Below are 57,523 nucleotides of genomic sequence, written 5' to 3'. Positions count from 1 at the left end.
AGCGCATCAGGTTCTGCGGCGCGCCCGCCTTGTCGTTGGTGCCGGAGGCCCGGCCACCGCCGAAGGGCTGCTGGCCGACGACGGCGCCGGTCGACTTGTCGTTGATGTAGAAGTTGCCGGCGGCGTAGCGCAGCTTCTCCATCGCGTGGGCCGCGGCGGCGCGGTCGCCCGCGATGACCGAGCCGGTCAGGGCGTACGCCGAGACGGACTCCATCTGGTCGAGCACGGCCTCGTAGTCGGCGTCGTCGTAGACGTGCACCGCGAGGATCGGGCCGAAGTACTCGGTCGTGAAGACCTCGTTCCCGGGGTCGGTGCAGACGATGACGGTGGGCCGGACGAAGTACCCGACGGAGTCGTCGTACGTGCCGCCCGCGACGATCGTGCAGCTCGGGTCGGCGGCGGCGCGGTCGATGGCGGCCTTGTTCTTGGCGAAGGCGCGCTCGTCGATGACGGCGCCGATGAAGTTGGTCAGGTCGGTGACGTCGCCCATGGCGATCCCGTCGACCTCGGCCGCGAACTCCTCCTGGAAGCCGTCGTGCCAGATCGACGCGGGGACGTACGCGCGCGACGACGCGGAGCACTTCTGGCCCTGGTACTCGAAGGAACCGCGGGTCAGCGCCGTCTTGAGGACGGCGCGGTCGGCGCTCGGGTGGGCGACGACGAAGTCCTTGCCGCCGGTCTCCCCGACGATCCGCGGGTAGGAGCGGTACGTCTCGATGTTGGCGCCGACGGTCTTCCACAGGTGCTGGAAGGTCCTGGTCGAGCCGGTGAAGTGGATGCCGGCCAGCTCGGGGTGGGTCAGCGCCACGTCGGAGACGGCGATGCCGTCGCCCGTCACGAGGTTGATGACGCCCTTGGGCAGCCCCGCCTCCTCCAGGAGCTCCATGAGCAGCACCGCGGCGAGGGTCTGCGTCGGGGACGGCTTCCAGACGACCACGTTGCCCATGAGGGCGGGCGCGGTGGGCAGGTTGCCGGCGATCGCCGAGAAGTTGAAGGGCGTGATCGCGTAGACGAACCCTTCGAGGGGCCGGTGGTCGAGCCGGTTCCAGACGCCCGGGGAGTTGGCGGGCGGCTGCTCGGCGAGCAGGTCACGGGCGTACTTGACGTTGAAGCGCCAGAAGTCGACCAGTTCGCAGGGGCAGTCGATCTCGGCCTGCTGGGCGGTCTTGGACTGGCCGAGCATCGTCGCGGCGGCGAGCTTCTCGCGCCACGGTCCGGCGAGCAGTTCGGCGGCGCGCAGGATGATCGCGGCGCGGTCGTCGAACGACATGGCGCGCCAGGCCGGGGCGGCGGCCAGGGCGGCGTCGACCGCGTCCTGGGCGTCCTGCCGGGTCGCGCCGGCGAACGTCCCCAGGACGGCCCCGTGGTTGTGCGGCTGGACGACGTCGACACGCTCGCCGCCGCCCATCCGCTTCTCGCCGCCGATGGTCATCGGCAGGTCGACGGGGTTCTCGGCCAGCTCCTTGAGCCTGACCTCCAGCCGGGCCAGCTCGGGCGAGCCGGGGGCGTAGCCGTGCACCGGCTCGTTGACCGGCGCGGGAACCTGGGTCACAGCGTCCATGGGGACCGCATCTCCTTCATCTGCAAATCTACTCGGTCTTCGGTGGGGTGGGCCGGTTCAGCCGCGGCTGGCCAGTGAGCGCAGGAAGAACGCGAGGTTGGCGGGGCGCTCGGCGAGGCGGCGCATGAAATAGCCGTACCAGTCCGTTCCGTACGCGATGTAGACCCGCATCCGGTGTCCCTCCGCGGCCAGCCGGAACTGCTCGGCCTCCCGGATGCCGTACAGCATCTGGAACTCGTACTCGTCCGGCTTGCGCCCGGCGCGGCGGGCGAGGTCCTGGGCGATGGTGACGATGCGCGGGTCGTGGGTGCCGACCATCGGATACCCGGAACCGTCCATCAGAATCCGCAGGCAGCGGATGTACGCGCGGTCGACCTCGGCCTTGTCCTGGTAGGCGACGGAGGCGGGCTCCTTGTAGGCGCCCTTGACGAGGCGCACGCGCGAGCCCGCCGCGGACAGGGCCCGGCAGTCCTCCTCCGTACGGAAGAGGTACGACTGGACGACCGCGCCGGTCTCCGGGAAGCGTTCGCGCAGCTCGGCGTGGATGGCGAGCGTCGAGTCGATGGTGGTGTGGTCCTCGGCGTCCAGGGTGACCGTGGTGCCGATGGCGGCGGCGGCCTCGACGACGGCGGTGACGTTCTTCAGGGCGAGGTCGAACCCGCCGGGCAGCGCCTGGCCGAAGGAGGAGAGCTTCACCGACATCTCGGCGCGGGCGCCGAGCTCCAGCGGGGTGAGGGCCTCGATCAGCCGCAGGTACGCGTCCCGGGCTGCCAGCGCCGCGGCGGGGTCGGTGATGTCCTCGCCGAGGACGTCGAGCGTGATCTCCAGGCCCTGCTCGGCGAGGGACCGGACGACGGGGGTGGTCTCCTCGACGGACTCGCCGGCGATGAAACGGTTCACCACGGGCTTGGTGACGGGGGCGGCCGAAAGGGTGCGGCGCAGGACGTCGCTGCGGGACGCGGCAAGGATCACGGGACCCAGCACAGGGACCTCCACGGTGGATCGAACGGTGCGGCAAGGTGCAACGACGGGGCGGCGGTGAGGCCGCGGCAGCAGGACTGCGGCGGTTGGGCCGCAGTGCGGAAATGGCCAGTTCCGGTACGGCGGAGGAACCACTGTGAAACCTAGGGATCGACCCGATCCTCTGCCATCGACACCTGTCACGCATCCGTGGCCCGGATCTCAGACAGATGTCTGAAAGCGGTGGGAGAATGTCCGGGTGAAGGACGATTACCAGGAACTGGTCGACGAGATCTCGGCCCTGCTCGGCGTCCCGGCGACCCTGGAGAACCGGGACTTCGGACTGATCGCCTTCGGGGTGCACGACAGCGAGGACGACACGGCGATGGACCCGGTCAGGACGCGTTCGATCCTGACGCGGCGGTCGACGCCCGCGGTCCGCGCCTGGTTCGAGAACTTCGGCATCACCCACGCGTCCGGCCCCGTCCGGATCCCCGCGGCGCCGGACGCCGGGGTGTTCCGGGGCCGCATCTGTCTGCCGGTACGCCACCGGGGACGGGTCCTCGGCTACGTATGGCTGCTCGACGACGCGGGCCCGGGGCCGAGCGGGGCCACGCTCGCGGCGGCCATGGAGGTGACGTCCCGGATCGGCGAACTCCTCGCCGACGAGGCGAAGGCGGGCACGGACCTGGCCAGGGAGCTGCGGGCCGTCCTCACGGCGGAGTCCGGCTGGCAGCGGGAGATGGCGTCGGCCGCGCTGCGCACGGCGCTCGGCCCCAGTGCCGACGGGACACACGTCCTGCTCTGCGTGGCGCCGTGGGGCGCCGAGGAGCCGCCGGTACGGGCGGTACCGGGGACAGCGGCGCTCTGCACCCTCCCCCTCCCCCCGGTCCGCGCGGCGGAGGCGCCCCGTACGGGGCGGGACGGCGACGGGGCACTGGCCCTCCTCGTACGGCTGCGCTCGCCGGACGCGGAGGCGGCCGTCCTGACGGCGGCGGCGCGGCTGCGCGCCACGGCGGGGCCGGCCGCGGGCGCCGGGATCTGCGCCCCGCGCCGGGGGCTGACGGAGCTGCCGGCGGCGTGGCGCGAGGCGGTGGCGGCGGCCCGCGCCTCGGTGGCCCAGCCCCGGCTCGGCCCGGTGGCGCGGTGGGCGGCGCTGGGCGCGTACCGGCTGCTGACCGCGCTGCCCACGGCGCCCGACCCGGCGGTGGTGGAGCTGCTGCACCCCGTCCACGCCGAACTGGCGCACACCGCCGAGGTCTTCCTCGACCACGCGGGACAGGCGGGGCGTACGGCCTCGGCGCTCGGCATCCACCGGCAGACGCTCTACTACCGGCTCTCCCGGATCGAACAGCTCACGGGCCTGGACCTGGCCGAGGGCGAGGACCGCCTGCTGCTGCACATGGCCCTGAAGGCGGTCCGCCTGTGACCGCTGCCGCGCCGCCGAGGGCCCGCGCCGGGCGCTGATCCGTAAAGAGTTGGTCCGTAAAGACTGGTCCGTAAGGACTGCTCCGTAGAGACCGGCCGGACGGGTCAGGGGCTGATGTCCGGATCCTGCCGGGGCAGTTCGGCACGCCGTACCGCGTCACAGGCCAGGACGATGGCCACCCCCAGGCAGGCGAAGGTCCCGCAGCCGAGGAACACCGGGGCGGCGCCCCAGGCTCCGACGGCGGCGCCGACCAGCGGATAGCTGAGCGGCGCGAGGCCGACCATGGTGAGCATGACGACGGAGGTGACCCGGCCGAGGAAGGCGGGGTCCGCGGCGGTCTGTACGAGGGTGGTGCTCAGGCCGCCGAAGACGCCCGCGCTCAGTCCGGTGACCGCGGCCAGCGCCGCGGCGGTCCAGAGCGCCGGCACCAGCGCGAGGGTGGCCGCGCCCACGCCGGCCGCGAAGAGCGTCCCGGCCAGCACCAGCCCCGCCCGGGGCAGCCGGCCGGCGACGGCGAGCAGCGTGGCGCCGGCCGCCGCCCCCGCGCCGAAGCTGCCGATGATCCAGCCGTAGCCCGAAGCCCCCCAGCCGCGCTCGGCGTTGAGGAGCACCATGCCGACGTTGAGGGTGCCGGTGAGGCCCAGCTCGCAGACGGCGCCGGCGGCGACGAGCGGGCCGATGAGGCGGTGGCGGGCGAGGTAGCGCAGGCCGTCGAGGAGGTCCTGCCCCACCGTGCCGGGTTCCGGCCGTTCGTGGCCGCGCGCGCCGAGGGGCCGTATCCGTACCGTCAGCAGGAGCGGCAGGGAGAGCGCGAAGAGCAGGCCGGCGACGGCGAAGGTGGCCGCCGTGCCTCCGAACCCCATGGCCAGGCCGCCGATCGGCGGGCCCGCGATCTGGCTGAGGCGCATCGACAGGGAGCGCATGCCGGTGACCCGGGCCAGCTGGCCCGGGCTGGTGATCCGCGGCGGGAGGGCCCCGATCGCGGGTACGAACAGCGCGTCCAGGGCGCCGAAGACGAGCGCCACCGCGACCAGGATCCACAGGGCCGGCGCGGTCAGCGCGATGCCGGCGGCCACCGAGAGAATGAGGAGGCAGCGCAGCGCGTCGCTGCCGAGAACGACCCGGCGGGGGTCGAACCGGTCGGCCAGCACGCCCCCGCCGAGCATGAGCAGCGCCCGCGGCACTGCCCCCGCGGCCATGACGAGACCGACCTCGGCGGGGCCCGCGGCCTGCTGGGCGGACCAGCCGAGGGCGACGAAGTACACGCTGTCGCCGACGAGGGAAACGGTGTGCGCGGCGAGCCAGCGCAGCACATTGCCGTCGCGATGGGCCGGCGTGGTGGCGGGTTCGGACGGGGCGGTCTCTGCGGTGGCCATGGCTGGCTCCAGGGAGTCGGGAACGGCCGGGGTCAGGGCCGGAACGGAAAGCCGTAGACGTGCACGGAGACGTGCTCGCGGCCCTCGGTGTCGCCGGCCGCCCCGGCGGCCCTGCCGCGCTCCCGCCAGCGCCGGGAAAGGGCCTGGAGTTCCTCGCCCATCTCGGCGAGTTCGGCCGGGGTCAGGTCGAGCAGCCACTCGGAGCTGAACGCGGCGTCGGTCCACGTCGGGCCCCAGGCGGCCGTCTGGTCCAGATACGCGCGGTACTGAGCGGTGCGGATGTCGAGCAGGCCGCGGGTCAGCGCGCCGACGGCGGCGGCCCCTTCGGGCGTGTCCGCGAAGTCCGAGTCGCGGAAGCCCCAGCCCTCCTCCGACGCCACCTGCCACCACCGCTCCCGGCCGTCGGCGCTCCGGCCGCTCGCCTCGGTCACGAAGCCGTGCTCGGCCAGCTTGCGCAGGTGGTAACTGACCAGCGACGGCGCCTGGTCGACCTGCTCGGCGAGGTGAGAGGCGGTCGCGGTGCCCGCGGCGTACAGCGCCCGGTAGAGCTGGAGGCGCAGCGGGTTGGTGAACGCCTTGAGCCGGGACAGGTCGGTGATCCGCTCGTGCGTCCGCTCGTACGTCTGCCCGTGCCCGTGCCCGTGCCTGTCTTCGTGTTCGTGTTCGTGCTGGGGTCGCATGCCCCCACGGTAGATACGAAAGAAAAGTTGCACAACAGAAGTTGCGCAATAAAACTTTCTCATCTGCCCGCGAGGAGGCACCCGGGAAACGCCCGAAGGGCCCGGTGGGATCCGTCGATCCCACCGGGCCCTTCGGCCATGAAACGTCCAGGTCAGTCCGTCAGGTTCACCGAGCGCGCCGAGACCGCGCCGATCTCCGAGGCGATCTCCGTGAGCACGGTCGGCGGGACCGTGTCGTCGACGGTGAGGACGACCAGCGCCTCGCCGCCCTCCTCCCGCCGCGAGACCTGCATGCCCGCGATGTTCAGCCCGGCCTCGCCGAGGATCTGGCCGACCGTGCCGACCACGCCGGGGCGGTCCTCGTAGCGCAGCACGATCATGTGCTCGGCCAGCGCCAGGTCCACGTCGTAGTCGCCGATCGCGACGATCTTCAGCAGGTGCTTCGGCCCGGCCAGCGTGCCGGAGACCGAGACCTCCTCGCCGCCGGCGAGCGTGCCGCGCACCGTCACCACGTTGCGGTGGTTCGGGGACTCGCTGGAGGTCGTGAGGCGGACCTCGACGCCGCGCTCCTGAGCGAACAGCGGCGCGTTCACGTACGACACCGTCTCCGCGACGACGTCCTCGAACACGCCCTTGAGCGCGGAGAGTTCGAGCACCTTCACATCGTGCTGGGTGATCTCGCCGTACACCTCGACGTCGAGCCGGGCCGCGACCTCGCCCGCGAGGGCGGTGAAGATCCGGCCCAGCTTCTCGGCGAGCGGCAGGCCCGGGCGTACGTCCTCGGCGATGACCCCGCCCTGGACGTTGACCGCGTCGGGGACCAGCTCACCGGCGAGCGCGAGCCGTACGGAACGGGCGACCGCGACGCCCGCCTTCTCCTGCGCCTCGTCGGTGGAGGCGCCGAGGTGCGGCGTGCAGACGACCTGGTCGAACTCGAAGAGCGGGGAGTCCGTGCAGGGCTCCTTCGCGTACACGTCCAGACCGGCGCCGGCGACCCGGCCCTCCTTGAGGGCGGCGGCGAGCGCCGCCTCGTCGACGATCCCGCCGCGCGCGGCGTTGACGATCCGGACCGACGGCTTGACCTTGTGCAGCGCCTCGTCGCCGATGAGGCCGATCGTCTCGGGGGTCTTGGGCAGGTGCACGGTGATGAAGTCCGACACCTCCAGCAGCTCGTCGAGCGTCAGCAGCTTGACGCCCATCTGCGCGGCGCGGGCCGGCTGCACGTAGGGGTCGTACGCGACGATCTTCATGCCGAAGGCGGACATGCGCTGGGCGACGAGCACGCCGATCCGGCCGAGGCCGACGACGCCCAGGGTCTTCTCGCTCAGCTCGACACCCGTGTACTTGGAGCGCTTCCACTCACCGTTCTTGAGCGCGGTGTTGGCCTGCGGGATGTGGCGTGCGGTGGCCACCAGCAGACCGCAGGCCAGCTCGGCGGCGGTGACGATGTTCGACGTCGGCGCGTTGACGACCATCACGCCGGCCTTGGTGGCGGCGGAGACGTCGACGTTGTCGAGGCCCACCCCGGCGCGGGCGACGACCTTCAGCTTGCCCGCCGCGGCGACGGCCTCGGCGTCGATCTTGGTCGCGGAGCGGACGAGAATCGCGTCCACGTCGGCGATGGCGGGGATCAGCTCGGCGCGGTCGGCGCCGTTGCAGTGCCGGATCTCGAAATCCGGACCGAGCGCGTCGACGGTTGCGGGCGACAGCTCTTCAGCGATGAGTACGACAGGTTTCGAGCTCACGTGAGTCCTCACAAGTCCCATTGCGGACGGCCGTCCCGACGGCCGCATGCGGTGGAGGGGTCCTAGGGCGGAGCGCGCCCTAACCGCGTGAAAGACGCACGACGCTGTGGGCCTGACGCGTATGTGTTGAGCAGTGTAATGCTGCCGACGGCTGCTGTTCCGCCCCCGCGACAGGATCACTCGTACGTGCGGCCCGGCGGCAGCGTCCGTGCGTCGCCGGTGCGCGGGCGGCCCCGGTCCGGCCCCTTGTCCCCCGGTCGTGCCGGAGATCAGGAGCCGCCCCGGGGCCGCCCGCGCACGGTGTTACGCGTCCTCGTCGTCGACCCAGCTCATGAGCTTGCGGAGCTCGGCGCCGGTCGTGGCCAGCAGGCTGTCGCTGTCGGCCTTCTTGTACTCGTTGTACTTCTTCAGACCGCCGTGGTACTCGTCCATCCAGTTCTTGGCGAACGTACCGTCCTGGATCTCGGCCAGGATCTTCTTCATCTCGACCTTGGTCTGGTCGGTGATGACGCGCGGGCCGCTGACGTAGTCGCCCCACTCGGCGGTCTCGGAGACCGACCAGCGCATCTTCTCCAGGCCGCCCTCGTACATGAGGTCCACGATCAGCTTCAGCTCGTGGAGGCACTCGAAGTACGCGATCTCCGGCTGGTAGCCGGCCTCGGTCAGCGTCTCGAAGCCCGCCTTGACCAGCGCGGCGGTGCCGCCGCAGAGCACGGCCTGCTCACCGAACAGGTCGGTCTCGGTCTCCTCGGTGAAGGTCGTCTTGATGACGCCGGCGCGGGTGCCGCCGATGCCCTTCGCGTACGACAGGGCCAGCGCGAACGCCGCGCCGGAGAAGTCCTGCTCGACGGCGGCGATGCAGGGAACGCCGCGGCCCTCCTCGTACTGGCGGCGGACCAGGTGGCCCGGGCCCTTGGGGGCGACCATCGCGACATCGACATTGGCCGGCGGCTTGATGAAGCCGTAGCGGATGTTGAGGCCGTGGCCGAAGAACAGCGCGTCGCCGTCCTTCAGGTGGTCCTTGATGGACTCCTCGTACACCTGGCCCTGGATCGGGTCCGGCACCAGGATCATGATGACGTCGGCCTCGGCGGCGGCCTCGGCGGGCGTCACCACACGCAGGCCCTGCTCCTCGGCCTTGGCCTTGGACTTGGAGCCCTCGTGCAGGCCGACCCGGACATCGACACCCGAGTCACGGAGCGACAGCGCGTGGGCGTGGCCCTGGCTGCCGTAACCGATGACCGCGACCTTGCGGTTCTGGATGATGGACAGGTCGGCATCGTCGTCGTAGAACAGCTCGGCCACTGGGTCTTCTCCTTGGTGTGCACTTCTGTGAAATGTCGAAGCTTGCGTCCCACCGTACGGCGGCGGGGCGAAGCCGGTCTCCCGGTCTCGGCATGCGAACCGGACCGGTCGGGGTCCTGTCCGGGACCTCCCGTGCCGAAGGGCGGACCCTCGGGGCGTGGAAGGCCCGGACGAAAAGCCCTGGCGCTGCGGTCCAGGGCCCGCAGGCTCAGGCGCTGCGGTCCAGGGCCCGCAGGCTGCGGTCCGTGATGGACCGCGCGCCACGCCCTATGGCGATCGTCCCGGACTGCACCAGCTCCTTGACGCCGAACTGCTCCAGCATCTTGAGCATGGCGTCGAGCTTGTCACTCGATCCGGTGGCCTCGATCGTGACGGCGTCGGGTGACACGTCGACGGTCTTGGCGCGGAAGAGCTGGACGATCTCGACGATCTGGGAGCGGGTCTCGTTGTCGGCGCGGACCTTCACCAGGACGAGCTCGCGCTGGATCGCAGCGCCGGGCTCGAGTTCGACGATCTTCAGGACGTTCACCAGCTTGTTGAGCTGCTTCGTCACCTGCTCCAGGGGCAGTTCCTCGACATTGACCACGATGGTGATGCGGGAGATGTCGGGGTGTTCCGTGACACCGACGGCGAGCGAGTCGATGTTGAAACCGCGGCGGGAGAACAGCGCGGCGATCCGGGCGAGGATACCGGGGGTGTTCTCCACCAGAACGGAGAGCGTGTGCCTGGTCATGTGTCGGTCTCTTCTCTCGTTCTCGCGGCTCAGTCGTCGGCGCTGTCGCCGAAGTCGGGGCGGATGCCCCGGGCGGCCAGGACCTCGTCGTTCGACGTGCCGGCGGGGACCATCGGCCACACCTGGGCGTCCTCGTGGACGATGAAGTCGACCACGACGGGGCGGTCGTTGATGGCGTTGGCCTTGGCGATGACCGCGTCGAGATCGTCCGGGGACTCGCAGCGCAGGGCGACACAGCCCATGGCCTCGGACAGCTTGACGAAGTCCGGGACGCGGGTACCGCCGCCGGGGCCGTCCGTGCCGCCCTCACCGGCGTGCAGGACGGTGTTGGAGTAGCGCTGGTTGTAGAAGAGGGCCTGCCACTGGCGGACCATCCCGAGCGCCCCGTTGTTGATGATCGCGACCTTGATCGGGATGTTGTTGAGCGCGCAGGTGGTGAGTTCCTGGTTGGTCATCTGGAAGCAGCCGTCGCCGTCGATCGCCCAGACGGTACGGTCCGGCTGCCCGGCCTTGGCGCCCATGGCCGCCGGGACGGCGTACCCCATGGTCCCGGCGCCGCCGGAGTTCAGCCAGGTGGCGGGCTTCTCGTACTCGATGAATTGCGCGGCCCACATCTGGTGCTGGCCGACGCCCGCGACGAAGATCGTGTCCTCGGGGGCCAGCTGCCCGACGCGCTGGATGACCTGCTGCGGCGAGAGGGCGCCGCCTCCGGGCTGCTCGTAGCCGAGGGGGTAGGTCTCGCGCCACCGGTTGAGATCGCGCCACCATGCCGCGTATCCCGTCCCGGCGGCCTCACCGACATGGCCTTCGGTGTGCTCCGCCTGGACGGCCTGGACGAGGTCGGCGAGGACCTCGCGGGCGTCCCCGACGATCGGCACGTCCGCGATCCGGTTCTTGCCGATCTCGGCGGGGTCGATGTCCGCGTGGACGATCTTGGCGTACGGCGCGAAGCTGTCCAGTTTGCCGGTGACGCGGTCGTCGAAGCGGGCGCCGAGGGCGACGATCAGGTCGGCCTTCTGGAGCGCGGTGACGGCGGTGACCGAACCGTGCATGCCCGGCATCCCGACGTGCAGCGGGTGGCTGTCGGGGAAGGAGCCCAGCGCCATCAGGGTGGTGGTGACGGGGGCGCCGGTCAGCTCGGCGAGGACCTTCAGCTCGGCGGTGGCGCCGGCCTTGATGACGCCGCCGCCGACATACAGGACGGGACGCTCGGCCTGGGTGATCAGCCGGGCGGCCTCGCGGATCTGCTTCGCGTGCGGCTTGGTCACGGGGCGGTAGCCGGGCAGGTCCTGGGTGGGCGGCCAGGAGAAGGACGTACGGGCCTGGAGGGCGTCCTTGGCGATGTCGACGAGGACCGGTCCCGGCCGGCCCGTGGAGGCGATGTGGAACGCCTCCGCGATGGTCCGCGGGATGTCCTCGGCCTTGGTGACGAGGAAGTTGTGCTTGGTGATCGGCATCGTGATGCCGCAGATGTCCGCCTCCTGGAAGGCGTCCGTCCCGATGGCCTTGCTCGCGACCTGGCCGGTGATCGCGACGAGCGGCACGGAGTCCATGTGCGCGTCGGCGATCGGGGTGACCAGGTTGGTGGCGCCGGGGCCGGAGGTGGCCATGCAGACGCCGACCTTGCCGGTGGCCTGCGCGTAGCCGGTCGCGGCGTGGCCCGCGCCCTGCTCGTGGCGGACGAGGACGTGCCGGACGCGGGTGGAGTCCATCATCGGGTCGTACGCCGGGAGGATGGCGCCGCCGGGGATACCGAATACGACCTCGGCGCCCACCTCTTCAAGAGAGCGGATGAGCGACTGCGCGCCCGTGACGTGCTCGACTGAGGCGGAGGACGGTCCGCCGTTACGGGCCCGCGGCTGCGGATGGTGGGCCCCGGTGGCCTGCTCGGTCATCGGCATTCTCTTCTCGAAGCTGAGGGTTTTTGCGAGTTTTGTGGTGCGCCGGTGCAACAAAAAACCCCTCGTGCCGTGAGGCAAGCGAGGGGAGCGCGTCGGGTGCGGTCTGCAGAGCGGGAAGGGGGCTCTGCGTCAGCCGACGCGCTGTCCAAGTACGAGAATTCGGGTGCGCATGGAAATGACCCTCCCTCCGGCGCGCCCCGGCTGTCAAGTGGGTGGGACGGGCGTCTCATTATTTGAGCGGATCGACGGCGGGGGAATCCGGTCGGAGACCGATCGACGGCTGAGGAATCCGGTCGGAGACCGGCTGACGGGAGTGGCGTACGGAGCCCGGGCCGCCGGTGCCGGCAAGGACGGGCAGCGCGTTGGTGCCCGGCATGGGGTACGAACCGGCCACCAGGGCCCGGCGCAGCCGGTACTCGTCGAGCGGTCCGGAGAAGGCCATGCCCTGGCCGTGGGTACACCCCATGGCGCGCAGGACGGTCACCTGCTCGGGGAGGTCGACCCCCTCGGCGACGGACTGCAGGCCCAGATCGCAGGCGATCCTCAGCAGCCCCGCGGTGATCTTGTGCAGCCGGCCGGACTCCACGACGCCCTCGACCAGGCCGCGGTCGAGTTTCAGCACGTCGACGGGGAGGCGGCGCAGGGCGTTTATCGCCGCGTAGCCGCTGCCGAAGCCGTCGAGCGCGATCCGCACTCCGAGGCGGCGCAGCGCGACGAGGCGGTGCTCCAGATCGTCCAGGGAGGCCCGCGGGTCGTGGTCGGACAGCTCGATCATCAGGGCCCCTGAGGGCAGCCCGTGGCGCATCAGGAGGGCTTCCACGGTGCCGAGCGGCAGGGACTTGTCGAGGAGCCTGCGGGCCGGGATCCGTACGGAGACGGGCGCGGAGTACCCCATGTCGGAACGCTCGGCGGCCTGCTTGACGGCCTCTTCGAGGAGCCAGCGGCCCAGCTCCGAGGTGCGGTCGCCGTCGTCGGCGCCGCGCAGGAACTCGGCCGGGGTGAAGAGGATGCCCTGGGCGGAGCGCCAGCGGGCCTGGGCGGCGACGGCGGAGACCCGGCCCGAGGTGAGATGCACCACGGGCTGGTGGACCAGGGCGAACTCGCCGTCGTGCAGCGCGGTGCGGAGTCTGGCCGCCAGCTCGGTCCTGCGGACCACGTCGGCCTGCATCTGGGGCGCGTACATCTCGACGCGGTTCTTGCCGCCCGCCTTGGCGCGGTACATGGCGAGGTCCGCGTTGCGCATGAGGTCGGTGGGGGTTATGCCGGGCTCGGCGAAGGCGACGCCGATGGAGGCGGCGACCCGGACGTCGTTGCCGTCGATCTTGTACGGCTGGGAGAGCCGGAGGCGCAGCCGGTCGGCGATCTCGTGGACCTGGTACTCCCGGGCCGCCTGGTCGCCGGAGCCGTCGCCGAGGACGATGGCGGCGAACTCGTCACCGCCGAGCCGGGCCGCGGTGTCGCCCGCCCGGACGGAGTCCTGGAGCCGGTGGGCGGCGAGGATCAGGAGTTCGTCCCCCACCTGATGCCCCAGGCGGTCGTTGACGCCCTTGAAACCGTCGAGGTCGATGAAGAGCACCGCCGTGCCGGGATCGGTCGTACGGCGGCCGGAGAGGGCCTGCCTGACCCGCTGCGTGAAGAGCGCCCGGTTGGGCAGATCGGTGAGCGGGTCGTGTTCGGCGTTGTGCTGGAGTTGCGCCTGGAGGCGGACCCGTTCGGTGACGTCCCGGCTGTTGAAGATCAGCCCGCCCTGGTGGCGGTTGACCGTGGACTCCACGTTGAGCCAGTCGCCGGCCCCGGAGCGGAAGCGGCACTCGATGCGGGTCGTGGGCTCGTCGGCGGGCGGGGCGGCCAGGAAGCGGCGCACTTCGTGGACGACCCGGCCGAGGTCGTCGGGGTGGATGATCGAGGCGAGTTCGGCGCCGACGAGATCCTCGGCCTCGCGCCCGTAGACGCCGGTGGCGGCGGGGCTGACGTAGCGGAGTATCCCGGACGGTGCGGCGATCATGATGACGTCGCTGGACCCCTGGACCAGGGAGCGGAAGTGGCTCTCCTTGTGCGCCAGCTCATGGGTGAGGGCGATGTTGTCGACGAGCATGATGCCCTGCCGCACGACCAGGGCGAGCACGACCGTGCAACCGGTGAGGACCACCACCCGGTCGACCTTGCGGCCCTCGGTGACGTTGTACAGGATCCCCAGCGTGCAGACGGCCGCGGCGAGATACGGCGTGAGCGCGGCAAGGGAGCCCGCGATCGGCGCGGCCGTCCGGGCCTGGCGGTCCTCCCGGGACGGGGCCGGGGCCTCCGGGACGCGCCGGACGCCCCAGGGCGCGTACGCGAGAAGCAGCGACCCGGCGAACCAGCCCGCGTCCAGGAGCTGGCCCGAGCGGTAGGTCTCGCGCAGCAGCGGCGAGGTGAACAGGGCGTCGCACAGCACCGTCAGGGCGAGCGCGGCGATCGCGGTGTTGACCGCGGAGCGGCTGCCCGCGGCCTTACGGAAGTGCAGGGCCAGCACCATGCTGACGAGGACGATGTCCAGCAGCGGGTAGGCGAGGGAGAGCGCCGCCTGGGTGACGCTCTCGCCCTGGAACTGCGCGGTCCGGGCGAGGGCGAGGCTCCAGGAGAGCGTGAGCAGCGAGCCGCCGATCAGCCAGGCGTCCAGCGCGAGGCAGACCCAGCCGGCCCTGCTGACCGGCCGTTTGGCGAGGACGAGCAGGCCGACGATGGCGGGTGGCGCGAAGCAGAGGAAGAAGAGATCGGCGAGGCTGCGGCTGGGGACGGGCTCTTCGAGGATGACCTCGTACCACCCCCAGACCGCGTTGCCCGCCGAGGCCATCGCGGAGGAGAAGGAGAAGAGCAGCCACGCGGGCCGGAAGCGGCTGGTGTGGCCGCGTGCGTAGAAGAAGCAGGAGACCGCCGCGATCAGGGCGGCGAGGCTCAGTCCGAAGTCGCCCATGAACAGGGCGAGTTTCTCCGATCCCCAGCCCACCGCCGCACCGGTCGCGTATCCGCCGCAGATCAGCGCGAGGAAGAGCTGGGCGACCAGCCCCGTCCCCCCGCCGGAGATCTGGCGCCCGCGCACGAACACGCCCTCGGCGCTCACCGGACCGCTCCTGAAGACGTCTCCGTCACCGGCACCGCCGACGGGCGCGGGTCGCGCGCCGGGGTGTCCGGAGGTCGCCGCCGACGCCCCTGCCGCGTCGGATCGTTCGTCCATTGGCCGTACATCGCCCGTCGCCCCCCTCGGATTTCGATCACTCCGCTGCGCCGCCCCACGCGCGGCGCAACCCCCAGATCGGGACGATACACCAGACTCGTCACTCAGGGCCATAGTTCTTCTACTCTCCGTGACGACCAGCGGAGTTGTCGGTATCGAGGGTGTCCGGGCGGGTGCGGAGCGTGGCTGCGAGCCGCTCGCGCGACGGCGCGCCCCGGACGGCGGGGCGGGCGATGAGGCGGGCGGCGAGGCCGACGGCGGGTGGTCAGGCGGCGGATGATCCGGTCGGTCCTTCCGTCGATCCGGTCGGCCCTTCGGTCGTGAGGACGACGTTCCGCAGTTCGTCCCCGGCGGCGAACCGGGTGAGCTGGCCGACCAGCAGGCGCTTGGCGCGCGGCAGGAAGGCCGAGGTGGGTCCGCCGACGTGGGGGCTGATGAGGACACCCGGAGCATGCCAGAGCGGATGTCCCGCGGGCAGCGGTTCCGGATCTGTCACATCGAGGGCGGCTTCGATCCGGCCACTCTCCAGCTCCGCGAGGAGCGCCTTGGTGTCGACGACGGCACCGCGCGCGACGTTCACCAGCAGGGCGCCGTCCTTCATCCGGGCCAGGAACTCCGCTCCCACCAGGCCCTTCGTCCCCTCGGTGAGCGGTGTGGAGAGAATCACCACATCGGCCTCGGGCAGCAGCGCGGGCAGTTCGGTGAACGCGTGCACCCGCCCGCGCTCCGTGGTGCGTGCGGAGCGCGCGACGCGCGCCACCCGCGCGCACTCGAACGGAGTGAGCCGGTCCTCGATGGCGGCGCCGATCGAGCCGTAACCGACGATCAGGACGGACCGGTCGGCGAGCGCCGGGCGGAAGCCGGCGCGCCACTCCTCGCGGTCCTGGCCCCGTACGTAGCCCGGAACGCCGCGCAGGGAGGCGAGCGTGAGGGTGAGGGCGAGTTCGGCCGTACTGGCCTCGTGGACACCCTTGGCGTTGCAGAGTCTGACTCCGGCGGGCAGCACGCCGAGCGCGGGCGCCACGTTGTCGGTGCCGGCGGAGAGCGTCTGGACGACGCGTACGGACGTCATGGCGGCGAGCGGCCGTATGACGGTCTCCGGGGGCCGCATGTACGGCACGACGTAGAAGGCGCAGTCGGCGGGGTCGGCGGGGAACTCGTCCTCCCCGTCCCACTGGACGTACCGCGGTCCCTCGGGCAGTCCTTCGATCTCAGCGGCCGGAATCGGTAGCCATACGTCAGGAGTCATGGTCAGGAGGCTATGCGACGCCCGGCACGCGGGCCCGGCGCCCGGTACGGCGGCGCGTCCGTCACCGGGTCCCGCGGTGACTCCGCCGAAGGTCCGAGGGAAGATCATCCGGCGGGTCGCCGGCAGGTCCCGAAGGCGGGATCCGCAGGTGGATGAGGTTAGTTTGAGGGCGGCACGAGGGAGGGGTACGGCGTTGGAGCGCAGGACAATCGGTGCGGCGGCGCTCGAAGTGGGCGCGGTCGGGCTCGGCTGCATGCCGATGCACTGGGCCTACACCACCTCCCAGCAGTACGGATACCGCTCGCTGCGCACGGTGCACGCGGCGCTGGACGCCGGTACGACCCTGCTCGACACCGCCGACATGTACGGCCCGTTCACCAATGAGCTGCTGCTGGGACGGGTGCTGGGGCGGCGGCGCGCGGAGGCCTTCGTCTCCACCAAGTGCGGGCTGCTCGTGGGCGATCAGCACATCGTCGCCAACGGTCACCCGAAGTATGTGCGGCGGGCCTGCGACGCCTCGCTGCGGCGGCTCCAGACCGATGTGATCGATCTCTACCAGCTGCACCGCGCCGATCCCGAGATACCCGTCGAGGAGACGTGGGGGGCGATGGCCGAGCTGGTGGGCGCGGGGAAGGTACGGGCGCTGGGGCTGTGCGCGGTGGGCGCGCGGGCGGCCGGGGCGGGGGCGCGGACGGCGCGCCGCGGGCCCGGCGAGGATCTGCACGCGGCGACGATCCGGCAGTTGGAGCGCGTGCAGCAGGTGTTCCCGGTGAGCGCGGTGGAGGCGGAGCTGTCGGTGTGGTCGCCGGAGGCGCTGGAGCGGCTGCTGCCGTGGTGCGAGGCGCGCGGCATCGGCTTCCTGGCGGCGATGCCGCTCGGCAACGGTTTCCTGACGGGCACGCTCACCCCGGGGCAGGGGTTCGAGCCGGACGACGTACGGGCCCGGCATCCGCGGTTCACGGCGGAGATGATGGCCGCGAACCAGCCATTGGTGGTGGGGCTGCGGCGGGTGGCCCGGCGGTACGGGGCGACACCCGCGCAGGTGGCGCTGGCGTGGGTGCTGGGGCGGGGGCGGCATGTGGTGCCGGTGCCGGGGACGAAGCGGGAGCCGTGGGCGGTGGAGAACGCGCGGGCGGCGGAACTGGCGCTGACGGAGCGGGACGTGGCCGAGATAGCGGCGCTGCCGCCGGTGCGGGCGTCCTGGGAGTGACGGGCCGCCCCCACGCCGGCCGGCCGGAGCTGACCACGGCACGGAGCCGGGACGGAGCTGCGGCCGAGCGGGGGGACGGGACCTCGCGCGGGCCCCTTGGGGGGATCCGGATAGGCGACATTGGTCCACGGGTTGGGGAACCTTCGCGGGTACTCGCGGTGTAAGAACAGGTAGAGCCGCAGCCGTCGAAGGGACCGGGACCGTGAAGCGTTCAGCAGGGACGGCCGTGGGAGCCGCCGCCGCCCTTCTCCTGGTGACGGGGTGCTCCTCCGACGAGGGGGTGGGCCCGGCGTTCGAGCGGACCCCCTCCTCGGGGACGGCGGCTTCGGCGTCGGCGTCGCGGGAGGCGGCGGCCACGCCGTCCGCCGCCCCCGCGAAGGGCTCGGTGAAGGTGGTGTCGACGGTCGCCGAGGGGCTCGCGTCGCCCTGGGGGCTCGCGGCGCTGCCGGACGGCGACCTGCTGGTCTCCTCGCGAGACGAGGGGACCATCACCCGGGTCGACGCCGAGACGGGCGGGAAGACCGTGATGGGTTCGGTGCCGGGGGTAGCCCCGGCCGGGGAGGGCGGTCTGCTGGGGATCGCTGTCTCCCCCACGTACGCGTCGGACCAATTGATCTACGTCTACTTCACCACCGCGGGGGACAATCGCATCGCGCGGATGTTCCACGACACGAAAAAGCCCGCGGGGCAGCAGTTGGGCGCCCCCGACACCGTGCTGCGGGGCATTCCCAAGGGCACCATCCACAACGGCGGCCGGATCGCCTTCGGACCGGACAAGATGCTCTACGCGGGCACCGGCGAGACCGGGGACACCGGGCTCGCCCAGGACCGGGAATCGCTGGCCGGAAAGATTCTGCGGATGACTCCGGACGGCCAACCGGTGCACGGTAATCCGGAGCCGGATTCGCTGGTCTATTCACTCGGGCACCGCAATGTGCAGGGCCTGGCCTGGGATTCCGAGAAGCGGCTGTGGGCCGCGGAATTCGGGCAGAACACCTGGGACGAGCTGAATCTGATCGAGCCGGGAAAGAACTACGGCTGGCCGACCGCCGAGGGTAAGGCAGGGAAGGCGGGTTACGTCGACCCGGTGGAGCAGTGGGCGACGAGTGAGGCGTCACCCAGCGGTATCGCCTACGCGGAGGGCTCGATCTGGATGGCGGGGCTGCGCGGCGAGCGGCTCTGGCGGATTCCTCTGGCGGGCCGGGAATCCTCGGCCGACCCCCAGTCGTTCCTGGAAGAGGAGTACGGCCGTCTGCGTACGGTGGTGGCCGCCGGCGGGAACCGGGTGTGGCTGGTGACCAGCGAGACCGACAACCGGGGCACACCGCGCTCCGGGGACGACCGGATCCTTCTGCTGGAGGTTTCGTAACGCCGCGAGGTGCGACCAGTGCGTTTCAGGAGGGTGGGCTTTCTGTGTTCAACATGATCGAGGAGTTCTTCGCCCCGGGCCGCAAACACACGCATGAGGAGCAGAAGCGGCTGGAACTGAGCCGGGTGGACGTCAACGACAACGACCCGGGCAGAGGACCGATAGACCTGGCCTCCGGAAAGGTCACGATAAGAGTGGCGGACGCGCCACCGGACGCGGAATAGCGCCCTTCAGGGGGCGGAGGCTCTTTTCGAACCGCTGTCTCTCGGACCGGTGTCTCTCGGACCGGCGTCCCGGGGAGTCTCTCGGACCGGCGTCCCGGGGGTTCCTCAGACCGGTGTCTCGGGGAAGAGGCGCAGCCGGTGGGCGATCGCGGCGGCTTCCGTACGGCCCGAAACCCCCAGTTTGGCCAGGATGTTGGAGACGTGGACGCTGGCCGTCTTCGGGGAGATGTACAGCTCCTCGGCGATCCTGCGGTTGCTGTGGCCCGCCGAGACCAGCCGCAGCACATCCTGTTCCCGCCGGGTGAGCCCGAGTTCGCGGACCGGGTCGACCGCCGTGTCCAGGCCCCCGCCCCCGCTCCCGTCGCCGCCGCGCCGTGTCCGGAGCCGCTCCGACGCGCCGCCCGGGCGGCGCCCCGCCCCGGTCGCGGGACCGGCTCCGAGAGTGATCCTGGCCCGGGTGGCGAGGAGCGTCATCTCCTCGGCCAGCGGGCGCGCTCCGAGGCGCCCGGCCGCGGCGTGCGCCAGGTCGAGCACCGCCGCCGCCTCCGCACGGTCGCAACCCGAGTCGAGCAGGGCCGCCGCCCAGCGCAGCCGGGCGAGCGCCAGCTCGTAGGGGCGGTCGAGGTCGTGGAGGGCCGCCACCGCGCGCGCCCACCGCTGGGGCCCTTCTCCGCCTTCCGCGCGCGCCAGTTCGGCCTCCAGCATGAGCTCGTACGCCGCCCAGACGGGCACCAGCGTCGGGAGCCGCTTGGCGTGGGTGCGGACCGTCGTCAGCACCTGCGCGCGGCCCGCCTCGGCCCCGGGCAGCCCCCGGGCGTCGGCCTCGATCGCCGCCGCCGTACAGAGCAGCGGCAGTGCGTACCGGTGGGTGCCGAGCGGGAAGCCGCCCGTGGCCATCCGCTCGAACTCGGCGCGCGCCTCGGCCAGCGCGCCGCGGCGGGCCAGGGCGACCATTTTCAGCCGGGCCGGGGTGATGATGTGCTGGGGCTGGAGGTCATGGGTGCCCAGGAAGCCGCGGTTCAGCTCCACCTGGCGCTCCGCCTCGTCGAAGTCTCCCCTCACCAGGGCCAGTTCCGCTCGGCGTTCGGCGAGCAGGGCGCGCGCCTTGTTGGAGCGCGCCAGCTCCATGGTCTCGTCGAGGACCGTGTCCGCCTCCGGCCAGCGGCCCAGTGAGAAGAGGGACTGGGCCAGGTTCGTGCGGACCCATGCCTCCGTGTCGGTGAGTCCGCGCTGGTGGCTGAAGGCGACGCCCTCCTGGGCGGTCTTCACCGCCTCCTCCGAGCGTCCCATGCTCTCCAGGGTGGAGGGGAGGTTGTTGGCCGCGCGGCCCTGGATGGCGACGGAGCCCAGCTCGGCGGCCCGGTCGCGGGCCGCGTACATCTCGGCGATGCCCTCCTCGATGCCGCCGGCGTCGGCGGTGAGCCAGCCCCGGGTGAGCCGGGCGTGCAGTTCGGTGCGTTCCGCACCGACCAGCCGGGCGTACTCGACGGCCCGGTCGGCGGCGGCCAGGCTCTCGGGTCCCGGCCGGTGCAGGGCTCCCCAGGAGGCGACATTGGCGAGGACCTCCGCGTGCACGGCGGAGGGCTGGAGTCCGCGCACCAGCTCCTGGGCGTTGGCCAGTTCGCGCCAGCCGTCGCCGCGGGTGAGGTCCTGGACGAGCCGGGAGCGCTGGATCCAGAACCAGGCGGCGCGCAGCGGGTCCTTCCCCTCCGACTCGCCCTCCAGGAGGCGCATGGCCTTCTTGGCTATGGCCAGGGCGCGTTCGCGTTCGCCGCTGGAGCGCGCGGCGACCGTCGCCTCGGCCATCAGGTCGAGATAGCGCAGGGGCGACGACTCGGAGGCTCCTCCGCAGGGCGGGTAGACCTCTATGTCGTCCGGCGGGCGCAGCGTGGCCCGTACCGCCCGGGGGGCGTCGTCCCACAGCTCCATGGCCCGTTCCAGCAGGCGCAGTTGCTCGGAGTGCGCGAACCGCTCGCGGGCCTCCACCGAGGCGAGGAGGACGGCGGGCAGCGCCTTCGCCGGGTCGTGTGCGTGGTACCAGTGGCTCGCGAGGCGCGTGGTGCGCTCGTCGGCGCGGACGAGCGAGGGGTCGGCCTCCAGCACCCCGGCGTATCTCCGGTTGAGCCGGGAGCGCTCGCCGGGCAGCAGGTCGTCGCTGACGGCCTCGCGGACGAGGGAGTGACGGAAGCGGTATCCGTCCCCGTCCGGCGTCGGCAGCAGGATGCTGGCCCCGACGGCGGCCCGCAGCGCCTCGATCAGCTCGTCCTCGGCGAGCCCGGCGACGGCCAGCAGCAGCCGGTACTCGACGGTGGTGCCGCCCTCGGCGACGATCCTGGCGACCCGCTGGGCGTCCTCGGGCAGTGTCTCGACCCGGACGAGCAGCAGATCGCGCAGGGAGTCGCTGAGGCCGGTGCCGCAGCCCGTCCCGATGGAGCAGGCCAGCTCCTCCACGAAGAACGCGTTCCCGTCGGAGCGTTCGAAGATCTGCTCCAGCAGGTCCGGGCCCGGCTCGGCGGCGAGGATGCCGGTGAGCTGGCTGCGCACCTCGGCGCGGTTGAAGCGGGGCAGTTCGATACGGCGGACCGAGCGCAGCCGGTCCAGCTCGGCGAGGAGCGGGCGGAGCGGATGGCGGCGGTGCAGGTCGTCGGACCGGTAGGTGCCGATGACGACGAGCCGGCCGCGGCGCAGGGAGCGGAAGAGATAGGCGAGGAGATGGCGGGTGGAGGCGTCCGCCCAGTGCAGATCCTCCAGGATGAGCACGATCGTACGGTCGGCGGCCAGCCGCTCCAGCAGCCGCGCGGTGAGCTCGAAGAGCCGGGCGGTGCCGTCCTCGCCCTGCGCGTCCCGGCTGGAGTGGCCGAGCTCGGGCAGGATCCTGGCCAGCTCGTCCTGCTGGCCCTCGGCCGCGGCCAGCAGCTCGTCGGGGAGTCGGCGGCGCAGGGAGCGCAGGGCGGTGGAGAAGGGCGCGAACGGCAGTCCGTCCGCGCCGATCTCGACGCATCCGCCGATCGCGACGACGGCCTTGTCGTCGCAGGCCGCCCGGTGCAGCTCTTCGACGAGGCGGGTCTTGCCGACGCCCGCCTCACCGCCGACGAGCACGGCTTGGGGCTCGCCCGCGGTGGCGCGGGCGAGCGCTGACGTGAGCGCGGTGAACTCGGCCGACCTGCCGACGAACACCGGGCTGAGCGACCTGGTCTCCACATCGCCGAGCATCGCACAGCCCTCTGACAACGCGGCACTTGTTATTCGGCGGACGGCGGGGCCGGGGCACTGCCCGTGAGGCGTGCCGGGCCCGGGGGCTCGCCCGCGAGGCGTGCCGGGGCCGGGCTCAGGCGGCCCGGGCGAACCGGCCACGGCGCTGTTTCACCGGCCCCTCAGGGGCGTTCCTGGCGGTTCGCCGGGCCCAGCGGCGGGCCGTGCCCGCCTCCCGGACGAGCCGCTGGTGCTCGGCCCTGCGGATCAGCTCGGCGGCGTGGATCTTCTGGAGTTCGTACTCGAACATTCCGGGGCTCCCTGGAACGAAGGCGGTCGGGCATCTGGTGATGCCTCTACCTTCGTCTCCCAGGGGGCGGGGCCGCATCGGGAGAGTGCCGCATCTTGACGGGCCCCGGGGCCTTAGAAACCAGGGCGGGACATACCTACGGCCTAAGGCCCTGGCGGCGGGGCCGCGGAGACCTTAGACCGTGAAGGGGCGGACAGTCGTGGGGAGAGGAGGGAACGGCGGCTCAGGCGCCGGTGGTCGGCAGGGCCGCGAACAGGTCGAAGTACATGGCGATGGACATGAGCAGCCCCAGGAAGCCGAGCACGGCTCCGGCGAGCGCGAAGGGCCGTACCCAGCCGTCGCGCTGGCGCAGCGTCAGCACGATCACGCCGAGGAGCAGGGCCACCAGGGCCACTCCCCCGTTGACGGCGGCCGTGACGTGCCAGGCGTCGCCGTAGATCGCGGAGATCTGCTGCTCGGCGGTGGCGGACTGGCCGGTCTTGAGCTGACCTACGAGGCCCTGGCGCTCCGCGAGGACCCTGCTGGTCCAGGTGCCGGTGAGGGCGACGATGCCCAGGCAGACGGCGACGACGGCCGCGGCGGCGGCGCCGAGACCGGACGTGGCGGCGGGGGCCTCGTCGAGGAGGTCCAGGTCGTCGTCGTTCTCGTCGGCCTCGTCGGCGTCAGCGGCGGCGGCCGGGGCGTCGGCCGTGGTGGCGCCGTCCGTGGTGGTGTCGCTCTTCTTCAGGTCCGTCTTGGGCTGCTCCGCCGGGTCGGCGGCGTCCGCGGCACCGGTGGTGGCGGCCGGCTTCAGGTCGGCCTGTGCCTCGGCCGCCTTGGTCGTGGGGGCCTCGGCCGTCTCCGGCTCGGGGTTCTGGGTCTCGGGGGTGGACTTCATACGTCGCACGCTAGGGGCCGGGTATGAGAACTTCCTGAGAACGCGCAAATTCACTCCTGAGCGCACCCGATCGTGATCATCTCTCGATCGGACACGCTGCTCGGGCAGACCGGTAGGGCACGGTGGCAGGCCACTCACCCCGGCCGGTCGCCGGGCGGGCTCAGCGCGGCGTACGGGGCCGTGCGCGCCACTCGGGGGCGAGGACCGACCAGACCTCCGTGTCGTGCCGTACGCCCCGGTACGGGTAGTTCCGCCGCAGCACCCCGTCCCGGGTCATCCCCAGCCGCCGGGCGACCCGGATACTGGCCTCGTTCTCCGACGAGACGAGCCACTCGACGCGTTCCATCCCGCGCTCCCCGACCGCCCAGTCGATCAGGACCCGGGCCGCGCGCGTGACCAGACCGCGCCCCGTCGCCGCGGGCTCCAGCCAGCAGCCGACCTCGCAGTTCCCCGTGCCCGCGTCGAAGACCCGGAAGAGCACGCCGCCGACGAGCGTGCGGCCGAGCCAGATCCCGTAGAGGCGTCCGGTGTCGGCCGCCTGCTTCTGCGCGTACGAGGTGAGCAGCGCCCGCGCGGACTCCAGGTCGGTGACGGCCCGGGCGAGCTGGATGTGCTCGTCGACCAGGTCTCTGGCGCGGTCCATGTGGGCCAGGAATTCCTCGGCCTGCCAGCTCTCCAGGGGGCGCAGTTCGGCCCCGTCCCCCAGTGGTACGGCGAACATGATGATCCCCCTGTGCGGTCGGTGCGCGCGCCCCTGTGCGGCTCCTGTGGTGTGGTTCACCGGACGAGCGGCGTGTTCTCGCTCTCTCGCGGCACGGGGATCTTCGCATGTTCGCGGCGTTCCGGCGCCTCGATACTGATGCGGGGGAGCCAGCGGTCCAGTGTGCGCGGCAGCCACCAGTTGGCGCCGCCGAGCAGATGCATCAGGGCGGGGACCAGGAGGGTCCGGAGCACGAAGGCGTCCAGCGCGACCGCCGTGGCCAGGGCGATGCCGAACATGGCGATGACGCGGTCGCCGCTCAGCACGAAGGCGAGGAAGACCGAGATCATGATCACCGCCGCCGAGTTGATCACGCGGCCGGTCTCGGAGAGCCCCACGCGCACGGCGCGCGCGTTGTCGCCGGTCTCCAGCCACTCCTCGTACATCCGGCTGACCAGGAAGACCTGGTAGTCCATGGAGAGTCCGAAGAGCACCGAGACCATGATCACCGGCAGGAAGGGCTCGATGGGGCCCGCGCTGCCGAGCCCCAGCAGTTCGCTCCCCCATCCCCACTGGAAGATCGCGACGACGACTCCGAAGGACGAGGCGACGGCGGCGACGTTCATCAGCGCGGCCTTGAGGGGGATGCCCACGGAGCGGAACGCCAGCAGGAGGAGCAGACAGCCCAGTGCGATGACCACACCGACGAAAAGGGGGAGTTTGCCGATGATGATGTCGGCGAAGTCGTCGTAGCTCGCGGTGACGCCGCCGACGTACACCGCCAGGGACGTGCCCGTCGCCGCGGCGGGCAGGACGTCCGTACGGAGCCGGTCGACCAGCTCACTGGTGCGGTGCGACTGCGGGGACGACTCGGGGACGACGGTGAGCAGCGCGGCGTCGCCGCCGCTGTTGAAGACGACCGGCCCCACCGAGGCGACTCCCGCGGTGGAACGGAGCGCGTCGGGGAGCTGGTCCATGGCGAGCCGGTCCGCGGCGCTGTCCACACGCGCGACCAGTGTCAGCGGCCCGTTGACGCCGGGACCGAACCCCTCGGCGAGCCGGTCGTACGCCTTGCGGGTGGTGGCCGTGGCGGGGTTGTTGCCCTGGTCGGAGGTGCCGAGGTGGAGCGCGAAGGTGGGCAGCGCGAGGACCAGCATCACCACGGTCGCGACGGCGCCCAGCAGCTTGGGGTGGCGTTCGACGAAGTGGGACCAGCGGACCGCGAACCCGGTGGGGAGTTCCGGCAGCGGGCCGTGGGCGGCGAGCCGGGCGCGCTGGCGCCGGCTCAGCGCGCGCGTGCCGGTGTACGAGAGCAGGGCGGGCAGCAGGGTCACGGAGGCGGCGACGGTGAGGACGACCGTCAGCGAGGCGGCGATCGCGACCCCGTTGAGGAAGCCCAGGCGCAGGATCAGCATGCCGAGCAGGGCGATGCAGACGGTGGCTCCGGCGAAGACGACGGCCCGGCCGGTGGTGGCGACGGCGTTCGCCGCGGCCTCGGGGACGGTCAGTCCGCGCTGGAGGCCCTTGCGGTGCCGTACGACGATGAACAGCGCGTAGTCGATGCCGACGCCGAGCCCGATGAGCAGGCCGAGCATGGGCGCGAAGTCGGCGACCGTCATCGCGTGGCCGAGCAGCACGATGCCCGCGTACGCGGTGCCCACGGAGACGAGCGCGGTCGCGATGGGGAGCAGTCCCGCCGCGAGCGAGCCGAAGGCGAGGAAGAGCACGACGGCCGCCACGGCGACGCCGACGATCTCGGCGGTGTGCGTCGTGGTGGTCTCGGTGAGGGCCACGGCGCTGCCGCCCAGTTCGACCGTGAGGCCCCGCTGTGCCGCCTGCGGTGTCTCCGCCACGGAGGTCGCGGTGGCGACCAGGGCGCGCGCCTGCGCCGGCGGGATGTCGTCGGCCTGCCGGTCGAAGGTGATCCGCGCGTAGGCGGTGCGGCCGTCCGCGCTGATCTGCTCCGCGCCCTCGGCCGTGTACGGGCTCACGACGGAGGATATGCCGGGCAGGCCGGCGACCTCTCCGAGCATCTCCGCCGTCCGCTGTTCGACGCCGGGGTCGCGGACGGAGCCGCGTTCCGTGTGCCAGACGATGGTGTCGCTGTCGCCGCCGAGCCCCGGGAAGGCGGTGCCCAGGAGCTGGGTGGCCCGCCCGGACTCGGTGCCGGGGACCTCGTAGTCGTTGGAGTACGAGGCCCCCGTCACCCCCGCGGCGGCCGCGGTACCGCCGAGCGCGAGCAGCCAGAAAAGGACGGCGAGAAGCCGGTGGGTGACGCACCATCGCGCGAGGGCTGCCAACGGACTGCTCCCTGAGTGGTTCGTGCCTCTTTACCGGGAACGGCCCGTGGGGGGAGCCCGCAGAGAACGCGTGACCTACGGAGAGCCACTATCGCAGCCGGAATTGATCCTTAGTGATCCTTTGTCCACTTGGTGGGGTTACTCACAGTAGGTGGCTCACCCGGCTACCCGGCGACGCTCGCCCGCCCGTTCTCGATGTGCCCCATGAGCCGGCGGCGGAACGGCGCGCCCGCGCCGTCGGCGGTGGCCTCGGTGGTGACCTCGATGTCGTACCAGCCGTGCGCGTCGGCCGCCGAGTGCACGACGCGCCTGCTGCGCCCCGGCTTCACCGTGATCCGGCGCGTCCAGCCGTCCAGATCGGCCTCGTCGACGTATCCGAGGGGCCGCACGGTGAAGGTGACCGGACGCGTCCCCCGGTTGGTCAGGGTGAGGTGCACATCGCGGTCGTGGTGGTCGACGGACGAGGCGACCTCGGCCCCGTCACCGGCGACCGGACCGGAGAACTCCCGGCGGAAGCCGTTCGGACCCGTGATCGTGAACCGGTAGGTGTCGCGGTCCGTACCGCTCCGGCCGGTAAGGGGCACCGTCCATTGCGCCGTGCCCCTTACATCGCGGTGCTGCGGGACGGCGAACTCACCGGCGTACGGGTAGAGCGCGAAGTGGGCGCCGGCCGGGCCCGTGTTGCTCAGCGCGACCGTGAACGTCCGCCCGTCCGCGGCCACCCGCCCGTGCGCGTCCGGCTGGTACGGCAGCGGCCTGGCCGGGCGCGCGCCCTTCTCCTGTACGGGCATCCGCTGTTCGGCCGGGGGTACCGGGTGCCAGCGGCCGGTGAACGGCGGGATCGCGCCCGGCTGTTCCACCTCGGGCAGCACGCGGCCCCGCCGGAAGTCGAACGCGGAGGTCAGATCGCCGGCGACGGCGCGCCGCCAGGGGGTGATGTTGGGCTCCTCGACGCCCGTCCACCGCTCCAGGAAGCGGATGACGGAGGTGTGGTCGAAGACCTGCGAACAGACGTAGCCGCCCACGGTCCAGGGCGAGACGACCAGCAGCGGAACCCGTATGCCGAGCCCGGTGGGGCGGCCCTGCCAGCGCTCGTCGGGGTCGTCGACGGGCGGCACGGGCGGCGGCACATGGTCGAAGAAGCCGTCGTTCTCGTCGTAGTTGATCAGTACGACGGTCTGCCGCCACACGTCCGGATGCGCGCCGAGTGCGTCGAGCACCTGGTAGACGAGGGAGGCGCTGGCGACCGGCGACGAGGAGCCGGGGTGTTCGGAGTCGACCGCGGAGGGCACCAGGTACGACACCTCGGGGAGTGTCCCGGCCGCCACGTCGGCGCGGAACGCCGCGGCGAGCGTCCCGGTCTCGACCCGGCGCAGCCCGCGCTCGAAGAGCGACCGCTCGCGGGCGGTGAGCGTGGCGACGCCCTCCTCCAGGGCCGCGAGCAGCCGCGCGCGCCCGGCAGTGTCACCGGCGGCGTCGGCGTCGCGTACGGCGGCGTAGAACGCCTCCATGTAGGTGAAGCCGGCGGCGCCGGGCTGTCCGGGCAGGGCACGGGCCCGGGTGAGCGCCTTGCGGGCTATGTCCTTGAACGTGGTGAAGAACTCGATGTTGTTGTCGGTGAAGTTCTCCCACTCCGTGTACGTGCGCCAGCTCCGGCCCGCCTTCTCCAGCCGCTCGGCGTAGGTCGGCCACGGGTAGCCGGGGTGGCTCGCCTCGTCGTACGCGTCGTTGCCGACGGCGCGCCGCCCGTCGGCCTCGTAGCCGGTCCAGCCGCTCCAGAGGTGGTTGCGGTTGGGGCTCGTGGAGGTGTGGACGGAGGAGTGGTACGCGTCGCAGATGGTGAACGTGTCCGCCAGCTCGTAGTGCAGCGGGATGTCGCGCCGGTCGTAGTAGGCCATGGTGGCGGCGGTCTTGGCGGAGACCCAGCGGTCCATCCAGCCGTCGTTCCAAGCCTCGGCGCCGCCCTCCCAGGAGTGGTCGAGGGCGCCGATGTACTGGAGGTCCTTGCGCTGCGTCGCGGCGGCCTGCCGTACGGGGAACGGCAGTACGGTGCCGGACTCCGGGCCCGGCTGGGCGAACACGGGGTTCCCGGAGGGCAGTTCGACGGCGTTGCGGTCGCCGAAGCCCCGTACGCCGCGCAGGGTGCCGAAGTAGTGGTCGAAGGACCGGTTCTCCTGCATGAGCACGACCACGTGCTTGATCGCCCGCATCCCGCCGGGCGCGGGTCCCGCGGCGAGCGCCGCCTGGAGGGACGGCGGCAGCACCGACCCGGCGGCCGCCGCGCCGAGGGCGCCCGAGCCGAGGGTGAGTACTCTTCTGCGCGACATCGTTCCGCGCTCCATCTCCGGTGACATGTCCGGGACGGTAGTGAGGGCGGATGGCAGTGGGAAGACCCGGGCGCGTCCACCAGGTGAACGTCCCCGGGGCGCCCGCCGCGCCGTTGCCGACGGCCGCCCGAACCGCCCCGACGGGCCTCGGCGCCGGACCACCGGGCCACTGCCCCGGGCCGACGGCCCGGGGCCGCTACTCCCCGTACGGCCAGACCAGCAGGACCGGGCACGTCGCGTGGTCGACGACGAAGCGGGTCGCGTGGCCGAGGCTGTGCGGTCCCGGATGGTCGCGTTCGCCGTCGCGCGCGCAGACCAGCAGATCCGCGCCGACCGCCGCCCGTACCACCTCGTGCTCCACCCGGCCGTGGTGTTCCAGCAGCTCACAGGGCCGGCCGAGCCGGTGTGCGGCGGCTTCCAGCAGATCGGCCGCGGCCGTGCCGGAGAGGGCTTCGAGCCGCGCGCCGGGGTCGCGGTCCGGGCGGTGGCCCCGGCCGAGGAGTCCCGCGTAGGCGCGGTGGGCCGCCTCGGCGACCTCGTCGTCGCTGACGTGGAGCAGCACCACGGCGTCGTGCGGGGCGCGCTCGCGGGCCGCGTCGACGCAGGCGGGCCAGGTGGATTCGGTGATCCAGACGAGCGCGGTCCGCCGCGCGGCGTCCGCCGGCGGATCGGTCGCGGCAGGTGGGTGCGGCACAGCGGTCAGCCTCCGATCAGTCGCAGGGTGCCCCACAGTGCCACGGTGGAGACGGCCAGCGTGGCAGGCACGGTCAGCAGTCCGAGCCGGGTGAAGTGACCGAGCCGGGGTTCGGCGTCGTGCTCGTGCAGGATGCGCCGCCACAGCAGGGTGGCGAGCGACCCGACATAGGTCAGGTTCGGCCCCAGATTGACCCCGATCAGGGCGGCGAGCACGGGCCCCGGGCCGGCCGGCGCGAGGACCGGCAGCAGGGCCAGGATGGCCGGGAGGTTGTTGATCGCGTTGGCCAGTACGGCGGCGATCGCGGCGATGGCCAGCAGCGAGAGCAGGGAGGAGCCGCCGGGCAGCAGCCGGCTGATCCCGGTGTCGAGTCCGTTGTCGACGACCGCCTTGACGACGACGCCGAGCGCGAGGACGAAGAGGCAGAACAGCGGGGACGCGGCGCGGACCAGCTTCGCGGGGGTGGTACGCCGCTGCCGCAAGGCGCGGACGGCGAGTACGGCCGTACCGGCGACGGCCGCCCACAGCGGTTCGATCCCGGCGAACGAGGTGACGGCGAACCCGGCCAGCGTCAGTCCGAGCACGACGAGGGTGAAGACCGGGACGTCGCGCCGCTCGTCCGTCCTCGGGGTGTGCGCCCCCGCGGCCAGGTCGGCGGCGAAGAAGCGGCGGAAGACGACGTACTCGACGGCGATCGCCGCCAGCCACGGCAGGGCCATCAGCGCGGCGAACCGGGTGAAGGACAGCCCGCTCGCGGTGAACGCCAGCAGATTGGTCAGGTTGGAGACCGGCAGCAGCAGCGAGGCGGAGTTCGCCAGATGCGTACAGGCGTAGACATGCGGCCGGGGCCGGGCGCCGACCCGCGCGGCGGTCGCGAAGACCACCGGGGTGAGCAGGACGACCGTGGCGTCCAGGCTGAGCACGGCGGTGATGGCGGCGGCGACGGCGAACACCCCGCCGAGCAGCTTGCGCGGACTGCCGCCGCACAGGCGCGCCACCAGATCGCCCGCGGCGGTGAACAGTCCCTCCTCGTCGCAGAGCTGGGAGAGGACGAGCACGGCGGCGAGGAAGACGACCACGGGCAGCAGGGTGTGTGTCTGCTCCCACGCCTCCTGCGGCGAGACCGCGCCGAGGGCGACGACCAGCAGGGCCGCGGGCACGGCGGCGACGGCCTCGGGCCACCCGCGCGGCCGGACGACGGCGAACGCCAGGACGGCGAGGAGGAGGGCGACGGAGACGATCTCGGCGGCGACGGTGTTCACTGGGATCTGCTCTGCCTCGTGATCGTGGTGGTTCGGACGGGCCCGGAGCCGAGGGGTGCGAAGCCGCGGGGGCGGCGCACCGTTGCCGGTGCACCGCCCCCAGTGGCGTGTGGTGTGCGAGCCGGGTTCAGCCCGCGACGCGCGGCCTCTCCCGGTGGTGCCTGTCTATTCCTTGCCCGTTCGTCGTCTATTCCTTCGGGGCGAGCCGCTCAATGATCAGCTCGCGTACGCGCGCCGCGTCGGCCTGGCCGCGCGTGGCCTTCATGACCGCGCCGACCAGCGCGCCCGCGGCCGCGACCTTGCCGGCGCGGATCTTGTCGGCGACGGCCGCGTTGGCCGCGATCGCCTCGTCCACGGCGGCGCCGAGCGCGCTGTCGTCGGAGACGACCTTGAGCCCGCGCTTCTCGACGACGGTGTCCGGGTCGCCCTCGCCCGCGAGCACGCCCTCGATCACCTGGCGGGCCAGCTTGTCGTTGAGGTCGCCGGCCGCGACGAGCGCGGCGACGCGGGCGACCTGCCCGGGGGTGATGGGCAGCTCGTCCAGCGCGCGGCCGGACTCGTTGGCGTTACGGGCCAGCTCGCCCATCCACCACTTGCGGGCCTGGTCGGCCGGGGCGCCCGCGCCGATCGTGGCGACGATCGGTTCGATCGCGCCCGCGTTGAGGATCGACTGCATGTCGTGCTCGGTGACGCCCCAATCCTCGCGGAGCCGGTTGCGGCGTACGCGCGGCAGCTCGGGCAGCGCGGCGCGCAGCTCCTCCACCCAGGCGCGCGCCGGGGCGACGGGCACGAGGTCGGGCTCCGGGAAGTACCGGTAGTCCTCGGCGTTGTCCTTGATCCGGCCGGAGGTGGTGGAGCCGTCCTCCTCGTGGAAGTGCCGGGTCTCCTGGAGGATCGTGCCGCCGCTGTTCAGCACCGCGGCGTGGCGCTGGATCTCGAAGCGGGCGGCGCGCTCGACGCTGCGCAGCGAGTTGACGTTCTTGGTCTCGGAGCGGGTGCCGAACTCCGCGCGGCCGTTCGGGCGCAGGGACAGGTTGACGTCGCACCGCATCTGGCCCATCTCCATGCGGGCCTCGGAGACGCCGAGCGCCTTGATGAGCTCGCGCAGCTCGGCGACGTACGCCTTGGCGACCTCGGGGGCGCGCGCGCCGGCGCCCTCGATGGGCTTGGTGACGATCTCGATGAGCGGGATGCCGGCGCGGTTGTAGTCGAGCAGGGAGTGGGACGCGCCGTGGATCCGGCCCGTGGCCCCGCCGACGTGCGTCGACTTGCCGGTGTCCTCCTCCATGTGGGCGCGCTCGATCTCCACGCGGAAGATCTCGCCGTCCTCCAGCTGGACGTCCAGATGGCCGTTGAAGGCGATCGGCTCGTCGTACTGGGAGGTCTGGAAGTTCTTCGGCATGTCCGGGTAGAAGTAGTTCTTCCGGGCGAAGCGGCACCACTCGGCGATCTCGCAGTTGAGGGCGAGGCCGATCTTGATGGCGGACTCGACGCCGATCGCGTTGACGACCGGGAGCGAGCCCGGCATGCCCAGACAGGTCGGGCAGGTCTGCGAGTTGGGCGCGGCGCCCAGCTCGGTCGAGCAACCGCAGAACATCTTGGTCCTGGTGCCGAGCTCGACGTGGACCTCCAGGCCCATGACGGGGTCGTAGTCCGCGAGGGCGTCCTCGTACGACACAAGTTCAATGACGGTCACAGGTACTTCTTCCTCATCCATGCTTCATCGGTATCGGCCGGCCGGCGCCGGTAGGACGACAGCTTTCCGAGTACGGAGAGATCCACTTCGTCGGATCCACACCGGTGGGGTGCGGACGCGGGTGCGCCGGCAGGCCGGCGGTACCCGGGCCGGCGCCGCCCGGTCCGTGAGCACCCACGACGCGGTCATCACCGGGGCACCCGGCGGCGCGGGCGCCACCGCCCGCTTCGGCAGCGCGGACAGCGCCTCCAGCAGCCCGTGAGGGTCCGGAATCTCCTGGCGGTCCCGGTGTACGAAGGGTACGTCGCACCGGTCGGCCGGTGCCGTGGCCGCCCCAGCGGCGGGCGGCGGCGCACGCCGTGGTGCCGGGGAGCCCGCCCTCGAAGGCGGGTCCCCCGGTGGCCGGTCAGCCCAGCAGGACGTCGTCGTCGCCCAGGCGCTTCAGCTCGCGGAACAGGAGCGCCAGGGTCGTCACGACGGCCACCGCAGAGACCGTCGCGTCGATCAGCTTGAGCGTGTCCTGCTCCTTGCGGGCCGACTTGATCTGCTTCACGGCGCTGACCGCGCCGAACACACTGCCGCCGATCGACAGATACGTACCGGTCTTGGACTTCTTGAAGCCCTTGGCCTTGCTCATTGCACTGCTCACAGTGACGGTGCCTCCTCCAGCAACGGGTGCCCCCACTTTTCCACGAAGGCCGCCTCGACGGCGGCACCGACCTTGTAGAGCCGGTCGTCCTTCATGGCGGGGGCGATGATCTGGAGGCCGACCGGCAGACCGTCCTCCGGCGCGAGACCGCAGGGCAGCGACATGGCCGCGTTGCCCGCCATGTTGACGGGGATGGTGCACAGGTCGGCGAGGTACATCGCCATCGGGTCGTCGGTGCGCTCGCCGATACCGAAGGCGGTGGTCGGCGAGGTCGGGGAGACGATCACGTCGACCTGCTCGAACGCCTTCTCGAAGTCCCGGGTGATGAGGGTGCGGACCTTCTGCGCGGAGCCGTAGTACGCGTCGTAGTAGCCGGAGCTGAGCGCGTACGTCCCCAGGATGATGCGGCGCTTGACCTCGTCGCCGAAGCCCGCCTCGCGGGTGAGGGCGGTGACGTCCTCGGCGGAGCGCGTGCCGTCGTCGCCGACGCGCAATCCGTAGCGCATGGCGTCGAAGCGCGCGAGGTTCGAGGAGCACTCGGACGGTGCGATCAAGTAGTACGCGGCGAGGCTGAGGTCGAAGGACGGGCAGTCCAGCTCGACGATCTCGGCGCCCAGCTCCCGCAGCAGCTCGACCGACTCGTCGAAGCGCTGGAGGACCCCGGCCTGGTACCCCTCGCCGCGGAACTGCTGGACGACACCGACGCGCATCCCGGCCACCGAGCCGTTGCGGGCGGCCTCGACGACCGGCGGGACCGGGGCGTCGATGGAGGTCGAGTCGAGGGGGTCGTGGCCCGCGATGGCCTCGTGCAGCAGCGCGGTGTCCAGCACCGTACGGGCGCACGGGCCGCCCTGGTCGAGGGAGGACGAGAAGGCGACCATGCCGTAGCGGGAGACCGCGCCGTACGTCGGCTTGACGCCGACGGTGCCGGTGACGGCGGCGGGCTGGCGGATCGAGCCGCCGGTGTCCGTGCCGATGGCCAGCGGCGCCTGGTACGAGGCGAGCGAGGCGGACGAGCCGCCGCCGGAGCCCCCGGGGATCTTGGTGAGGTCCCAGGGGTTGCCGGTCGGGCCGTACGCGCTGTTCTCCGTGGAGGACCCCATGGCGAACTCGTCCATGTTGGTCTTGCCGATGATGACGATGTCGGCGGCCTTGAGCTTCTTGGTGAGCGTCGCGTCGTACGGCGGGAGCCAGCCTTCGAGGATCTTGGAACCGACGGTGGTCGGGATCCCCTCGGTGGTGAAGATGTCCTTCAGCGCGAGCGGGACGCCGGCCAGCGGGCCGAGCTTCTCGCCCGCCGCGCGCTTCGCGTCCACGGCGCGGGCCTGCGCGAGCGCGCCCTCACGGTCGACGTACAGGAAGGCGTGCACCTTCTCGTCGACGGCCTCGATGCGCGCGAGATGCGCCTCGGTGACCTCGACGGCCGTGAGGTCACCGGAGGCGATCCTCGCGGCGATCTCGGCGGCGGTGAGCTTGATGATGTCCGTCTTGACGGTGTCGGTCATGACTGTTTAGTCCTCCCCCAGGATCTGCGGCACCTTGAAACGCTGCTGCTCCTGGGCAGGGGCGCCGGAAAGCGCCTGCTCGGGGGTGAGCGACGGGCGGACCTCGTCCGCGCGCATGACGTTCGTCAGCGGCAGCGGGTGGGAGGTCGGCGGTACGTCTTGGTCGGCTACCTCGGATACGCGGGCGACCGCGCCGATGATGTCGTCGAGCTGTCCGGCGAAGTGGTCGAGCTCTTCGGCCTTCAGCTCCAGACGCGCCAGCCGGGCGAGGTGGGCGACCTCCTCGCGCGTGATGCCAGGCATGCAGCGATCCTCAGGGGTGAGTGTGATGGGTTGTGCCCCAATCCTATGGGGCGGGCGCCCCTGCTCACGAAACGGCCGGACGTCCGTACCCGCGGCCGACCCGGGCCCGCCCCGCGCACGGGGCCTCCCGGGCCGTCCCACCGCACCACGGCCGGGCCGTACGCGACCGCCCCACCGCACCGCGCTCGGGCCGTACGCGACCCGGTCAGCGCACCACGGTCCGGCCCTACGTGACCGCCCCAGCGCACCGCGCTCGGGCCGTACGCGGCCCCGGTCACCGCACCACCGCCCGGGCCGTGCACGACCCCGGCGCCGCACCACGGTCCGGCCCTACGTGACCGCCCCACCGCACCACCGCCCGCGCCGTGCACGACCCCGGCGCCGCACCACCGCCCGGCCCTACGTGACCGCCTGGCCCGACTGTTCGCGGGCCAGCGACTCACGGGCCCGGGCCGCCTCCAGCTCGGCCGGGCGCTGCCAGCCGCGCTCGCCGCGGGCCAGCAGCCAGGCCGTCGCCTCGTGGGGCGGCATCGCCGCGGCCACCAGCCAGCCCTGGACGGCGTCGCAGCCGAGGTCCCGCAGCCGCTCCCACGTCTCGTCGTCCTCGACGCCCTCCGCGACGACCAGCAGGCCCAGGGAGTGCGCAAGGTCGACCGTGCAGCGGACGATCTCCGCGTCCTCGGTGTCGACCGCGAGCCGGGCCACGAAGGAACGGTCGATCTTCAGCTCGCTCACCGGGAGCCGCCGCAGATGGACCAGCGAGGAGTACCCCGTGCCGAAGTCGTCGAGCGACATCTTCACCCCGTGCCCGGTGAGACCGGCGAGGGTGTCGGCGGCGCGCTGGGGGTCCTCCAGCAGGACGTGTTCCGTTATCTCCAGCTGGAGGGAGCCCGCAGGGACGCCGTGCCGGGCCAGCCGCGCCGCCACCGCGCCCGCGAAACCGGGGGTGTGCACGTCCCGCGGCGAGACGTTGACGGCGACCGGCACCATCAGTCCCTGAGATCGCCAGCGGGCCACCTGAGCGAGAGCGGTGTCCAGTACGTACTCCGTGAGGTGAGGCATCAGACCGGAGGACTCGGCGATCGCGATGAACTCGTCCGGAGGGACGCGGCCACGCTCGGGATGCACCCAGCGCACCAGCGCCTCCAGACCGGCGACCTGGCCGTCGAAGCGGACCTTCGGCTGGTAGTGCAGTTCCACCTCCCGCGCGTCCAGCGCGCGGCGCAGATCGCCGAGGAGCCCGAGGCGGTCGGGGGTGTTGGAGTCCCGCTTGGACTCGTACACCTCCACGCCCGTACGGTCCCGCTTCGCCTGGTACATGGCGACATCCGCCCGCTGCAGCAGCCCCTCCGCGTCCAGCGCGTGCTCGGGATAGACGGCCACCCCGGCGCTCGCCTCCAGGACGAGCGTGAGGCCGTCGAGGTCGAGCGGGGAGGACAGGTCGGCCACGAGATGGCGGGCGACGCGCTGCGCGCTGGTGGTGGAGTCGCACGTCGGGAGCAGCACGGCGAACTCGTCGCCGCCGAGCCGCGCGGCCTCGGCCCCGCGCGGCAGGGCGAGCCGGAGCCGGTCCGCTATCTGCAGCAGCAGCCGGTCACCCGCGAGATGGCCGAGGGTGTCGTTGACGGAACGGAACCGGTCCAGGTCGATCAGGACCAGCGCCGAGCGGGCGCCCTGTTCCTCCGCCTCCTCCAGGGCCGACCAGGTGCGCTCCAGCAGCCACTGCCGGTTGGGGAGTTTGGTCAGCGGGTCGCGGAGCTGTTCCTCGGCGCGGGCTCTGGCGATCCAGAGCGTGGAGTCGAGGGCTATCAGCGGGATGGCGAAGAGCGGCAGGAGCACCGGCTGCGACATCGCGACGACACAGATCAGCGGGGCGATGCCGAGCAGCGCGACCGCGAAGAGCCCCTGCCGGTAGAGGGCCGGCCGCCCGGCGGCGTGCAGCGCCGCGCCCTGCGGGGCCCGCGCGTACCGGAGCAGCACGCGGGTGACGGTGAGCTGGGCGGCCGCCGCGAGCAGGACCTCCGGAACGTCACCGAGGGTCCAGCCGAGTGGCTGCCAGGGCCGCTCGACGGTGGGGACCACGCCGAACAGCGCGAGGACGAGCGCGGCGGCCCCGGTCCCCAGCAGGTCCGCGGCGCCGTGCAGGACGCCTTGGCGCCAGCGGTGCCTGCGGGCCAGTCCGACCAGCACGACGACGGCCACGCTGACCAGTCCGGCCGCGACCCAGCCGTACAGCAGCAGCACGGCGAGGGTGAGCGCGGCGCCGGAGCCCGTCCCGCCCCACCAGCGGTCGCGGCCGAGCGCGACGAGATGGCCGACGATGATTCCGGTGAGGACGGCCAGCGCCCAGCCGGCGTCGGAGCCGGGGAACAGCGCGTGGCCGTCCCGTAGCGTCCCCACCACGCCGGTCACCAGGACGACGACGGCGAGTCCCACCACCAGAACGGGCGTTCTGGCCGCCATGCCCCCAAACCCCGCGAATCCGCGCGGGGGTGAGACCGGGGCGGCGCTCTCGGTCGGTTTCATTCCCGTCCCTCTCACAGCCGGCGGAGCCGATGCCACGCGATGGCACGTTGTCGTGCAACACGGCTGGAATCGGACTACTGAGCCGTGTTCGACAGGCGCACATCCCAACAGTAGGCCGCGAAAGGCCTCGACGGGCAGCGCTCTACATCTGTTGCCCGAATGCGACCGGCCCATCCTTATCCATCTGGTATGCGCCGAACGGGTGAGGTTGACGGCCCGAAATCGACGGTGTGAAGCCACGCACCGCGAGAACGGAACCGCCTCACTCCACCGGCGGAACCGGAGCCTCCCCGGGTGACGGCGGGGCCTCCTCCCCGGTGGCCGCGGGCTCCTCGGGGGTGAGCGCGGCCTCCCTGGCGGCGTCCGGGCCCTGTTCGAGCAGGACCGCGAACCCCGCTCCGTCCAGGACGGGCACCTTCAACTGCATCGCCTTGTCATACTTCGACCCGGGGTTCTCACCGACCACCACGAAGGCGGTCTTCTTCGAAACCGACCCGGTCACCTTCGCTCCACGGCTTTGCAGCGCCTCTTTCGCGCCATCCCGTGTGTAGTGCTCCAGCGTGCCCGTCACCACGACCGTGAGCCCCTCCAGCGGCCGTGGGCCCTCGTCCTCGCCCGAGCCCTCCTCCTCCATACGGACGCCCGCCGCACGCCACTTGCGCAGGATCTCCCGGTGCCAGTCGACCGCGAACCACTCCTTGAGCGAAGCGGCGATGATCGGTCCGACGCCGGCGACGTCCGCCAGTTCCTCCTCCGTGGCCTCGTCGATCCGGTCGATCGAGCGGAACTCCCTGGCCAGCGCCTCGGAGGCGACCGGCCCCACATGACGGACCGACAGTCCGGCGATGATCCGGGCGAGCGGGCGCTCCTTGGCCGCCGCGATGTTCTCCAGCATCGCGAGGGCGTTCTTCCGGGGCTCGCCCGCCTGGTTGGCGAAGACGGTGGCGATTTTCTCCTCGCCGGTCTTCGGATCGCGCTTGGGCAGCCCGCTGTCCTGGTCGAGTACGTACGCCGTGATGGGCAGCAGCCGCTCGATGGTGAGGTCGAAGAGATCTCCCTCGTCGAGCAGCGGTGGAATGGCCGGTTCCAGCGGTTTGGTCAGGGCGGCCGCGGCCACATAGCCGAAGTTCTCGATGTCGAGGCACTTGCGCCCGGCGAGATAGAACAGCCGCTCACGCAACTGGGCGGGGCAGGTACGCGCGTTGGGACAGCGGATGTCGATGTCCCCCTCCTTCATCGCGCGCAACGGCGTACCGCACTCGGGGCACTCGGTCGGCATCACGAACTCGTGGGCGTCGTCCGGGCGCAGGTCGACGACCGGGCCGAGGATCTCCGGGATGACGTCACCTGCCTTGCGCAGCACGACCGTGTCGCCGATCCAGACGCCCTTGGCCCGCACCACGTCCTGGTTGTGCAGGGTCGCGAACTCGACCTCGGAGCCGGCGACCGTGACCGGCTCGACCTGGGCGTAGGGGGTGACCCGCCCCGTACGGCCCACGCCGACCCGGATGTTCACCAGTTTCGTGTTGACCTCTTCCGGCGCGTACTTCCAGGCGATGGCCCAGCGCGGCGCGCGCGAGGTGGAGCCCAGCCGGCCCTGGAGCGGGATCTCGTCGAGCTTGACGACCACGCCGTCGATCTCGTGCTCCACGGAGTGGCGGTTCTCCCCGAAGTACGCGATGAACTCCCGGACCTCCGCGACCGATCCGACCACCTTGTTGTGCCGGGCGGTCGGCAGCCCCCACCCACGCAGCAGCTCGTAGGCGTGGGAGAGGCAGTCGATGTCGAAGCCCTCGCGGGCCCCGATGCCGTGCACCACCATGTGGAGCGGGCGCGTCGCGGTGATCTTCGGGTCCTTCTGGCGGAGCGAACCCGCCGCCGCGTTGCGCGGGTTGGCGAACGGCTTGTCGCCGGCCTCCACCAGACGCGCGTTCAGCTCCTGGAAGGCCTCCATCGGGAAGTAGACCTCGCCGCGGATCTCCACCAGCTCGGGGATCCGCTCCCCTTCGAGGCGGTGCGGGATCTCCGCGATCGTGCGGACGTTGGGCGTGATGTCCTCGCCCGTCCGGCCGTCGCCCCGGGTCGCCGCGCGGGTCAGCCTGCCGTGTTCGTACGTCAGGTTGACCGCGAGTCCGTCGACCTTCAGCTCGCACAGGTAGTGGAAGTCCGGCGTGCCCACGTCCTTGGCGACGCGGTCGGCCCACGCCCCCAGCTCGTCGTCGTCGAAGGCGTTGTCGAGGGAGAGCATCCGCTCGCGGTGCTGGACCGCGGTGAAGTCCGTTGCGTACGCCCCCGCGACCTTCTGTGTCGGCGAGTCGGGCGTGCGCAGCTCCGCGTACGTCTCCTCCAGCGCCTCCAGGGCGCGCAGCAGCCGGTCGAACTCGCCGTCGCTGACGATCGGCTGATCCTTCACGTAGTACCGGAAGCGGTGCTCCTCGATCTGCTCGGCGAGGAGGCCGTGCCGCTCCCGTGCCTCCGCGGGCACCACGCTCTGCTGTTCGCCAGCCACCGTTTCATCCTCCCGATCACCATGGCCCGTCATCCGGGACCGTCACTCAGGGTTGTCCGCGAGGGATCTCGCGGCCCTGACGCAGTGCGCCTGCGCGGCGTGCGCGTACGCAGGTGAGGCACCCGCGAGCCCGCAGGTCGGCGTGAGCACCACGGACCCCGTGAGAGTCCCCGGATCCAGCCCCAGCCTGCGCCACAGCGTCCTGACACCCATGACGCTACCGGCAGGGTCTGACAACGGTCCTTCGACGCCGGGCACGATCCCGGCAAACAGCTTCGTACCGGCCTCGACCGCCTCCCCGATCGACTCCTCGTCACGCTCGGTGAGCAGACCGAAATCGAACGAGACGGCCGCCGCGCCCGCCCTGCGCAGCAGCGCGAACGGCACGTCCGGCGCGCAGGAGTGCACGACCACGGCCCCCGGCGCGAGCGCGGTCATCTCGCGCAGCGCGCCCTCCACGACCTGCCGGTCCACCGCCCGGTGGGTGCGGTAGCCGCTGGCGGTCCTGACCTGTCCGCGCAGCACGGCGGTGAGGGACGGTTCGTCGATCTGGAGTACGGGTACGGCGCCCGGCACCCGGCGCCGTACGTCCGCGAGGTGCCCGGCCACCCCCTCCACCAGCGACGCGGTCAGGTCCCGGCAGGCTCCGGGGTCGCCGAGGGCCGACTCGCCGCCCCGCAGCTCCAGCGCGGCGGCGAGCGTCCACACCCCGACGACCTGGACCTTGAGCGGCCCCTCGTACCCCTGGGTGAACTCCTCCAGCGCGTCGAGGTCCTCCCCCAGCCAGGACCTGGCCCGCTTGGTGTCCCGGCCCGGCCGGTCCCCGATCCGCCAGCCGCTGGGCTCCACGCGGGCGTAGATCTCCGCGAGAAGTCCGGTCGTACGGCCGATCATGTCGGCGCCCGGCCCCCGGGCGGGGAGTTCGGGGAGGTACGGGAAGTCCTCGAAGGTGCCGGTGACGGCCCGGGCGGCCTCCCGCGCGTCGCCGCCGGGCATGGAGCCGACCCCGGTGGCGAGCCCCCAGAGGGGTACGGCGGGCCCGGTGCCGTCGGACGTTCCGTTCATCGACTCGCTCATCGGCCCGCTCATCGGCCCGGCCGTACGGTCACGTCGTCGATCTGCGCGTCGCGCGGCAGGTCGAGCGCGGCCACGATGGTCGTCGCGACCGACTCGGGGTCGATCCAGCGGGACGCGTCGTACTCCTTGCCCTCCTGCTGGTGCACCTTGGCCTGCATGGGGCTCGCGGTACGGCCCGGGTACACGGAGGTGACCCGTACGCCATGGGGCCGCTCCTCCGCGCGTACCGCGTCGGCCAGTGCCTTCAGCCCGTGCTTGGAGGCGGCGTACGCGCTCCACTGCGCGTGGGCGGTCAGCCCGGCGCCCGAGTTGACGAAGACGATCTGCCCCCGGGAGACGCGGAGCTGCGGCAGGAGCAGCCGGGTCAGCTCGGCCGGGGAGATCAGGTTGACCGTGAGCTGTCCGTGCCACGCCTTCGGCGTCAGCTCCCCGACCTCGCCGAGTTCGACGACGCCCGCGATGTGCAGCAGCGAGTCGAGCCGGTCGGGGAGATCCTGCTGGCCGAGCGCCCAGGAGAGCCGCTCGGGGTTGGCCAGGTCGCCGACGAGGGTGCGGGCGCCGGGAAAGGCCCGCGCGAGGTCCTTCGCGCGCCCGGCGTCGCGGGCGAACAGGATCAGGTCGTCGCCGCGTCCGTGCAGGCGGCGCGCGACGGCGGCGCCGATGCCCGAGCCCGCACCGGTGATGAGATGGGTAGCCATGCGGTCATCGTCGCATCACCGGAACCCGACGGCCGCACGCCGTCGGCGATCAACTCGGCGATCACCTCGGCGATCACTGAACGCCGACCGCCTCCTCCAGGTAGGTGAGGGCACCGATCCCGTCCTCGGCGAAGAAGACCAGGTCGGTGAGGGGCAGCGGCAGGAAGCCCTCGTCCTCCATCCGCCGGAACTGCTCCTTCAGCCCGTCGTAGAAACCGGCCGTGTTGAGCAGCACGACGGGGTGACGGTGCATGCCGTGCTTCTTCAGCTCCAGGATCTCGGTGGCCTCGTCCAGCGTCCCCGTACCGCCGACCATGACCACGACCGCGTCGGACTTGGCAAGCAGCAGCGCCTTGCGCTCCGCGAGGTCCTTCGCGATCACCATCTCGTCGGCGTCCGCCCTGGCCACGCTCTGGAGGAAGTCCACCGACACCCCGACCAGCCGGCCCCCGCCGTCCTGCACGCCGTCCGCGACGACCTTCATCAGCCCGCTGTCGGAGCCGCCCCAGACGAGGGTGTGGCCGCCCTTGCCGATCAGCTCGCCGAAATCGCGGGCGGGGCGGGTGTAGCGCTCGTCGAGGTCGGCGGCGGAGAGGAAGACACAGATATTCATGGGGTGAACGGTACGGGCTTGCCCTCCGCTGGTCAGTGGATCGGCGAGCGCCTGCCGCGCAGAGCCTCCGGCAGGGCGGTCGCAGCCGTTCCGGCGCCGTGGTCGGAGCGGGCTTGACCTTGACGCCGGGTCAACCCTCCATCCTTCCGGCAGGAGCTTCCTCGCAGTCGCCTGGAACAGCTCCGCAAAGGAGGCGGATGACCATGACGGCCCAATCGATCGCCGGTCCGGCGATGCGCGTACGGGGTCTGGAGAAGTCGTACGGGAAGCTCGACGTGCTGCGCGGTGTGGACTTCGACGTGGCGCGGGGCAGCATCTTCGCCCTGCTCGGCTCCAACGGGGCGGGCAAGACCACGACCGTGAGGATCCTCGCCACGCTGCTCAAGGCCGACGCGGGAACGGCGAGCGTCCATGGCTTCGACGTCGCCACGCAATCCGGGAACGTGCGCGAGTCCATCAGCCTCACCGGGCAGTTCGCGGCCGTCGACGAGATCCTCAGCGGCCGGGAGAACCTCGTACTCGTCGCCAGGCTGCGCCACTTCAAGGACCCGTCGGTGATCGCCGACGACCTGCTGAGGCGTTTCTCGCTGACCGAGGCGGGCGCGCGCCGGGTGTCGACGTATTCGGGTGGGATGCGCCGCCGGCTGGACATCGCGATGAGCCTCATCGGGAATCCGCCGGTGATCTTCCTGGACGAGCCGACGGCCGGGCTCGACCCCGAGGCGCGCATCGAGGTGTGGCAGGCGGTCAAGGAGCTCGCGGGCCACGGCACGACGGTGCTGCTCACCACGCAGTACCTGGACGAGGCCGAGCAGCTGGCCGACCGGATAGCCATCCTCCACCAGGGCCGGATCATCGTGAACGGCACCCTCGCCGAGCTCAAGCGGCTCTTCCCGCCCGCCACGGTCGAGTACGTCGAGAAGCAGCCGACCCTGGAGGAGATCTTCCTCGCGATCATCGGCGGCGACGGCAGGAGCGACACCACCGGCACAGCAACCAGGGGACGGGAATGAACGCGCACTTCTTGGGCGACACCGCTGTTCTCACGGGGCGGACCCTGCGCCATGTCACACGCAGCATGGACACCATCATCACGACCGTCATCACACCGGTCGCCATGATGCTGATGTTCGTCTACGTCTTCGGCGGCGCGATCGACACCGGGTCGGTCTCGTACGTCAACTACATGCTGCCCGGCATCCTGCTCATCACGATCGCGTCGGGCATCTCCTATACCGCGTACCGGCTGTTCACGGACATGAAGAGCGGAATCTTCGAGCGATTCCAGTCCATGCCGATCGCACGGTCAGGTGTGCTGTGGGCCCATGTCCTCACCTCTCTGGTCGCCAACGTGATCTCGCTCGTGATCGTCGTGGGCGTCGCTCTGCTCATGGGCTTCCGCTCAGGAGCGGGCGCCCCGGCCTGGCTCGCGGTCGCCGGCATCCTGCTCCTGTTCACCCTGGCCCTGACCTGGATCGCCGTGATCCCCGGGCTCTCCGCGACGTCCGTCGAGGGCGCGGGGGCGTTCGCCTACCCGCTCATCTTCCTGCCGTTCCTCAGCTCGGCGTTCGTGCCCACGGAGACCATGCCCGGCCCGGTGCGCTGGTTCGCCGAGCATCAGCCGGTGACGTCGATCGTCAACACGATCCGCGACCTGCTCGCCCAGCGACCGGTCGGGGACGACATCTGGACCGCCCTCGCGTGGTGCGTCGGCATCCTCGTCGTGGCGTATGTCTGCGCGATGGGCGCCTACCGCCGGAAGACCGCCTGAGGCAGGCTGAGACCCATGCTCACCATCAGCCGGCTCGCGGCGTACGCCGGGGTGACGGTGCGGGCGGTACGCCACTACCACCGGATCGGCCTGCTGCCGGAGCCCGAGCGCGACCGGTCCGGTTACCGGAGCTACGACGCCGCCGCTGTCGTGCGACTGATCCGGATCCGCACCCTGGCGGATGCCGGCGTGCCGCTGGCCCGGGTGCAGGAACTCCTCGACGCCGGCCCGGAGGAGTTCGCCGAGGGCGTCCAGAAGATCGACAAGGACCTGCGCGCCGAGATCCGGCGGTTGCAGGGCACCCGCGGACGGCTCGCCCGGCTCGCTGCCGGAGAGCACCTGGCGCTCCCGCAGAGCGTCGTGGACTACCTCGACCGGGTGCGCGGCCTCGGCGTCGAGGAGCGGTACATCGAGATGGAGCGGGACGCCTGGATCATGATCGCCGCCCAGGTGCCGCACCTGATGGACGCCGTGATCGCCAAGAAGAACGAGGAACTGGACGACCCCGACATGGTGAAGCTCTACAGCCTTCTCAACGGGGCACTCGACCGGCCGGTCGACGACCCGCGAATCATCGAGATCGCTGACATCATGGAGCGCCTGATGACGCGCGCCGTGGAGGCCGGAGAGGTGGGTGCCGACGACGGCATCGACGACCAGTTCGTCGACCTGCTGGACTCCACCATGCTCAAGTCCTCACCGGGCGCCGCACGGCTGTTGGCGATCCTGGAGGAGCGTGGCTGGAGGGGCTGGACCCGCGTCGAGCGCGTGCCTGCCAACCGGCTCGGCACCGCGCTGCCGCCCTCGGGGAAGAGCGCGGCGCGCGCCGTTGCTGAACAGTAGAGAGTGCACCGGAACCACACCCCCGAAGGGACCGATCACCATGGCCGCAGGACACCGCATCACGGTCGAGCAGGGCACGGAGCACGTGCGCGTCGTACGGGACGGACAGGTCGTCGCGGAGAGCCGCGCCCCGCTGGTGCTGCGCGAGACCGGCTGCCCGGTCCGCTACTACCTCCCGCCGCAGGACGTACGGACGGAGCTGCTGACCCCCTCGGACACCACGACCCACTGCCCGTTCAAGGGCGACGCGTCCTACTGGTCGCTGCCGGACGCGCCGGACCTGGTCTGGGCCTACCCGACCCCGAAGGCCGAAGTGGCCCAGGTCAAGGACCACTTCTGCTTCTACGACACCGAGGTGGTGGCCGCCTGAGAAGGCCGGCGGAAATCCACTGCGAAAACTTCTGCCGTGGAGCGATGAGTTGGGCGCGGCCCACCGGTCTGACTCTCCATGGACAACGTGTGCAAGGTGAAGTCGGGGGACGGCACCCCGATCGCTTACCGGCGGTCGGGCGAGGGACCGCCGGTGATTCTGGTGGGCGGCGCGTTCAGCACGGCGGAGTCGGAGGCTCCACTGGCCCGGCTGCTCGCGCCGCGCTTCACGACGATCACCTACGACCGGCGCGGCCGGGGCGCCAGCGGCGACCGGGCCCCGTACGCCGTGGAGCGTGAGGTCGAGGACCTCGCGGCGCTGCTCGCGGTGGCGGGCGGCAGCGCGGCGCTGTACGGGGTGTCCTCGGGCGGCGCGCTGGTCCTGGAGGCCGTGGCGGCGGGGCTGCCGGTGACGCAGTTCGCGGTGTACGAACCGCCGTACGCGACCGATCCGGCCGCCCTGCGGGCGAGGGCCGCGTACACGGAGCGGCTGACGGAACTGCTGGCGCGCGGGCTGCGGGACGACGCGGTGGAGCTGTTCCTGTCGGCCATGGATCTGCATCCGGCGACGATCGAGGTGATGCGCCGCTCCCCCCTGTGGCCGGACCTGGCGGCGGTGGCCCACACCCTCGCCTACGACGACCAGGTGCTGGGCGAGGGGTTGATCCCGGTCCGCCGCCTCTCGGCGGTCACCACCCGCGCGATGGTCGTGGACGGCGGCGCAAGCCCCCCGGTCGTCCGCGACGCCGCCCGCGCGGCGGCCCGCGCCCTCCCGCGCGGCCGGCACCGCACCCTGACGGGCCAGACCCACGAGGTGGCCCCGCACGTACTGGCGCCGGTCCTGGAGGAATTCTTCGCGGCGTGACCGCGGGGCGGGGCGTCTCCGGCGTGCCCTGCCTCCGCTCCGAGGGGCCTCACGGGCGGAAGGGGCCTCCATGGCGCGGTCCAGGATCTTCGGGAGCGCCTGCGGCTGAGGGCTGGAGGACCATGCGGTCAGGGCCGCCTCGACGCACCCCAGGGCGGCGGCGATCACGGCGACGGCCCGTGGGTCGGAGGCGTCGGCCGGGTCGGCTCCCAGGCGGCGGGCGATCTCGGGGCGGAGCAGTTCGTACCACCGGGCGTTCTTCTCCCGGTGGCGAGCGGCCAGTGGCGGTGTGTTCACGATCAGGCGGGTGAGGCGCCGGGTGCGCTCGTCGTGGGCCTCGTACTGCTCGATCAGCAGATGTCAGGGGCCTACTACTACCGGCGCAGGGCCGTGGCACCACGGAACCCGCAGGCGCTCGACGCCGATCTCGCCCGCGCGCTCTGGAGGCGCTCCGAAGAGCTGCTCGGGGGACGCCTCTCCGACCCGGTGTGAGGAACGCGGGGAGTCCGCCGTACGGGCGGGAACGGCCCAGGGCGGCGAAGCACAGGGGCACCGGGATACCGGGCGTCAGCCCGCCAGCGCCCCCGTGCGGCGCTCCGTCGTCGCGATCGTCGCCGAGCCGACGACGCGGGGGCCGTCGTACAGGACGATCGCCTGGCCGGGGGCGACCCCGCGGACCGGTTCGCCGAAGCGGACGTGGAGGGTGCCGTCGATCAGCTCGGCCGTCACCGGGGTCTCGCCGCCGTGCGCGCGCAGCTGTGCGGTGTAGCCGCCGGGGCCGGCGGGGGCGGTGCCGCACCAGCGGGGCTTGAGAGCGGTCAAGGCGGTGACGTCGAGGGAGGCGGCGGGGCCGACCGTGACGCGGTTGTCGACCGGGGAGATGTCCAGGACGTAGCGCGGCTTGCCGTCGGCGGCCGGGTGGCCGATGCGCAGGCCCTTGCGCTGGCCGATGGTGAAGCCGAACGCGCCGTCGTGGCTGCCGATCTTCGTACCGGACTCGTCGACGATGTCGCCCTCCGCCCGGCCCAGCCGGTCGGCGAGGAAGCCCTGGGTGTCGCCGTCCGCGATGAAGCAGATGTCGTGGCTGTCGGGCTTCTTCGCCACGGCCAGGCCCCGGCGCTCCGCCTCGGCGCGGATCTCGTCCTTGGTGGTGAGCGTGTCGCCGAGGGGGAACATCGCGTGGGCGAGCTGCCGCTCGTCCAGCACCCCCAGGACGTACGACTGGTCCTTGGCCATGTCGCTGGCGCGGTGCAGCTCGCGCGAACCGTCGGGGGCGGTGACGACCGTCGCGTAATGGCCCGTGCACACCGCGTCGAACCCCAGCGCGAGCGCCTTGTCCAGCAGGGCCGCGAACTTGATCTTCTCGTTGCAGCGCAGGCACGGGTTGGGGGTGCGGCCCGCCTCGTACTCCGCGACGAAGTCCTCCACGACGTCCTCACGGAAGCGTTCCGCGAGATCCCACACGTAGAACGGGATGCCGATCACATCGGCGGCGCGGCGCGCGTCCCGGGAGTCCTCGATGGTGCAGCAGCCGCGCGCGCCGGTACGGAAGGACTGCGGGTTCGCGGAGAGGGCGAGGTGCACGCCGGTGACGTCGTGGCCCGCCTCGGCGGCGCGGGCGGCGGCGACGGCGGAGTCCACGCCGCCCGACATGGCGGCGAGTACGCGCAGGGAACGCTGGGAATTCTGAGTCATAGCCCAACCAGGGTACGGCCCGGGGGAACCACAGTCGCGCGGGTATGCGTTGACGATCATATGGGCGAGAACGAGCAGGGTACGGCCGGCAGCGGCGCGAGGGGCAGCCGCCGGGCGCCCAAGCCCCGGGGCGGGAAGAAGATCGGCCGCAGGGCGGTGCTGATCGGCGGCGCGGCGGCCGTGGTCGGCGGGGGCGTGCTGGCGCGGGACGAGCTGGCGCGGTTCTGGTGGCAGGTGCCCGGGGTCGGGAAGCCGCGCAAGGAGGGTGAGCTGGATTACGCCCCCTCGGAGTGGGTGGCGGCCTCGTCGGCGAACTGGCGCCGGGCCGACCGGCCCGACGACTTCCGCATCGACCGGGTGGTCGTCCATGTCGTCCAGGGCAGCTACGAGGTGGCGCTGAAGGTCTTCCAGGACCCCGGGCACGGCGCCGCGTCGCACTACGTGGTCGGTGAGGACGGACAGGTCGCGCAGATGATCCGCGAGCTGGACGTGGCGTACCACGCGGGGAACAGGAGCTACAACGAACGCTCGATCGGTATCGAGCACGAGGGCTTCGTGGACAAGCCCGAGTCGTTCACGGACGCGATGTACCGCTCGTCGGCGCGGCTGACGGCCGACATATGCCGGCGGTACGAGATACCCGTCGACCGCGAGCACATCATCGGGCATGTGGAGGTCCCCGGGACGGACCACACTGACCCCGGGCCGCACTGGGACTGGCCCCGCTATCTGAAGCTGGTACGGGAGGCGGAGCCGGTCGCGCCCTCCCCCTCGCCGTCGGGGTCGGTCGCCGCGCGGGGTGCCTGAGCCGCCGCGCGGGGCCCGGGCCGCCCGGAGTCCATGGCCCCGTCCTGGCGGCTCGGGCGGGCCGGCGGCTCGGGCACCCCGGCGGCCCAGGCGTGCCGTCGGGATCAGCTCCGCGTCAGCTCAGGCCCGCGTTGCGCGCCCGGTCGACCGCCGGGCCGATGGCCCGGGCGACCGCCTCGACGTCCGCCGCCGTGGAGGTGTGGCCGAGGGAGAACCGCAGGGTGCCCCTGGCCAGGTCAGGGTCGCTGCCGGTGGCCAGCAGGACATGGCTCGGCTGGGCCACGCCCGCGGTACAGGCGGAGCCGGTGGAGCACTCGATGCCCTGGGCGTCGAGCAGCAGGAGCAGGGAGTCGCCCTCGCAGCCGGGGAAGCTGAAGTGCGCGTTGGCGGCGAGGCGGTGGTGGGGGTCGCCGCCGAGGACCGCGTCGGGGACGGCGGCCCGTACCGCCGTGATCAGTTCGTCCCGCAGGGCGCCGATCTCGCGGACGAACTCCTCGCGCCGTTCGGCGGCGAGCCGGCCCGCGACCGCGAAGGCGGCGACGGCGGGCACGTCGAGGGTGCCGGAGCGGACATGGCGCTCCTGGCCGCCGCCGTGCAGCACGGGCACCGGGGTGTACTCCCGGCCGAGCAGCAGGGCGCCGATGCCGTAAGGGCCGCCGATCTTGTGGCTGGAGACGGTCATCGCGGCGAGCCCGGAGGCACCGAAGTCCAGCTCTGTCTGGCCGAAGGCCTGGACCGCGTCCGAGTGCAGCGGAACTTCGAACTCCGCCGCCACCCGGGCCAGTTCCGGGACCGGCAGAATCGTCCCGATCTCGTTGTTCGCCCACATGACGGTGGCGAGGGCGACATCGAGCGGGTTCCGTTCGATCGCCGCCCGCAACACGTCGGGCAGCACCCGCCCGTAGGAGTCGACGGGGAGGTATTCGACGGTGGCGCCCTCGTGTTCGCCGAGCCATTCGAGGGCGTCGAGAACGGCGTGGTGCTCCACGGGGCTGGCGAGCACCCTGGTCCTGGCCGGGTCGGCGTCGCGGCGGGACCAGTACAGCCCCTTCACGGCGAGGTTGTCGGCCTCCGTGCCGCCCGAGGTGAAGACCACCTCGCTGGGGCGCGCGCCGAGGGCCTCCGCGAACGTCTCACGGGCCTCCTCGACGGTACGGCGGGCCCGGCGCCCGGCGGCGTGGAGCGAGGAGGCGTTGCCGGCGAGGCCGAACTGGGCGGTCATCGCCTCGATCGCCTCCGGCAGCATCGGAGTGGTCGCGGCGTGGTCGAGGTAAGCCATGGTGGGCTCGATTCTACGAGCGCGGACGGGCACCCACGCAGCCGGTACGGCGCGCAGCCGCCACGGGCCGGCTCCGACCGACTCCTACCGGCCACGACCGGTCGGGGCAGGTCGAGGCCGGCCGAGGCCCGAGCGGGGTCCGTGCGGGGGCCCGAGCGGGGTCCGTGCGGGGGCCCGAGCGGAGGTCCGAGCGGAGGTCCGGCCGGCATCGGAGCGGGGACCGGCCGGGTATCGCCGGTACCGGGGCTTGCCGGGCGCCGTAATGAGCGTCTAGCGTTACGCTCATGACAGAGTGGAGGCTCGACCGTACGTTCCCCAGCTCGTCCGGCGAGGTGCGCTGGGCCGAATTCGGCTCGTCCGGACTGCCGCCCGTCGTGCTGCTGCACGGGACGCCGTTCTCCTCGTTCGTCTGGCGTGCCCTTGCCCGCGCGCTCGCACCGGACCACCGGGTCCTGGTCTGGGACATGCCGGGGTACGGGGCCTCGGAGAAGAGGGCGGGGCAGGATGTGTCGCTGGCGGCCCAGGCGCGGGTCTTCACCGAACTCCTCGGGCACTGGGGCCTGAGCGGTGACGCGGGGCACCCGCCGGCCGTCGTCGCCCATGACTTCGGCGGGTGCGTGGCCCTCCGGGCCCGTCTCCTGCACGGCGCGGCGTACGAACGGCTGGTGCTGGTCGACCCGGTGGCGCTGGCACCCTGGGGTTCGGCGGCGTACCGGCTGCTCGGGGCGCACGGCGACATCTTCGCCCAACTGCCGCCCGCCCTGCACCGGGCACTGGTGCGGGAGTACGTCTCCTCGGCGAGCCACCGGGGGCTGCCGTCCGCCGTCCTGGAGCGGCTGGTCGACGACTGGTGCGGGGTGGCCGGGCAGCCCGCCTTCTACCGGCAGATCCGGCAGAACGACCAGCGGTACACGGACGAGATCCAGGATCGGTACGGGGAGCTGGAGTTGCCGGTGCTGATCTGCTGGGGCGCGGAGGACACCTGGATCCCGGCGGCCAAGGGGGCGGAGCTGGCGGCGCTGATTCCGGGCGCCGAGCTGCGGCTGCTGGCGGATACCGGCCATCTTGTGCAGGAGGACGCGCCGGCGGAACTCACGGCGGCGGTCGGCCGTTTTCTGGTCAGTAGCCGGTTTCGTCCCGGACGTCAGGCCTCGCGTCGGTCCCCGCGCCGGTCCTGACGTTCCGCCTCGCGCTCGCCCTCCCGCGTGTCCGGGGGCGGATCGGCCGTGTACAACTCCATAGTGGCAGCCGCCGCGCGGGCCATCTGCTCCCGCGCCTCCGGCGGCGACAGGACCTCGACGTGCTCGCCGAAGGCCAGCAGTGAGCGTACGGCGCCGAGTTCGGGATAGGCGAGCCGCACCCCCGCCCACTCCCCGCCGGCCTCCACCACCGGCTCCTCGGCGAGGTGCGCCGCCTGGATCCGGTGGAACATGTCCATGCGCGAGACCCGCACCCTCGCCCGGACCCGCACCCGTGCGGGCCGGTCCTCGACGCCTCTGCGCAGCGCCGCCCAGATGTCCGCCAACTCCGTGCCCGCCCGCCGCCGTACGGGCGCGTCGGTGACGGTGGCCTTCCGGACGCGCTCCGCGCGGAACAGCCGGGGCGCGCCCCGGTGGTCGGCGACGAGGTACCAGACACCCGCCTTGACGACGAGACCGTACGGATCGACGGTGTAGGCGCGCGGCGTCGCCGTGCCGCCGTGCCGGTAGCGCAGCCGCAGCCGCCGGTCGGTGAAGACCGCCGTGGTCAGTTCGTCGAGCTCGACGGGCGGCCCCTGCGGGCGCATCCAGCGTTCCGGATCGACCAGGATCCGGCGGCTGATCAACTCGGCGGCGGGGCGGTGCGGTTCCGGCAGGGCGGCCATCACCTTGCGCAGGGCCGAGCCGAGCGCCCGGTCAAGACCGAGCGCGGCATGGGCGCCCGGCGCGGCGAGGACGAAGAGGGCGCGGGACTCGTCGGCGGTCAGCCCGGTCACATCGGTACGGAAGCCGGGCAGCAGCGCGAAGCCGCCGTGCCGCCCGCGCTCGGCGTAGACGGGGACTCCGGCGGCGGCCAGCGCCTCGACGTCCCGGTAGACGGTCCGTACGGAGACTTCGAGCCGCGCGGCCAGCTCCGCGGCCGGGACGAGCCCACGGGTCTGGAGCAGCAGGAGGACGGAGAGCAGCCGGTCGGACTTCACCTGCCCAGGATTCCCTACCGCCCGGAAGTTCCTGCCGCCCGGGATGCCCTCCCGCCCGGACGTTCCTGCCGCCCGGGATGCCCTCCCGCCCGGACGTTCCTGCCGCCCGGGATGCCCTGCCGCTCAGAAGTCCCTGCCGCCCCGGATTCCCTGCCGTCCGGGAGGTCCGTCAGGCGCGGGGCGCGCGGGCCAGTTGGCGGGACTGGGCCACCAGCCGGTCCGCGCTGTCCCAGACCTCCGCGTCCTCCTCCAGGAAGCCGCCGGCCAGGTTACGGGTGGTGATCGCGACCCGGAGCGGACCCGGCGCCGGGCGGCAGCGGATGTGGGCGGTCAGCTCGACCGTGGGGGTCCAGCCCTGCAGGCCCAGGTCGAAGGAGGTCGGCGGCAGCGCGTCGACGGTGAAGAGCAGCGAGAGCGGGTCGGGGGCACGGCCGTCCGCGAGCCCGAACCAGGCGCGCATCTCGCCCCGGCCGGAGGGCGCGCCCACGGCCCAGCCGACCGTGGCGGGGTCGAGCCACATGGAGAGCCGGTCGAGAATGGTGAAGTCACCGTCCGGCAGGGGCCCTTCGGCGGTGCTGACGCACCGCTCCAGCGGCGGCATCTCGGGCGGCTTCGCCGCCGTGCGTATGTCGTCGGGGAGGGCGTCCAGGTCACCGTACGAGGCGAGGAACCGGATCCGCTCCACCTCGCTCCCGTCCTCAGCGGTCTGGAAGAGGGAGGCCTGGCCGGTGGAGAGCGTACGGCCGCTGCGGACGGTCTCGGTCCGCACGACGGCCGGTCCCGGCACCGAGGGCGTGAGGTAGTGCGCGGAGACCGCGAACGGGTCGGAGTGCGGCAGCGCGTCGCCGAGCGCGCGGCCCATGACGGCCAGCAGATAGCCGCCGTTGACGATGTTCATGACGGTCCAGCCCGGGAAGAGCCGCGTGTCGTAGACGCCCGGAGCGCTGGGGGTGACGGCCGTCTCGCGGTCGAACTCGCTGTCACCGATGGATGCCTGTGCCATGGAACGCAACCGTACAACACGAATTTACTAAGCGGTAGCTTAAGTGACCGGTACGAGGCACCCCGAGGCGCCCCGGCCCGGCGGCGTCACGCGGGCTCCTCCACCGTGGCCGAGCGCCGGTTCCAGGCGCGCGGCGCCCGCCAGTGGAAGCGCATCGCGAGCAGCCGCAGAACGAACGCGGTCAGGACGGCGACCCCCATGGTGAGGCCGTTGAGCACATCGAAGCGGATGCAGAGCGCCGCCATCGTCGCGCCGACGATGGCGGGCACGGCGTAGAGGTCGCGGTCCCAGCGCAGCAGCGAGGGCACCTCGTTGGCGAGGACGTCGCGCAGCACCCCGCCGCCGACCGCCGTGCCCAGACCGAGCACGGCGGAGGAGGTGAGGCCGAGCCCGTACTCGTACGCCTTGACGGTCCCGGTGACGCAGAAGAGTCCGAGCCCCGCCGCGTCGAAGACATTGACGGCCCCCTGGATCCGCTCGACGTGCGGATGGAGGAAGAAGACCAGCGCGGTCGCCACCAGCGGCATGGAGAAGTAGCCGAGATCGGTGAAGGCGGCGGGCGGGACCGCCCCGATGATCAGATCACGGAGCAGCCCTCCGCCCAGCGCGGTGATCTCGGCCAGCACCGCCATGCCGAAGACGTCGAAGTTCTTGCGTACGGCGAGCAGGGCGCCGGAGATCGCGAAGACGAAGATGCCGGCGAGGTCGAGCGCGTGCTGGACGGACGGGGTGAACAGGGTGAAGAGGGTGTGGAACACCCGGACATTGTGCCGCTCCCGCCGGACACCCCCGATCGGGCCCACCCTTCCCGCCGGACCGCATGGTTCCCGCCGGACCGCATGGCCGAGGCCAAGCCGGACTCCGGACCGCACACCTGAGGCCCGGCGGATGTCCGCCGGGCCTCGGGTGTGCTCGATGCGCCTCGTACAGGTCGCTACGCGGAAGTGCCGCCTGCGTCCGAACCGGAGTCCGGCTTGGCCTCGGTCGACGCCTCGGTCGACGCCTCGGTCGACGCCTCGGACTTGGCGTCAGCCTTCGCCTCGGCCTTCGCGTCGGCATTGCCCTCGGTCGACGGCTCCGCACCGTCCGACACGTCCGCACCGTCCGACACGTCCGCCAGCTCGATCGTCTCCCGCGACGCCACCGAGACCGTGTCCTGCGGACGCTGGTCCGGCGCGTTCTCCGGGTGGTGGCAGGCCGCCTGGTGGCCCGGCGCGAGCTGGATCAGCGGCGGCTCCGTCGTCCTGCAGACCTCCGTCGCCTTCCAGCAGCGGGTGTGGAACCGGCAGCCGCTCGGCGGCGAGATCGGCGACGGCACATCGCCCTTGAGCAGGATCCGGTCGCTCTTGCCGCCGCGCCGGCTCGGGTCGGGCACCGGCACGGCCGACAGCAGCGCCTTCGTGTACGGGTGCATGGGCGACTCGTACAGCGACTTGCGGTCCGCCAGCTCGACGATCTTGCCGAGGTACATCACCGCGATCCGGTCCGAGACATGGCGGATGACCGAGAGGTCGTGCGCGATGATCACGTACGTCAGCCCCAGCTCCTCCTGGAGGTCGTCCAGCAGGTTCACCACCTGGGCCTGGATCGACACGTCCAGCGCCGAGACCGGTTCGTCGGCGACGACCAGCTTCGGGTTGAGGGCCAGCGCCCGCGCGATGCCGATGCGCTGGCGCTGTCCGCCGGAGAACTCGTGCGGGTAGCGGTTGTAGTGCTCGGGGCTCAGGCCCACCAGCTCCAGCAGCCGCTGCACCTCCTTCTTCACGCCGCCCTCGGGCTCGATGCCCTGGAGCTTGAAGGGGGTGGAGACGATCCCGCCGATGGTGTGGCGCGGGTTCAGCGAGCCGTACGGGTCCTGGAAGATCATCTGGATGTCGCGGCGCATCGGCCGCAGCGCGCCCGCGGACATGTGGGTGATGTCCTTGCCCTCGAACTCGACCTTGCCACCGGTCGGTTCGAGCAGCCGCGTGATCAGCCGGCCCATCGTCGACTTGCCGCAGCCGGACTCGCCGACGACGCCCAGGGTCTCCCCGGGACGTACGTCGAAGGAGAGCCCGTCGACCGCCTGGACCGCGCCGACCTTGCGTTTCAGCACGCCCTTGGTGATCGGGAAGTGCTTGACCAGGCCGGTGACCTTGAGGATCGGCTCCGCACCCTCCGCGGGACCGCCCGCCCCGGCCCCGCCCGCCGCGACCTGCTCCGGAATCTTCTTCGTCAGCTCAGTCACAGCTTCGGCGCAATCTCTTCGGTCCAGATCTTTTCCCGCTCCGCGCGCGACATGTGGCAGGCGGAGAAGTGCCCGTCGGTGATCTCCCGCAGGTCGGGACGGACCGTACGGGCGAGGTCGTCCTTGGGGACGTCGGCGTACGGGCAGCGCGGGTTGAAGGCGCAGCCGGACGGGACGTTGATCAGGCTGGGCGGGGTTCCCTTGACCGGCACCAGCCGTTCGGTCTGCTCGCGGTCGATGCGGGGCATCGAGCCCAGCAGACCCCACGTGTAGGGGTGCTGCGGCTGGTAGAAGACCTTCTCCGACGCGCCGCGCTCGATGCAGCGCCCGGCGTACATCACGAGCAGCTCGTCCGCGATCTCGGCGACCACGCCGAGGTCGTGGGTGATGATGACGACCGCCGAGTGGAACTCCTTCTGGAGGTCCCGGATGAGGTCGAGGATCTGCGCCTGGACGGTCACGTCGAGGGCGGTCGTCGGCTCGTCGGCGATGAGCAGCTCGGGGTTGTTCACCAGGGACATCGCGATCATCGCGCGCTGGCGCATACCGCCGGAGAACTGGTGCGGGTAGTCGTCGTAGCGCCGGGCCGGCTCGGGGATCCCGACCCGGTCGAGCATCTCGACGGCCCGCTTCTTGGCGGTCTTCTTGTCGACCTTGTTGTGGACGCGGTACGCCTCCACGATCTGCGCGCCGATGCTGTAGTACGGGTGCAGCGCGGAGAGCGGGTCCTGGAAGATCATCGACATCTTGTGGCCGCGCAACTGGCGCACCCGCTCGGGGCCCGCGCCGATCAGCTCCTCGCCGTCCAGCCAGATCTCGCCGGAGATGCGGGCGCGCTCGGAGGTGTGCAGCCCCATGATGCCGAGCGAGGTGACGGACTTCCCGGAGCCGGACTCGCCGACGATGCCGAGGGTCTTGCCCGCCTGGAGGTCGAAGCTGACGCCGTCGACGGACTTCACGAGGCCGTCGTCGGTGTTGAAGTGGATACGGAGGTCGCGTACGGAGAGGAACGCGTCCTTCGCCGCCGGAGCACCGGCGGCGGCCTCCGCACCCGTGCCCGTACCCGCGTCGTCCCCGCTCGCGTCCTTCTTCTTGCTCACGTCGCTCATGAGAGCCTCACCCGGGGGTCGATCGCGGCGTACACGAGGTCCACCAGCAGATTGCAGAGAACGATGAAGAAGGCGGCGACCAGCGTGACACCCATCACGATGGGCAGGTCGCTGCGGGTCACGCCCTGGATGGCGTACGCGCCCATCCCCTGGAAGGAGAAGACGCGCTCGGTGATGACCGCGCCGCCGAGGAGCAGCGCGAAGTCCATGCCGAAGATCGTGATGAGCGGGGTGAGCGCGGCGCGCAGGCCGTGCTTGACGACCACCTGGCGCTCTCGCAGCCCCTTGGCCCGCGCGGTTCTGATGTAGTCCTCGCCCATGGTCTCCAGCATCCCGGCGCGGGTGAGCCGCGCGTAGAGGGCGGAGTAGAGGAAGGCGAGGGTGCACCAGGGGAGGATGAGGTTCCAGGCCCAGTCACCGGGGTTCTCGGAGAAGGGCACGAACTCCAGCTCTTCCCAGATCGTCCAGTGGAAGCTGAAGAGGGCGAGGGAGACCAGGCCGGTGAAGAACATCGGCAGCGAGACGCCGGCGAGGGCGATGCCCATGGCCAGGCGGTCGAAGATGGAGCCCCGCTTGAGCGCGGAGAGAACGCCGATGGCGATACCGGAGACGACCCAGATGACGGCCGCGCCGATGGCGAGCGAGAAGGTGACCGGGATGCGCTGGACGATCTCGGGCCACACCTCGACATGCGTCTTGAAGGAGTAGCCGAAGCACGGCGCGTTGCACACCGAGGGGTTGGGGCCGAGGTTGTACTCGGCGCCGACCACGATGGCCTTGATGAAGTGCCAGTACTGGAGGTAGAGCGGATCCTCCAGCCCCAGGTTCGCCTTGATGGCGGCGATGGCGTCGGGATCGGCGCCCTTACCGACGTACTGGGCGGCCAGTGAGTCGGTCGTCTGGCCGCCCAGCCGGGGCACCAGGAAGAAGATCGCGAACGTGACTGCGCTGACCACCAGCAGCAGCAACACCGCGGCGAATACGCGTCGGATGATGTACGCAGCCACAGCCGTGCGGTGCCGGGTGGGACGGGGGGGGGTGGGCCCGTAGTCCCCCAACAAAAAACAGGCGTTGGGGGGGGGGGGGTTTTTTTTAAAACCCCCCGGGGGGGCCCCCCGGGGCCCCCCGGGGGGGGGGCGCGTACCGCCCCCCCCCCCGCGCCCCGGGGGCCGGTTATGGTGG

The 57,523-nt window shown here is 71.9% G+C and carries 47 protein-coding genes and 1 pseudogene (1 of these 48 cut by a window edge); 12 read left to right on the top strand and 36 right to left on the bottom strand.

Features of this window, described 5'->3' with window-relative positions:
- Together pruA and ACFXKG_RS36360 are read right to left on the bottom strand one after the other, a co-directional pair.
- Nucleotides 1–1,561, bottom strand: the 5' portion of a protein-coding gene (pruA, locus tag ACFXKG_RS36365) for an L-glutamate gamma-semialdehyde dehydrogenase (protein ID WP_384848310.1). Its footprint begins 71 nt before the window's first position; only the first 1,561 of its 1,632 coding nucleotides appear in the window; its start codon is at nt 1,559–1,561; the stop codon falls past the left edge of the window.
- A 57-nt stretch (nt 1,562–1,618) separates the two neighbouring features.
- Entirely contained in the window at nt 1,619–2,545 is a 927-nt protein-coding gene (locus tag ACFXKG_RS36360; protein ID WP_384848307.1) for a proline dehydrogenase family protein, read from the bottom strand.
- A gap of 235 nt (nt 2,546–2,780) precedes the next feature.
- On the opposite strand from ACFXKG_RS36360, the gene ACFXKG_RS36355 reads away from it, so the two are divergent.
- Nucleotides 2,781–3,950, top strand: coding sequence for a PucR family transcriptional regulator (locus ACFXKG_RS36355; protein ID WP_384848304.1), 1,170 nt, complete (start codon nt 2,781–2,783; stop codon nt 3,948–3,950).
- 104 nt (nt 3,951–4,054) lie between these two features.
- Here ACFXKG_RS36355 and ACFXKG_RS36350 read toward each other — a convergent pair whose 3' ends face one another.
- The 8 genes from ACFXKG_RS36350 to ACFXKG_RS36315 all read right to left on the bottom strand — a co-directional run bounded on the left by ACFXKG_RS36350 (nt 4,055) and on the right by ACFXKG_RS36315 (nt 16,153).
- Entirely contained in the window at nt 4,055–5,326 is a 1,272-nt protein-coding gene (locus ACFXKG_RS36350) for an MFS transporter (RefSeq protein ID WP_384848301.1), read from the bottom strand.
- A 32-nt stretch (nt 5,327–5,358) separates the two neighbouring features.
- The gene (locus tag ACFXKG_RS36345) at nt 5,359–6,006 is read right to left on the bottom strand and encodes an ArsR/SmtB family transcription factor (protein ID WP_384848298.1); all 648 of its coding nucleotides are present in this window, start codon (nt 6,004–6,006) and stop codon (nt 5,359–5,361) included.
- A gap of 152 nt (nt 6,007–6,158) precedes the next feature.
- Nucleotides 6,159–7,751, bottom strand: coding sequence for a phosphoglycerate dehydrogenase (gene serA / locus ACFXKG_RS36340; protein ID WP_384848295.1), 1,593 nt, complete (start codon nt 7,749–7,751; stop codon nt 6,159–6,161).
- A gap of 303 nt (nt 7,752–8,054) precedes the next feature.
- Nucleotides 8,055–9,320 carry a ketol-acid reductoisomerase gene (gene ilvC / locus ACFXKG_RS36335; protein ID WP_384848292.1) on the bottom strand — a complete coding sequence of 422 codons (1,266 nt, stop codon included), beginning with the start codon at nt 9,318–9,320 and terminating at the stop codon, nt 8,055–8,057.
- Nucleotides 9,265–9,789 (bottom strand): acetolactate synthase small subunit, encoded by a 525-nt coding sequence (gene ilvN / locus ACFXKG_RS36330; protein ID WP_329822124.1) that lies wholly within the window; start codon nt 9,787–9,789, stop codon nt 9,265–9,267. The genes ilvC and ilvN overlap by 56 nt, the downstream gene beginning before the upstream one ends.
- A 29-nt stretch (nt 9,790–9,818) precedes the next feature.
- Nucleotides 9,819–11,684: an acetolactate synthase large subunit gene (locus ACFXKG_RS36325; RefSeq protein WP_384848289.1), complete on the bottom strand. Its 1,866-nt coding sequence runs from the start codon at nt 11,682–11,684 to the stop codon at nt 9,819–9,821.
- A gap of 235 nt (nt 11,685–11,919) precedes the next feature.
- Nucleotides 11,920–14,904, bottom strand: a complete 2,985-nt coding sequence (locus ACFXKG_RS36320) for a putative bifunctional diguanylate cyclase/phosphodiesterase (RefSeq protein WP_384848286.1) — start codon at nt 14,902–14,904, stop codon at nt 11,920–11,922.
- Between the two features lie 265 nt (nt 14,905–15,169).
- Nucleotides 15,170–16,153, bottom strand: a complete 984-nt coding sequence (locus ACFXKG_RS36315; RefSeq protein ID WP_384848283.1) for a 2-hydroxyacid dehydrogenase — start codon at nt 16,151–16,153, stop codon at nt 15,170–15,172.
- Nucleotides 16,154–16,346: 193 nt separating this feature from the next.
- Between ACFXKG_RS36315 and ACFXKG_RS36310 the strand changes: the two genes are divergently transcribed.
- The 3 genes from ACFXKG_RS36310 (at nt 16,347) to ACFXKG_RS36300 (ending at nt 18,956) form a co-directional block, all read left to right on the top strand.
- The gene (locus ACFXKG_RS36310) at nt 16,347–17,363 is read left to right on the top strand and encodes an aldo/keto reductase (RefSeq protein ID WP_384848280.1); all 1,017 of its coding nucleotides are present in this window, start codon (nt 16,347–16,349) and stop codon (nt 17,361–17,363) included.
- Between the two features lie 202 nt (nt 17,364–17,565).
- A complete protein-coding gene (locus ACFXKG_RS36305) occupies nt 17,566–18,732 on the top strand; it encodes a PQQ-dependent sugar dehydrogenase (protein ID WP_384848277.1) in 1,167 nt (388 codons plus the stop codon).
- A gap of 53 nt (nt 18,733–18,785) precedes the next feature.
- Nucleotides 18,786–18,956, top strand: a complete 171-nt coding sequence (locus ACFXKG_RS36300) for a DUF6191 domain-containing protein (RefSeq protein ID WP_384848348.1) — start codon at nt 18,786–18,788, stop codon at nt 18,954–18,956.
- Nucleotides 18,957–19,061: 105 nt separating this feature from the next.
- On the opposite strand, the gene ACFXKG_RS36295 is transcribed toward ACFXKG_RS36300, so the two are convergent.
- From ACFXKG_RS36295 to ACFXKG_RS36215, 17 genes are all read right to left on the bottom strand, one after another.
- Nucleotides 19,062–22,169: an AAA family ATPase gene (locus ACFXKG_RS36295; protein ID WP_384848274.1), complete on the bottom strand. Its 3,108-nt coding sequence runs from the start codon at nt 22,167–22,169 to the stop codon at nt 19,062–19,064.
- A 115-nt stretch (nt 22,170–22,284) separates the two neighbouring features.
- On the bottom strand, nt 22,285–22,458 hold the full coding sequence (locus ACFXKG_RS36290; protein ID WP_384848271.1) for a hypothetical protein: 174 nt from the start codon (nt 22,456–22,458) through the stop codon (nt 22,285–22,287).
- Between the two features lie 223 nt (nt 22,459–22,681).
- A complete protein-coding gene (locus tag ACFXKG_RS36285) occupies nt 22,682–23,335 on the bottom strand; it encodes a hypothetical protein (RefSeq protein ID WP_384848268.1) in 654 nt (217 codons plus the stop codon).
- Nucleotides 23,336–23,495: 160 nt separating this feature from the next.
- Nucleotides 23,496–24,056, bottom strand: coding sequence for a GNAT family N-acetyltransferase (locus ACFXKG_RS36280; RefSeq protein WP_384848265.1), 561 nt, complete (start codon nt 24,054–24,056; stop codon nt 23,496–23,498).
- 56 nt (nt 24,057–24,112) lie between these two features.
- Nucleotides 24,113–26,335 carry an MMPL family transporter gene (locus ACFXKG_RS36275; RefSeq protein ID WP_384848262.1) on the bottom strand — a complete coding sequence of 741 codons (2,223 nt, stop codon included), beginning with the start codon at nt 26,333–26,335 and terminating at the stop codon, nt 24,113–24,115.
- Between the two features lie 164 nt (nt 26,336–26,499).
- Nucleotides 26,500–28,662: a phosphocholine-specific phospholipase C gene (locus ACFXKG_RS36270; RefSeq protein WP_384848345.1), complete on the bottom strand. Its 2,163-nt coding sequence runs from the start codon at nt 28,660–28,662 to the stop codon at nt 26,500–26,502.
- A 196-nt stretch (nt 28,663–28,858) separates the two neighbouring features.
- The gene (locus ACFXKG_RS36265; RefSeq protein WP_384848259.1) at nt 28,859–29,356 is read right to left on the bottom strand and encodes a universal stress protein; all 498 of its coding nucleotides are present in this window, start codon (nt 29,354–29,356) and stop codon (nt 28,859–28,861) included.
- Nucleotides 29,357–29,361: 5 nt separating this feature from the next.
- Nucleotides 29,362–30,618: an SLC13 family permease gene (locus ACFXKG_RS36260; protein ID WP_384848256.1), complete on the bottom strand. Its 1,257-nt coding sequence runs from the start codon at nt 30,616–30,618 to the stop codon at nt 29,362–29,364.
- 187 nt (nt 30,619–30,805) lie between these two features.
- Nucleotides 30,806–32,335: an Asp-tRNA(Asn)/Glu-tRNA(Gln) amidotransferase subunit GatB gene (gatB, locus tag ACFXKG_RS36255; protein WP_384848253.1), complete on the bottom strand. Its 1,530-nt coding sequence runs from the start codon at nt 32,333–32,335 to the stop codon at nt 30,806–30,808.
- Between the two features lie 385 nt (nt 32,336–32,720).
- Nucleotides 32,721–32,951 carry a hypothetical protein gene (locus ACFXKG_RS36250; protein ID WP_384848342.1) on the bottom strand — a complete coding sequence of 77 codons (231 nt, stop codon included), beginning with the start codon at nt 32,949–32,951 and terminating at the stop codon, nt 32,721–32,723.
- A gap of 8 nt (nt 32,952–32,959) precedes the next feature.
- Nucleotides 32,960–34,468, bottom strand: a complete 1,509-nt coding sequence (gene gatA / locus ACFXKG_RS36245; protein ID WP_384848250.1) for an Asp-tRNA(Asn)/Glu-tRNA(Gln) amidotransferase subunit GatA — start codon at nt 34,466–34,468, stop codon at nt 32,960–32,962.
- 6 nt (nt 34,469–34,474) lie between these two features.
- The gene (gene gatC / locus ACFXKG_RS36240) at nt 34,475–34,771 is read right to left on the bottom strand and encodes an Asp-tRNA(Asn)/Glu-tRNA(Gln) amidotransferase subunit GatC (protein ID WP_010984178.1); all 297 of its coding nucleotides are present in this window, start codon (nt 34,769–34,771) and stop codon (nt 34,475–34,477) included.
- Between the two features lie 399 nt (nt 34,772–35,170).
- The gene (locus ACFXKG_RS36235) at nt 35,171–37,297 is read right to left on the bottom strand and encodes a putative bifunctional diguanylate cyclase/phosphodiesterase (protein WP_384848247.1); all 2,127 of its coding nucleotides are present in this window, start codon (nt 37,295–37,297) and stop codon (nt 35,171–35,173) included.
- A 262-nt stretch (nt 37,298–37,559) separates the two neighbouring features.
- Nucleotides 37,560–39,839 (bottom strand): NAD-dependent DNA ligase LigA, encoded by a 2,280-nt coding sequence (ligA, locus tag ACFXKG_RS36230; RefSeq protein ID WP_384848244.1) that lies wholly within the window; start codon nt 39,837–39,839, stop codon nt 37,560–37,562.
- Nucleotides 39,840–39,848: 9 nt separating this feature from the next.
- Nucleotides 39,849–40,883, bottom strand: a complete 1,035-nt coding sequence (locus tag ACFXKG_RS36225) for a methionine synthase (RefSeq protein ID WP_384848241.1) — start codon at nt 40,881–40,883, stop codon at nt 39,849–39,851.
- An 8-nt stretch (nt 40,884–40,891) separates the two neighbouring features.
- Nucleotides 40,892–41,581: an SDR family oxidoreductase gene (locus ACFXKG_RS36220; RefSeq protein WP_384848238.1), complete on the bottom strand. Its 690-nt coding sequence runs from the start codon at nt 41,579–41,581 to the stop codon at nt 40,892–40,894.
- 73 nt (nt 41,582–41,654) lie between these two features.
- The gene (locus tag ACFXKG_RS36215; protein ID WP_384848235.1) at nt 41,655–42,194 is read right to left on the bottom strand and encodes a TIGR00730 family Rossman fold protein; all 540 of its coding nucleotides are present in this window, start codon (nt 42,192–42,194) and stop codon (nt 41,655–41,657) included.
- A 203-nt stretch (nt 42,195–42,397) separates the two neighbouring features.
- Between ACFXKG_RS36215 and ACFXKG_RS36210 the strand changes: the two genes are divergently transcribed.
- From ACFXKG_RS36210 to ACFXKG_RS36190, 5 genes are all read left to right on the top strand, one after another.
- On the top strand, nt 42,398–43,207 hold the full coding sequence (locus ACFXKG_RS36210; RefSeq protein ID WP_384848232.1) for an ABC transporter ATP-binding protein: 810 nt from the start codon (nt 42,398–42,400) through the stop codon (nt 43,205–43,207).
- On the top strand, nt 43,204–43,965 hold the full coding sequence (locus tag ACFXKG_RS36205) for an ABC transporter permease (RefSeq protein ID WP_384848229.1): 762 nt from the start codon (nt 43,204–43,206) through the stop codon (nt 43,963–43,965). Before ACFXKG_RS36210 ends, ACFXKG_RS36205 begins: the two co-directional genes overlap by 4 nt.
- A gap of 15 nt (nt 43,966–43,980) precedes the next feature.
- Complete coding sequence (locus ACFXKG_RS36200; RefSeq protein WP_384848227.1) at nt 43,981–44,808, top strand: MerR family transcriptional regulator; 828 nt, start codon at nt 43,981–43,983, stop codon at nt 44,806–44,808.
- Between the two features lie 34 nt (nt 44,809–44,842).
- Entirely contained in the window at nt 44,843–45,178 is a 336-nt protein-coding gene (locus tag ACFXKG_RS36195) for a DUF427 domain-containing protein (protein ID WP_384848340.1), read from the top strand.
- 87 nt (nt 45,179–45,265) lie between these two features.
- Nucleotides 45,266–46,042 carry an alpha/beta fold hydrolase gene (locus ACFXKG_RS36190; protein ID WP_384848338.1) on the top strand — a complete coding sequence of 259 codons (777 nt, stop codon included), beginning with the start codon at nt 45,266–45,268 and terminating at the stop codon, nt 46,040–46,042.
- 126 nt (nt 46,043–46,168) lie between these two features.
- Here the strand turns inward: ACFXKG_RS36190 and ACFXKG_RS36185 are convergent.
- A pseudogene (locus ACFXKG_RS36185) lies at nt 46,169–46,339 on the bottom strand (TetR family transcriptional regulator); the annotation flags it as partial.
- A 33-nt stretch (nt 46,340–46,372) separates the two neighbouring features.
- On the opposite strand from ACFXKG_RS36185, the gene ACFXKG_RS36180 reads away from it, so the two are divergent.
- Nucleotides 46,373–46,534, top strand: coding sequence for a hypothetical protein (locus ACFXKG_RS36180; protein WP_384848224.1), 162 nt, complete (start codon nt 46,373–46,375; stop codon nt 46,532–46,534).
- A gap of 75 nt (nt 46,535–46,609) precedes the next feature.
- Here the strand turns inward: ACFXKG_RS36180 and mnmA are convergent, their stop codons facing one another.
- Nucleotides 46,610–47,737: a tRNA 2-thiouridine(34) synthase MnmA gene (gene mnmA, locus ACFXKG_RS36175; protein WP_384848221.1), complete on the bottom strand. Its 1,128-nt coding sequence runs from the start codon at nt 47,735–47,737 to the stop codon at nt 46,610–46,612.
- Between the two features lie 60 nt (nt 47,738–47,797).
- Between mnmA and ACFXKG_RS36170 the strand changes: the two genes are divergently transcribed.
- Nucleotides 47,798–48,544, top strand: a complete 747-nt coding sequence (locus ACFXKG_RS36170) for an N-acetylmuramoyl-L-alanine amidase (protein ID WP_384848218.1) — start codon at nt 47,798–47,800, stop codon at nt 48,542–48,544.
- A gap of 115 nt (nt 48,545–48,659) precedes the next feature.
- Here ACFXKG_RS36170 and ACFXKG_RS36165 read toward each other — a convergent pair whose 3' ends face one another.
- Nucleotides 48,660–49,823, bottom strand: coding sequence for a cysteine desulfurase family protein (locus tag ACFXKG_RS36165; protein ID WP_384848215.1), 1,164 nt, complete (start codon nt 49,821–49,823; stop codon nt 48,660–48,662).
- 284 nt (nt 49,824–50,107) lie between these two features.
- Between ACFXKG_RS36165 and ACFXKG_RS36160 the strand changes: the two genes are divergently transcribed.
- Entirely contained in the window at nt 50,108–51,001 is an 894-nt protein-coding gene (locus tag ACFXKG_RS36160) for an alpha/beta fold hydrolase (protein ID WP_384848212.1), read from the top strand.
- Here the strand turns inward: ACFXKG_RS36160 and ACFXKG_RS36155 are convergent.
- From ACFXKG_RS36155 to ACFXKG_RS36130, 6 genes are all read right to left on the bottom strand, one after another.
- Nucleotides 50,968–52,002, bottom strand: a complete 1,035-nt coding sequence (locus ACFXKG_RS36155; RefSeq protein ID WP_384848209.1) for a helix-turn-helix transcriptional regulator — start codon at nt 52,000–52,002, stop codon at nt 50,968–50,970. The genes ACFXKG_RS36160 and ACFXKG_RS36155 overlap by 34 nt on opposite strands.
- Before the next feature lie 169 nt (nt 52,003–52,171).
- A complete protein-coding gene (locus ACFXKG_RS36150; protein ID WP_384848206.1) occupies nt 52,172–53,005 on the bottom strand; it encodes a thioesterase family protein in 834 nt (277 codons plus the stop codon).
- Between the two features lie 86 nt (nt 53,006–53,091).
- The gene (locus ACFXKG_RS36145) at nt 53,092–53,763 is read right to left on the bottom strand and encodes a trimeric intracellular cation channel family protein (protein WP_384848203.1); all 672 of its coding nucleotides are present in this window, start codon (nt 53,761–53,763) and stop codon (nt 53,092–53,094) included.
- 176 nt (nt 53,764–53,939) lie between these two features.
- On the bottom strand, nt 53,940–55,232 hold the full coding sequence (locus ACFXKG_RS36140) for an ABC transporter ATP-binding protein (RefSeq protein ID WP_384848200.1): 1,293 nt from the start codon (nt 55,230–55,232) through the stop codon (nt 53,940–53,942).
- Nucleotides 55,229–56,341 (bottom strand): ABC transporter ATP-binding protein, encoded by a 1,113-nt coding sequence (locus ACFXKG_RS36135; protein ID WP_384848197.1) that lies wholly within the window; start codon nt 56,339–56,341, stop codon nt 55,229–55,231. The genes ACFXKG_RS36140 and ACFXKG_RS36135 overlap by 4 nt, the downstream gene beginning before the upstream one ends.
- Entirely contained in the window at nt 56,338–57,348 is a 1,011-nt protein-coding gene (locus tag ACFXKG_RS36130; RefSeq protein WP_384848194.1) for an ABC transporter permease, read from the bottom strand. Before ACFXKG_RS36130 ends, ACFXKG_RS36135 begins: the two co-directional genes overlap by 4 nt.
- Nucleotides 57,349–57,523 lie beyond the last annotated feature (175 nt).

This window comes from Streptomyces sp. NPDC059255 (genome assembly GCF_042752355.1).
Taxonomy (GTDB): domain Bacteria; phylum Actinomycetota; class Actinomycetes; order Streptomycetales; family Streptomycetaceae; genus Streptomyces.
Note: the sequence above shows the minus strand (reverse complement) of the source record. Positions and strands in the feature narration are given on the sequence as shown.

What these genes read in the sequence shown, in the direction of transcription:
- ACFXKG_RS36210 (WP_384848232.1), top strand. Translation starts at nt 42,398, where the DNA reads ATGACGGCCCAATCGATCGCCGGTCCGGCGATGCGCGTACGGGGTCTG.
- ACFXKG_RS36150 (WP_384848206.1), bottom strand. Translation starts at nt 53,005, where the DNA reads ATGGCACAGGCATCCATCGGTGACAGCGAGTTCGACCGCGAGACGGCC.
- ACFXKG_RS36325 (WP_384848289.1), bottom strand. Translation starts at nt 11,684, where the DNA reads ATGACCGAGCAGGCCACCGGGGCCCACCATCCGCAGCCGCGGGCCCGT.
- gatC (WP_010984178.1), bottom strand. Translation starts at nt 34,771, where the DNA reads ATGCCTGGCATCACGCGCGAGGAGGTCGCCCACCTCGCCCGGCTGGCG.
- ACFXKG_RS36220 (WP_384848238.1), bottom strand. Translation starts at nt 41,581, where the DNA reads ATGGCTACCCATCTCATCACCGGTGCGGGCTCGGGCATCGGCGCCGCC.
- ilvN (WP_329822124.1), bottom strand. Translation starts at nt 9,789, where the DNA reads ATGACCAGGCACACGCTCTCCGTTCTGGTGGAGAACACCCCCGGTATC.
- ACFXKG_RS36285 (WP_384848268.1), bottom strand. Translation starts at nt 23,335, where the DNA reads ATGAAGTCCACCCCCGAGACCCAGAACCCCGAGCCGGAGACGGCCGAG.
- ACFXKG_RS36235 (WP_384848247.1), bottom strand. Translation starts at nt 37,297, where the DNA reads ATGAAACCGACCGAGAGCGCCGCCCCGGTCTCACCCCCGCGCGGATTC.
- ACFXKG_RS36250 (WP_384848342.1), bottom strand. Translation starts at nt 32,951, where the DNA reads ATGAGCAAGGCCAAGGGCTTCAAGAAGTCCAAGACCGGTACGTATCTG.
- ACFXKG_RS36315 (WP_384848283.1), bottom strand. Translation starts at nt 16,153, where the DNA reads ATGACTCCTGACGTATGGCTACCGATTCCGGCCGCTGAGATCGAAGGA.
- ACFXKG_RS36350 (WP_384848301.1), bottom strand. Translation starts at nt 5,326, where the DNA reads ATGGCCACCGCAGAGACCGCCCCGTCCGAACCCGCCACCACGCCGGCC.
- mnmA (WP_384848221.1), bottom strand. Translation starts at nt 47,737, where the DNA reads ATGACTCAGAATTCCCAGCGTTCCCTGCGCGTACTCGCCGCCATGTCG.
- ACFXKG_RS36290 (WP_384848271.1), bottom strand. Translation starts at nt 22,458, where the DNA reads ATGTTCGAGTACGAACTCCAGAAGATCCACGCCGCCGAGCTGATCCGC.
- ACFXKG_RS36295 (WP_384848274.1), bottom strand. Translation starts at nt 22,169, where the DNA reads ATGCTCGGCGATGTGGAGACCAGGTCGCTCAGCCCGGTGTTCGTCGGC.
- ACFXKG_RS36300 (WP_384848348.1), top strand. Translation starts at nt 18,786, where the DNA reads ATGATCGAGGAGTTCTTCGCCCCGGGCCGCAAACACACGCATGAGGAG.
- ACFXKG_RS36345 (WP_384848298.1), bottom strand. Translation starts at nt 6,006, where the DNA reads ATGCGACCCCAGCACGAACACGAACACGAAGACAGGCACGGGCACGGG.
- ACFXKG_RS36160 (WP_384848212.1), top strand. Translation starts at nt 50,108, where the DNA reads ATGACAGAGTGGAGGCTCGACCGTACGTTCCCCAGCTCGTCCGGCGAG.
- gatB (WP_384848253.1), bottom strand. Translation starts at nt 32,335, where the DNA reads ATGGATGAGGAAGAAGTACCTGTGACCGTCATTGAACTTGTGTCGTAC.
- ACFXKG_RS36225 (WP_384848241.1), bottom strand. Translation starts at nt 40,883, where the DNA reads ATGAGCGAGTCGATGAACGGAACGTCCGACGGCACCGGGCCCGCCGTA.
- ACFXKG_RS36170 (WP_384848218.1), top strand. Translation starts at nt 47,798, where the DNA reads ATGGGCGAGAACGAGCAGGGTACGGCCGGCAGCGGCGCGAGGGGCAGC.
- ACFXKG_RS36205 (WP_384848229.1), top strand. Translation starts at nt 43,204, where the DNA reads ATGAACGCGCACTTCTTGGGCGACACCGCTGTTCTCACGGGGCGGACC.
- ACFXKG_RS36280 (WP_384848265.1), bottom strand. Translation starts at nt 24,056, where the DNA reads ATGTTCGCCGTACCACTGGGGGACGGGGCCGAACTGCGCCCCCTGGAG.
- gatA (WP_384848250.1), bottom strand. Translation starts at nt 34,468, where the DNA reads ATGACCGACACCGTCAAGACGGACATCATCAAGCTCACCGCCGCCGAG.
- ACFXKG_RS36320 (WP_384848286.1), bottom strand. Translation starts at nt 14,904, where the DNA reads ATGGACGAACGATCCGACGCGGCAGGGGCGTCGGCGGCGACCTCCGGA.
- ligA (WP_384848244.1), bottom strand. Translation starts at nt 39,839, where the DNA reads ATGACGGGCCATGGTGATCGGGAGGATGAAACGGTGGCTGGCGAACAG.
- ACFXKG_RS36135 (WP_384848197.1), bottom strand. Translation starts at nt 56,341, where the DNA reads ATGAGCGACGTGAGCAAGAAGAAGGACGCGAGCGGGGACGACGCGGGT.
- ACFXKG_RS36215 (WP_384848235.1), bottom strand. Translation starts at nt 42,194, where the DNA reads ATGAATATCTGTGTCTTCCTCTCCGCCGCCGACCTCGACGAGCGCTAC.
- ACFXKG_RS36165 (WP_384848215.1), bottom strand. Translation starts at nt 49,823, where the DNA reads ATGGCTTACCTCGACCACGCCGCGACCACTCCGATGCTGCCGGAGGCG.
- ACFXKG_RS36200 (WP_384848227.1), top strand. Translation starts at nt 43,981, where the DNA reads ATGCTCACCATCAGCCGGCTCGCGGCGTACGCCGGGGTGACGGTGCGG.
- ACFXKG_RS36270 (WP_384848345.1), bottom strand. Translation starts at nt 28,662, where the DNA reads ATGTCGCGCAGAAGAGTACTCACCCTCGGCTCGGGCGCCCTCGGCGCG.